Here is a 57,671-nt window from a genome sequence, read left to right as displayed (position 1 = left end):
GTCCAGACGGATCACCTCGCCGTTGAGGTAGGGGTTGGCGACGATCTGGGTCACCAGCAGCCCGTATTCGTCGGGCTGGCCCAGTCGGTGCGGGTGCGGAATGTCCTCGGCCAGCGCCGTTCGCGCCTCCTCGGGCAGACCGGCGAGCATCGGGGTGTCGAACGTGCCCGGGGCGATGGTGCAGACCCGGACCTGACGGCGGGCGAGGTCGCGGGCGACGGGCAGCGTCAGCCCGACCACGCCGCCCTTCGACGCGCTGTAGGCGGCCTGGCCGACCTGCCCGTCGTACGCGGCGATGGACGCGGTGTTGACGATCACCCCACGATCACCGTCGACCGGTTCGTTGGCCGCCATCGCCTCGGCCGCCAGCCGCAGCACGTTGAACGTGCCGACCAGGTTGACCTCGACGACCTTGCGGAACAGGTCGAGGTCGTGCGGCCCCTGCTTGCCGAGGACGCGCGACGCCCAGCCGACGCCGGCGCAGTTGACGGCGACGCGCAGGTCACCCAGCTCGCCGGCCTGGGCGATGGCCTCGGCCACGGCGTCCGGATCGGTGACGTCGGTCGGGACGAAGCGCGCCGCCTCGCCGATGTGTTCCGCAGCGGCGGCGCCGTCCGCGCTCGGCAGGTCGAGCAGCAGGACCCGGGCACCCTGCCCGGCGAGTGCACGTGCGGTCGCGTGTCCGAGCCCGGAGGCGCCACCGGTGACGACGGCGACGGAACGGTCATCGAGCTGCAACGGATGCTCCTGGGAGTCGGCGGACGTTCGGGAGCGCGAGGCTAGCCAGCACGCCGTCGACGGCCTGCACGCCGTGGAGCCGTCACCGGCCGCGGGCGCGCAGGAACCGCTCCCTGGCCTCGGCGTGGTCGACGATCGGCGGCGGATAGTCCCGGTCCTCGCCGAACAGCGTGTCGTCCTGCTCCCACGGCGCGTGGATGTCGGGAGCCGGCAGGTCGGCGAGCTCGGGGACCCAACGCCGCACGAAGGCGCCGTCGGGGTCGTAGCGCTGCCCCTGGGTCACCGGATTGAACATGCGGTTGGGACGGGAGTCGGTGCCGGTCCCGGCCACCCACTGCCATTGGGCGAAGTTGTTGGCGAGATCGCCGTCCACCAGCCAGTCCATGAAGTGCCAGGCACCGAGCCGCCAGTCGAGGTAGAGGTGCTTGGTGAGGAACGAGGCGCACAGCAGCCGCGCCCGGTTGTGCATCCAGCCCTCCTGCCGGAGCTGCCGCATGCCCGCGTCGACGACGGGATAGCCGGTTGCGCCCGCGCGCCACGCGGCGAAGGCGTCGGCCTCCGTCCCCCAGCGATCGCCCTGGCTGCGGAACTCGACCCGTGGCAGCTCGGGGTTGGCGGCGAGCAGCTGCGTGTTGAACTCGCGCCAGCACAGCTGGCGGACGAACGCCTCCTGCGCGGGGTGGTCGCGATCGACCGCGGCCTCGATCTCGGTGGGTGAGAGGCAGCCGAAGTGCAGGTCCGCGGACAACCGCGACGTCGACGCGGCCAGGCGGTCACGGGTGTCGTCGTACGTGGCGACCCCCTGTTCCTCGAACCAGGCCGCGAGTCGGCCCCGCGCTGCGGTCTCACCGCCCGTGATGACCCCGGACGATCGCTCGCCGGCGACCAGGTCGCGCCAGTCGGGCAGGTCACCGGCGTCGAGCTTTCCGGTCACCGGTACACGAGCGGGGGCGTCGACCAGCGCGCGTCGGGGCTCGGCCTCCCAGCGACGCCAGTAGGGGGTGAAGACCCGGAAGTGGTCGCCGCCAGCGGGTCGCAGCGCCTGCGGGTCGACGACCGTGATTCCCGGATGCTCCGTCACGTCGATTCCCGATGACGCGCACACCTGGCGCAGACGCGCGACCCGTCGACGGGCGAAGCCGCTGTGGTCGGCGGACAGGCGCACCCGGTTCGCGCCCACCTCGGCGCAGACAGCGGCGACCTCGGTGGCGGCGTCGCCCCGGCGGACGAACAGCTCACCGTCGCGCTCGCGCAGGCGCGTGCGCAGGTCCGCGAGCGCCTCGAGCAGGTAGCCGACCCGGTTGGGTGCGGCGTAACGGGAGCCGAGGATGCCCGTGTCGAGCACGAACAACGGCACGACGGTGTCCGCCTCACCCACCGCGGCCGTCAGCGCCAGGTGGTCGGTGAGGCGCAGGTCGCGGGTGAACAGCACGACGGTGGTGGACATGTCCGGCCTTCGGACCCGGGTGGACGTGGGTATGGGGACCGGTCGGGTCCCACCCGAGGGCTACCGTGCGGCGGATGAGCGAGTCGCGCACCGCCCCGAACCCGACGGACGACGTCCTCGCACCGTTCAGTGCGCCCGTCCGCACCTGGTTCTCGACGACCTTCGCGGCCCCCACGGGGGCGCAGGCGCAGGGCTGGCCGGCGATCTCCTCCGGGGAACACACGCTCATCCTGGCGCCCACCGGGTCGGGCAAGACGCTGACGGCCTTCCTCTGGGCCATCGACCGGCTCATGACCGCGCCGGTACCTCCCAAGGAGCAACGGCTGCGGGTGGTCTACGTCTCGCCGCTGCGGGCGCTCGCGGTCGACGTCGACCGCAACCTGCGGGCACCCATCGAGGGCATCAGGCTGGCGGCCGAACGCGACGGCGGGCAGGTGCACCGACCCACCGTCGGCGTGCGGACCGGCGACACGCCCACCGCCGAACGCGAGCGGATGCGCCGCAATCCGCCCGACGTCCTGATCACCACCCCCGAGTCGCTGTACCTCATGCTGACCTCGCGGGCGCGCGAGTCGCTGCGCTCCGTCGAGACGATCATCGTGGACGAGATCCACGCGCTCGCGCCGACCAAGCGCGGCAGCCACCTCGCGCTGACGCTGGAGCGACTGGAGCACGAGGTCCGTCTGGGCGGCCTCGACGACGGTGCGCCGCCGCGGCCGGCGCCCCAACGGGTCGCGCTGTCGGCCACGCAGCGACCGCTCGACGAGATCGCGCGCTTCCTCGGGGGCCAGGTCGACGGCGCACCCCGGCCGGTGACGATCGTGGACGCCGGCGTCCGCAAACCCCTCGAACTGCAGGTGGTCGTGCCCGTCCGGGACATGGCCGAACTCGGCTCCGAGCAGCCCGGCGAGGACGCGCTGCCGCTCTCGGGCGGGCCCGCCGCCGCAGGTCCGTCACGGCGGTCCATCTGGCCGGCGGTCCACCCCCGCCTGCTCGACGAGGTCCTGGACCACCGCTCGACGCTGATCTTCGTCAACGCGCGGCGCCTCGCCGAGCGGCTGGCCGCCAAGCTCAACGAGCTGCACGCCCTGCGCGAGCACCAGGCGACGCTGCAGGCGCAGGGGCTCGAAGGCGCCGAGCTCGAGGCGGCGCTGGACGACTACGGCCGCTCACGAGACGCGCCGCCACCCGAACTGGTCAAGGCCCACCACGGCTCGCTCTCGCGGGAACGCCGGCTGGCCATCGAGGACGAGCTCAAGTCGGGACGGCTGCGCGGACTGGTCGCGACGTCCTCGCTGGAGCTGGGCATCGACATGGGCGCGGTCGACCTCGTGGTGCAGGTCGCCTCCCCCGGCGCGGTCAGCCGCGGCCTGCAGCGGATCGGTCGTGCCGGCCACCAGGTCGGCGAACCCTCGCGGGGGGTGCTGTTCCCGAAGTACCGCGGCGACCTGGTCGAGACCGCCGTGGTGGTGCAACGCATGCACGCCGGCGAGATCGAGTCGACCCGCTATCCGCGCAACCCCCTCGACGTGCTCGCCCAGCAGATCGTCGCCATGGTGGCGCTCGAGGAGTGGTCCGTCACCGACATCGCCACGCTGGTGCGCCGGGCGGCACCGTTCGCCGAACTGTCCGAGGACGTGCTGCACGCGGTGCTCGACCTGCTCGCGGGCCGCTATCCCTCCGACGAGTTCAGCGAGTTGCGCCCACGGGTGGTCTGGGACCGCGTCGCCGGCACGATCCGTGGGCGGGCCGGGGCGCAACGACTCGCGGTCACCAACCCGGGCACCATTCCCGACCGTGGCCTGTTCGGGGTCTTCCTGCCGGACGGTGCCCGGGTCGGTGAACTCGACGAGGAGATGGTCCACGAGTCGCGCCCGGGCGAGACCTTCGTGCTCGGTGCCTCGACGTGGCGTATCGAGGACATCACCCACGAGCGGGTCGTCGTCACGCCGGCACCCGGCGAGCCGGGCAAGCTGCCGTTCTGGCACGGCGACGGCCCCGGCCGGCCCGTCGAGCTCGGCCGTGCCATGGGCGTCTTCCACCGCGAGGTGCTCGCGGCGGCGCGGAACGACCGCGCCGCCGAGGTCGGCCGACTGCAGGCACAGGCCGACCTCGACCCCTGGGCCGCCGACAACCTCGTGGCCTACCTCGAGGAACAGGCGGAGGTCACCGGCGCGCTGCCCGACGACCGCACCATCGTCGTCGAACGCTTCCGCGACGAGCTCGGTGACTGGCGCGTGTGCCTGCTGTCACCGTTCGGCGCGCAGGTCCACGCGCCGTGGGCGATGGCGATCGAGGGACGGCTGCGCGCGCTCGGCCTCGACCCCGAGATGTTGTGGGCCGACGACGGCATCGTCGTGCGCCTGCAGGAGGCCGTCGCTCCCGGGGCGGGAGGCGACCTGTTCGAGGAGATCCCGCTGGAGGAACTGCTGCTCGACCCCGACGAGGTCGAGCAGCTCGTCGTCGAGCAGTTGTCGGGCACGGCCCTGTTCACCACCGTGTTTCGCGAGGCGGCCGGGCGCGCGCTGTTGCTGCCGAAGCGACGGCCGGGACAGCGCACCGCGCTGTGGCAGCAGCGCCAACGTGCCGCGGACCTGCTCCAGGTCGCATCGCGCTACCCGAGCTTCCCGATCCTGCTCGAGGCCACCCGCGAGTGCCTGCAGGACGTGTTCGACCTGCCGGGTCTGCGGACACTGCTGACCGACCTGCGTGCCCGCCGCGTGCGGCTGGTCACGGTCGAGACCGGGTCCGCGTCGCCGTTCGCGCAGTCGCTGCTGTTCGGCTGGGTCGGCCAGTACATGTACGAGTACGACGCGCCGCTCGCCGAGCGACGGGCGGCGGCGTTGGCGCTGGACGCGGACCTGCTGCGCGAACTGCTCGGTGGCGACGAACTCCGTGACCTCCTCGACGCCGAGGTGCTGGCCGCGCTGGAGCGCGAGCTGCAGCACCTGGCGCCGGCTGCGGGTGACGAGGGTGGCGACGACGCCGGCGCCGCGCCGCTCGACCGGCGGGCACGGGACGCCGACGAGCTGCACGACCTGCTGCGCCACCTCGGTGACCTCACCGGTCCGGAGATGGCCGAGCGCGCCACGGGCGACCCCACCGTCTGGGTACGCGCTCTCGTCGCCGAGCGTCGCGCCATCGAGGTCCGCATGGGCGGTGAGGTCCGGTACGCCGCGGCCGAGGACGCGAGCCGGTTGCGCGACGCCATCGGCGTGGCGCTCCCACCCGGGCTGCCGCAGGCGTTCACCGAGCCCGTCGACGATCCACTGGGCGACCTCGTCGGCCGTTATGCCCGCACCCACGGACCGTTCACGACGGCCGAGTGCGCGGCACGCCTGTCCGTTCCCGTCGAGCGGGTCGAGGCGACGCTGCGGTGGTTGCAACGCCAGGACCGGGTACTCCACGGGGAGTTCCGACCCGGTGGCGTTCAACGCGAGTGGATCGACCGCGAGCTGCTGCGCCGGCTCAAACGTCGATCGCTCGCGGCGCTGCGGGCCGAGGTCGAACCGGTCGACGCGGCGGCACTCGGGAGGTTCCTGCCGGTGTGGCAACAGGTGCGCGGCGCCGCCGGACGGCCACGACGCGGACTCGAAGCCGTCGTCGAGACCGTCGCCCAGCTCCAGGGGGTCCCCGTTCCCGCCTCGGTGTTGGAGGCTGACGTGCTCCCCGCCAGGGTCGAGGGCTATCGGCCCGGCGATCTCGACCAGCTCGTCGCCGCCGGCGAGGTGGTGTGGCTCGGGGTCGAGCCGCTCGGAGCCAGCGACGGACGGGTCGTGTTGTGCTTCCGCGACCAGGTGCACCTGCTGGCCCCCACTCCGGTCGGCGAACCACCCGAACATGAGGTCCACCATGCGCTGCGTGCGCACCTCGCGCAGCGGGGTGCGTCGTTCTGGCCGGAGCTGTTCGCGGCCTCCGGCGTGCCGGACCAGGACCTGGTGCTCGCGGCGCTGTGGGACCTGGTCTGGGCCGGCGAGGTCACCAACGACACGTATGCCCCCGTTCGCGCGCTCGGGCCGGCGAGGCGTTCCTCGGGCGGACGGGCGGGCGGTCGCCCCCGACCGGGACGGCTCACGCGCCTGGGCCCGCCGTCGGCGCAGGGTCGCTGGTCGCTCACCCGAGAACTGCTCGAACCGGCGCCGACCGCGACCGAGCGTGCCCACGCCCTGGCCGAACAACTGCTGGAGCGGCACGGCGTCCTCACCCGCGAGGCGCTGCGCATCGAGGCGGTGACCGGCGGCTTCAGTGCCGTCTATCCCGTGCTCAAGGCGATGGAGGAAGCCGGTCAGGTTCGTCGCGGCTACGTCGTCGCTGGGCTCGGAGCGGCACAATTCGCGGCTTCTGGGGCGATCGACCGCCTTCGAAGCCATCGCGAGGCACCCGAGGACGAGCCGTGGTTCGATCCCGATCATCCCGGTGAGGGCCGCGTGGTGGTGCTCGCGGCGACCGACCCCGCGCAGCCCTACGGGGCGGCGCTGGCCTGGCCACCCAGCGCCGGGCGACCGGCCCGTTCCGCCGGCGCCTTCGTCGTGCTCGTGGACGGGCTGCCGGCGGTGTTCGTCGAACGCGGAGGACGCAGTCTCGCGACCTTCGACCACCCGGTCGCGCCGGAGCGTTGGCTGGCCGCTCTGCGCCTGCTGGTGCGACCAGGCCGTCTCCGCAAGCTCGAGGTACTGCGGGTGGACGGCGACCCTGTCCACGAGCAGCCGCGCTGGGTGGCCGCACTCGAGCAGGCGGGGTTCACCACCGGCTATCGCGGGATGACGCTGCGTCCGTGACCGGCCGCGCGTCGCGTGGACGGGCCCCTCGGCGCGTGGTGGGTACTCGCGTTTCCGCCCTCGAGGGTTCTATGGTGCTCCGCCGCTCCCGATCCAGACAGAAGGAGACCGTCATGGCGGAATCACTCATCGTGCAGAGCAAGGTCAAGGAGGCCGTCAAGGGTCTCGAGCTCCGGATGGACTCGAGCCTCCCGGACGCGCTGAACGAGAAGATCAGCGCGCTGCTCCAGGACGCTGCCAAGCGTGCCAAGGAGAACGGCCGCGGGACCCTGCGGCCCTACGACCTGTAGGCACTTCACCGGCACGGGCGGCCCTGCTGCCCGCGCCGCGCGGCCGACGTCTTCGCGTCGCAACGACGAGCCTCCCACCCTTCGGTGGGAGGCTCGTCGCATCGAGGGCCGCACCCGCCCGTACGCTCACGGAATGCCCGAGGGAGACACGATCCATCGCGCCGCAGCGGCGCTCCGCCCCGTCCTCGTCGGCCGGGCGCTCACCCGGGTCGAACTCCCCCGCCTGCGTCCACCACTGCCCCGCCCGGGCGCCACCGTCACGCGCGTCGAGGCGCGAGGCAAGCACCTGCTCGTCCACACCGACGAAGGCCTGGTGGTGCACACTCATCTGCGAATGACGGGGTCGTGGCACGTCTACCGGCCGGGCGAGCGGTGGCAGAAGTCGCCGCGGTCGGCCCGGGTGGTCCTGGGCGTTGCGGGCGCCACCGCGGTCTGCTTCGCCGCCCCCGTGGTCGAGGTCCTCGACCAGCAGGGCCTGGCCCGACATCCCACGCTGCGCCGCTTGGGGCCCGACCTGTGCGAACCGCGGGCCGACCTCGACGACGTCCTCGCGCGACTCGACCGCCAGGATCCCGGGCGTCCCATCGGCGAGGTCCTGCTGGACCAGTCGGTGGCCTGCGGGATCGGCAACGTCTACCGGTGTGACGTGGCGTTCCTGCACGGTCTCGACCCCCATCTGCCGCTGGCGGCCGTTCCAGTCGAGGTGCGACGCGCCGTCTACGACACGGCGGCGCGCCTGCTGCGCCGCAACCTGGAATCGTCCTCGCGCACGACGGTCACCGGTGCACCCGTCGGGACCCTGTGGGTGTACGGGCGCGGCGGGGCACCGTGTCGGCGGTGCGGGAGCGCGATCCGTGCTGGCCACCTGGGCGAGCAACAGCGGCTGGTGTACTGGTGCCCGCGCTGCCAGCCGGCGGACGGCAGCGGCCACGTCGACGCCCGCGGTACCGAGGTGGCCGCAACGCCGGAGCGGAGGGATCGCCCCGGGCCGCATGGGTAGCATTCGCGGCATGAGCACCGACACCGCCCCCGCCGCCACCGGCCATGCCCGCATCCCCGCCCAGCGGCTGGCCGCCTGGCGGGCATTTCTGGAGGCGCACGCCCGCGTCACCGATGTCCTCGGCCGCGAACTGCGTGAACAGGTCCAGCTGCCGCTGGCCTGGTACGACGTCCTGGTCCACCTGCAGGAGGCCGACGGGCACCGCCTGCGGATGCAGGAACTCGCCGAGGCCGTGCTGTTGTCCAAGAGCGGATTGACCCGCCTGGTCGACCGCATGGAGTCCGAGGGGCTGGTCCAGCGGGCCGCGTGCCCGGACGATCGCCGCGGGACCTTCGCCGAACTGACGCCGCAGGGTCTGCAGATGCTGCGCTCGACGGCACCGACGCACCTGCGCGGCGTCGACGAGCACTTCACGTCGCTGCTCGAGGACGACGAGGTCGAGGTGCTCATCCGGGCGCTGGACCGCATCGCCTCGCGCGCACGGGGCACCGACACGACCGCCTGACCGCTCCCGTGTGACGGACCGTCCTGCCGGCCGCGACGAACGCCCCGGTCACCGCGGGTGCGGTGCCGGGGCGTTTCGTCGCCTGCGGGTCAGGCCTGTTGCGCCAGCTGCAGGTCGATCTCGATCTTGAGGGTCTTGCCGACGAGGACGCCGCCGGTCTCGAGCGCCGCGTTCCAGGTGATGCCGAAGTCCTCGCGGTCGATGGTCGTGCTGGCCGTGAAGCCGGCCTTGTCGTTGCCCCACGGGTCCTTGATCAGCCCGAGGTACTCGACCTCGAGCTCCACGGGACGCGTCACGCCGCGGATGGTGAGCTCACCCGGGACGACGTAGTGGTCACCCGCTTCCTTCACGCGGTCGGAACGGAACGTCAGGGTCGGGTGGTTGTCGACGTCGAGGAAGTCCTCGCCGCGAAGGTGTCCGTCGCGCTGCTCGTCGTTGGTGTCGATGGAGGCGGCCTCGATCGTCACGTCGACCGTCGAGTTCTCGAGTTGGTCGGCGATGACCACGGTGCCGCTGAAGCGGCTGAAGCGGCCGCGGACCTTGCTGACGACCAGGTGCTTGGCGATCGCCTCGACGCTCGAGTGCGACGCGTCGATGACCCAGGTGCCGGTGGTGGGGAGGGTGGAGGTGGCGGTGCTCATGAGGTTGCGTCCTTCGGGATCGTGCGGCGCGGGAGCCGCGAGGGGGGTGCACTCCGGTTCGGAGCCGTGGATAGTTGCGTATGCAAGCACAACGATACTTGAAGCTGCAACCTTCCTCGTTGGCCCGACCCGTGCGTTCAGCGCCCGTCAGGACCCCCACGACCGACTGCCGGCCCACGAGGCGAGGGGAACGCGAGGGCGCCGCCCCCGACGTTCGGCGAACACGGCAGGGCGTCGTGGCCGCTAGCGTTGGAGGCACTTCCCGCGCCCGTCCAACCAGGAGACCCCTGCCCGATGAGCGACACCAAGGACACGCTCTCCATCACCGACAACCGCACCGGGCGGACCTACGAGATCCCGGTGGAGGACCGCGCGATCCGGGCCATGGACCTGCGCCAGATCAAGGTCGGTGACGACGACTTCGGCCTGCTGTCGTACGACCCCGCGTTCAAGAACACCGCGAACGTCCGCAGCGACGTGACCTACATCGACGGCGACGCCGGCATCCTGCGCTACCGCGGCTACCCGATCGAGCAGCTCGCTGAGGGCTCGTCGTTCCTCGAGGTCGCCTACCTGCTCATGCACGGCGAACTTCCGACCCGGCAGCAGTACGACGACTGGGTCTACGAGATCACCCACCACACCTTCATCCACGAGAACATCAAGCAGTTCATGGACGGGTTCCACCACGACGCCCATCCCATGGGGATGCTGGTGTCCACGGTCGGTGCGCTCTCGACGTTCTACCCCGAGGCGAAGGACATCGGCGACGCCGACAACCGTCACAAGCAGATCGTGCGGTTGATCGCGAAGTTCCCGACCCTGGCCGCGTTCGCCTACCGGCACTCGATCGGGATGCGTTACGCCTACCCCGACAACGACCTCACGTTCGCCGGCAACTTCCTCAACATGATGTGGAAGACGACCGAGCTCAAGTACGAGCCGGACCCGGTGCTCGAGCGGGCCATGGACGTGCTGCTGATCCTGCACGCCGACCACGAGCAGAACTGCTCGACCACGACGATGCGGACCATCGGGTCGTCGGACGCCGACCCGTACTCGGCCGCCGCAGGCGCGACCGCCGCCCTCTACGGCCCCAAGCACGGCGGTGCCAACGAGGCCGTGCTCACGATGCTCGAGGAGATCGGTTCGGTCGACCAGATCCCGGACTACGTCGCCGCCGCCAAGGAGGGCAAGTTCCGCCTCATGGGCTTCGGCCACCGCGTCTACAAGAACTACGACCCGCGCGCGAAGGTGATCCGCCAGCTCGCCCACGACGTGTTCGAGGTCACGGGCCGCAACGAGCTGCTCGACATCGCCGTCGAGCTCGAGAAGATCGCCCTCGAAGACGACTACTTCGTCGAGCGCAAGCTCTACCCCAACGTCGACTTCTACTCGGGCATCATCTACCAGGCGATGGGGTTCCCGACCTCGATGTTCCCGGTGTTGTTCGCCATGGGGCGTATCCCCGGTTGGCTGGCCCACTGGCAGGAGAACCTGCTCGACGACGAACAGGCCATCGTGCGTCCTCGCCAGCTCTACGTCGGCGAAGGCGAACGCGACTACGTCCCCGTCACCGACCGCTGACCCCACCGCGATGATTCCGTCCGGCCGGCGCAGACGCGCCGGCCGGACGTTTTCGCGGCTCCCGCCGGATTCGTGCATCCTGACGCGCACAGAGTCAGGGCGGGATGCACGCATGCACTCGGCCGGGCTCATCCACGGTCCGAAACGCGCCGGATCACCGCAGGCGGTTCACCACCGCGATGCTGCCGGCATGACCTGGAGCGCGCTGCACACGATCGCTGGCCGACAACACGGCGTGGTCTCGCGTGTCTGTGCGCGGGACGCCGGTCTGTCGCCATCGACCTTGGCGTCACGCGCCTGCCGCGAGAGCTGGTCCGAGCTGGCGCCCGGCTGCTGGCTGCTGCCGGGCGTTGCGGAGACCCTGCAGGCACGTCTGCAGGCAGCGCTGTTGGCGTACCCGCGCAGCGTGGTCACGGGCTGGTCCGCGGCCGCACTCCATGGACTCCGGCGCGCCGCGCCGACCAAGCTCGAGCTGCTGCGACCAGTTGGCGTCGCCGCCGTCGAGGGAGACCGCGTCACCACGCGCCGCTACCGCCAGCTGCCCAGTGGTGACGTCACCGTGGTCGACGGCCTCGAGGTCGTGACCCAGGTCCGACTGCTGCGCGAGTTGGCGGGCTTGGCCGACGAAACGACGCTCACCAACGTCGCGATCGACGTGCGTCTGCGGCGTCGGATGGCGTTGTCGGAGGCTGCGGCGCTGCTGCAACGCGACCGCCGATTCCGCGGACGGGCACAGCTGCGCCGGGTCGTCTCGCTGCTCGCCGACGATGGCTCGGACTCGGGCTTCGAGCACCGTGTCGTCGCGCGCCTGAAGGAGGCGGGTCTGGAACCGGATGGGCAGCAAGGCGAGGTCGCCACGCGTGACGGCGTCCGCCGTCTCGACATCGTCTGGTCGGCGCTGGGCGTCGCCGTCGAATGCCTCGGTTTCAGCTTTCACTCGACGGTGACGCAACTCCGGCGCGACGTCGCTCGACAGAATGCCATCGCGGCGACCGACCAGTGGGTGGTGTTGCCGTTGACGTGGGAGATGTTCCACCGCGAGTGGGACGACTTCGTCGTGCTGCTGTCCGCCGTGCTCGCCTCACGCGCGCGGAAGCGTGCATCCTGACTCGGGCATTTGCGCGTCAGGATGCACCCTTCCACGTTGGTGCGGGGGTCAGCGTTGGGCGTGGTCCTCGGGGGTGATGAGGGTGCGGCCGAGGACGCGCTCGCTGATGCCGGTCTGGTCGAGGTGTCGGCACAGCCCGCCCATGAAGAACGGGAAGCCGGCCCCCATGATCATCCCCGTGTCGATGTCACGCGCGTCGGCGACGGTGCCGTCGTTGAGCATCCGTCCGCATTCGTCGGCGGCGGCCTCCAGCGCCATCCGGCGGATCTCGTCGTCGGTGAGCGGGGTCGCCCCGGCGTCGACCTGGACCAGGTCGCGGATCCCGGCGTACACCTCGCCGCCGGCGGACCAGTCGTAGATCCCCGGCAGGTCGCTGTCGGCGATCGCCCGGAAGTTGTCGTCGATCACGAACCGGTCCGGGAACGCGTCCGCGAGCGTCTGCGCCGTGTGGAAGGCGACTTTCAGCCCGACCAGGCCGAACAGCTCGAACGGCCCCATCGGGAGCCCGAGACCCTTGACGGCCTCGTCGATCTGCCGGAAGTCGTTGCCGTGCCGCAGTGCAGTCACCGCCGTGCCGTTGAACCGTGACAGCAGCCGGTTGACGATAAACGCCGGCCGGTCGGCGCACTGGACGGCCGTCTTCTTCAGCTTCTTGGCCACGTCGAACGCCGTCGCCATGGCCTTGTCGGCCACGCCTTCGGGCTTGATCACCTCGACGAGGGGCAGGACGGCGACGGGGTTGAAGAAGTGGAAGCCGACCACCCGCTCGGGGTGCGACAGCTTCCCGGCCATCTCCCCGACCGACAGCGACGAGGTGTTGGTGGCCAGGATCGCGCCGTCGTCGAGCACCGCCTCGAGGTCGCCGAAGATGGCCTGCTTGAGGTCCATGCGCTCGAGCACGGCCTCGATGACCCAGTCGGCGCCGCGGACGTCCTCGTACGAGGTGGTGTAGGTCACCAGCCCCTTGAGGAAGCTGGCCTTGCCGGCCTTCATCCGGCCCTTCGCCACCTGCTTGTCGAGTTCGCCTTCGATGTGGTCGCGACAACGGCCGAGGACGCCCTCGTCGATGTCCTTCATCACGAGCGGCAGTTCCAGCCGTTGCAGGTGGAGCGCGCCGAGTTGCGCGCCCATCAGCCCCGCACCGACGACGGCGATCTTCTGCAGGCGGCGCGGCCGTGCGTCCGGGCGCCAGGGCTGCTTCTTGGCCCGGTTCTGGACCAGGTCGAACGCGTACACCGACGCCTGTGCCTGGTGGGCCGGCAACAACGTCGCGAGCGCTTCGGCCTCGCGCGCACGCCCTTCGGCCAGGTCCCCGCCACGCGCGGCGAACTCGATCAGTTCGAGGGCGAGATAGGGGGCCCGGGTCGCGCCGTGGACCTTGGCGTCGGCGAACGCGCGGGCGTTGGCGAGTGCTTCGTCCAGGCCCACCGTCGCATCGACCTCGCGCACGATGGTCTCCTCGCCGGTGACGAGGCGTTCGAGCAGGGCGATGGAGTCGTCGAGGAACACGGCGGAGTCGATGAGGCGGTCGGCGAACCCGCGCTCGAACGCTTCCTTCGGCTTCATCATCTTGTTGTTGTCGAGCGCGTTGACCACGATCGCGTCGACCGCGTTCTGCGCGCCCACGATCCTCGGCGCCAACTGGGTACCGCCCCAGCCCGGCACGATCGACAGGAAGACCTCGGGGAACGCGATCGCCGCGGCACCGGTCGACACGGTCCGGTAATCACAGTGCAGCGCGATCTCGAGCCCGCCGCCCATGCACGCGCCGTTGATCGCCGCGAGCGTGGGGAACGGCAACGCCATCAGGCGGGCGAACACCTCGTGACCGCCCTCGCCACCGGCGCGCGCGCCCTCGGCGTCCATGCCCGCGAACTGGGTCAGGTCGGCCCCGACGGCGAAGATGAACGGCTTGCCGGTCAGCAGCAGCCCTTTGACGTCGGTCTGCGTCGCCAGTTCGTCCAGCGCCGCCGACAACGATTGCAGCGCCTGGGCGCCGAACGTGTTGGGCTTGGTGTAGTCGCGCCCGTTGTCCATCGTGAGGATCGCGAGCCGGCCGGCGCGAGGGGCGTCGGTGTAGGTCAGCTTGAAGCGGGTGTGGACGTCGTCGCTCATGGGTCGCTCCTGCGAAGTCGTTCCTGGCCGTGGGGCGCTGTGCGTCACACCCGCTCCCACAGCACGGCGGCACCCATACCGAGGCCGACGCACATCGTGGTCAGGCCGAGGCGTGCGTCGGGGTTGCGTTGGAAGTAGGTCGCGACCTCCATCGCCAGCCGCGCACCGGAGAACGCCAGGGGGTGGCCCATCGCGATCGCGCCGCCGTAGGGGTTGACGTGGGGCGCGTCGAGCGGAAGGCCGAAGTGGTCGAGGAAGGCGACGCACTGGACGGCGAACGCCTCGTTCATGTCGATGACGTCGAGGTCGTCGATGGCGAGGCCGGTGCGCTGCAGGAGCCTCTCGGTGGCGGGGATCGGCCCCGACCCCATCGTCTCGGGCTCGACGCCGACGAAGGCGTAGTCGCGCAGGCGCATGGTGGGCGCCAGGCCGTACTCCTCCACCGCGCGCTTCGAGGCGAGCAGCACGCCACCGGCACCGTCGTTGAGACCAGCCGCGTTGCCGGCCGTGACGTAACCGCCTGCGCGGAATGGCGAACGCAGCTGCTGCAGGTCCTCCATGGTCGTGCCGGGCCGGGGATGCTCGTCCTCGCGTACGACCCGCCAGCCGTCCTGCGCCGACCACACCGTCGCGGGCACGACGTGCGCGTCGAAGACGCCGTCCGCGCGGGCCTTGCCCACGCGCTCCTGTGACCCCAGGGCGTAGGCGTCGCAACGTTCGCGGGTGACCTCGGGATAGACGTCGTGCAGGTTCTCGGCCGTGTTGCCCATCACGAGCGCCGAGGGGTCGACCAGCCGGTCGGACAGGAAGCGCGGGTTGGGGTCGACCTCGTCGCCCATGGGATGGTGACCCATGTGTTCGACACCACCGGCCAGAACGAGGTCCTGCGCCCCGACCCGCACGGCGTTCGCGGCGTTGACGATGGCCGTCAGCGCGCCGGCGCACATCCGGTCGAGCGCATAGCCGGGGACCTGCTTCCCGAGCCCCGCGAGGATCGCAAGCGAGCGCCCCAGTGTCAGCCCCTGGTCGCCGACCTGTGCGGTCGCGGCCCAGACGACGTCGTCGATGCGCTCACCGGGAACCGAGGGGTTGCGGTCGAGCAGCGCGCGGATGGCACGCACCGACAGGTCGTCGGCGCGGGTGCCGGCGTAGTAGCCGGTGTCCTTGGCGCGGCCGATGGGGAGGCGGACACCGTCGACGTAGTAGGCGTCGTCGAGCTCGGGCACGGCAGGCTCCGTTCGGATTCGAGGATGCGGGCACGCGGACGGCCGGCCGCAGGCCTCGCCACCACCAAGCGCACGGAACGATGTTCGCGCATCCGTTCCGCCGCCCGCAACGTGACACCGGCGTCAACCCGCCCCGGCCGGGATGGGCTCCCGGCGCCGGCGGTCGGAGAACCGCGGCCGGTCAGGCGCGGTCGCGCAGACCGGAGAATGCCCACCCGAGCTCACGGCGGGTGAGGTTCCACGCCAGGGCCGTACCGGCGAGCAACACGCCGGTCAGGACCTGCAACGGCAGCGGAACCTGCCGTCCGGGCGCACCGACGGGGGCGGCGACCAGCGTCGCGCCCGTACGAGACTCCACGGGTGAGGCCGCGGCCACACCGGGCGCGACCTCAGGGACGTCGTAGACCAGGTGGTCGACCACGTCGTCTTCGTCCCCGACGCGGCGCGGCGCGAGCTCGACACCCGGCAGGACCGAGGAGCTGCTGGTCCCGAACGCGATGTCGTGGTCGCGCAGGGCCCGGAAGGCCTCGAACTGCGCCTGGTGTCGTGGCGTCCACGTCACGGCACCACCGGCCGCCTCGACCTCGTCGTCGGGCGTGGGCTCGGGGCGCGGCGCCGAGCCGTCGTCCGAGCGGTCGGCCGACGGCGGGTCCGACGGCGGGTCCGACGGCGAGGGTGAGGGTGAGGGCGACGGCGAGGGCGACGGCGCTGGTCCGGGCGGCGGCGGGGCGCTCCGGCCGAGGTCGACCTCGGTCTCGCCGACCTTCACCCTGCCACCCGCCTCGAGCTGCGGGACGCCGTCGTCGGTCCCCACACCGAGCTTCGGGCCGAGTTCGACCTCGTCGCCGAGCCGGACGTCGAGTTCGACCTCCAGGTTGTCGTCGACGCTTCCACCGCCGACGTCCGGCAGCGGCAGGCTCTGCGCCGCGACCGGGGCCGCGTACACGCCCGTCACGGCGACCAGCGTCGCCAGCATCGTCATGAGCCGCCTGCGTGCCATCTCGCTCCCCGCTCTCCCGCCCGGTCGGCATCGGCGTGCCGGGCTCGCAGACGTCAACGAGCCGAGGCGACACGGGTTACGCGGCTTGCGTCGGTCCGACGATGCCCGTGCCCGGCGCGGCGCGGCGGGTCAGTCGAGCGCGGCCTCGGCCTGCTCGAGACGCGTCTGCGCGTCCTCCCAGGCGGTGAGCAGGCCGGCCGCGCGGTCCTTGGCCTGGCCGTACTCGGCGACCAGCGCCTTGACCCGGTCGGGATCGCCGTAGACCCCGGGATCGGCGAGTTCGCGCGTGAGTTCGGCGACGCGCTGCTCGACGCGGGTGAGCTCGTCCTCGAGGCGGCCCACCTCGCGGCGGAGGTCCTTGGTGGCGCGGTGGCGGGCGTTGCGCGACTCCGCGGCGCGGCGCTTGTCGTCCGCGCCGCCACCGCCACGTCCGCCGGGCGCCGCGCCGGAGCGTCCCGAGGGAGCGGACCGACCGGGGCCCGGCTCGGCGTCGCGACGCCACTGCAGTTCCTCGTAGGTCCCGTCGAACCAGCGCGCGCGCCCGCCGCCGACCTCGACGATGGCGTCGGCGACGCCACGGATGACGTGCCGGTCGTGGGTGATGAGCAGCACCGTGCCGGGATAGGCGTCGAGCGCGTCCTCGAGGACGTCCCTGCTGGCGAGGTCGAGGTGGTTGGTCGGCTCGTCGAGCAGGAGCAGGTTCACGGGCGAGGCCATGGCCTTGGCCAGCCCGAGCCGGGTGCGCTCACCGCCGGACAGCTCCCCCACCTTGCGATCGGCGAGGTCGCCCGGGAAGCCGAACGCCCCGAGCATCGAGCGGTGGTTGACGTCACGATGACGCTCCTGCAGGGCGGTGCGGAACTCCTCGACGACGGTGCGGTCGAGGTCGAGCACCTCGGCCTGGTGCTGGTCGACCACGGCGACGTCGACGTTGTGCCCGAGCTCGACCGTCCCCGTGTCCGGCGTCAGCGAACCGGCGAGCAGCCGCAGCAGCGTGGTCTTGCCGGCACCGTTGGGGCCGATCATGGCCACCTTGCGGCCACGCTCGACGGCCAGGTCGACGCCGTCGAGGACCTGGTTGTCGCCGTAGCGAACGCTGACGCCGCTGAGCTCGGCGACCACGCGACCCGAGCGCTGTGGCTGCGGGAAGGCGAACCGGGCCACGAGCTGACGGTGGTCGGGGATCTCGATCCGGTCGACCTTGTCGACGGCCTTGATCCGCGACTGCACCTGGCGGGCCTTGCTCGCCTTGTAGCGGAAGCGCTCGATGAAGCGTTCCGCCTGGGCGAGCTGCCGGTCCTGTTGGCTCTTGGCGGCCCGCAGCTGGGCCAGCCGGTCCTCGCGCTGGGCGACGAACGAGGCGAACCCGCCCTGTTCCGCCGCCGTGGTGCCGCCGCGCACCGTGTACTCGGCGGCGGTGCCGGCCGCCAGCTCGACGATGCGGTCCGCCACGCCGTCGATGAAGTCGCGGTCGTGGCTGACGAACAGCAATCCGCCGGGCAGGTCGTGCAGGGTCTGCTCCAGCCAGGCGATGGTGTCGAGGTCGAGGTGGTTGGTCGGCTCGTCGAGCACCAGCAGGTCCGGCTTGGCCAGCAGCAGGCGGGCCAGCGCGACGCGCACGCGCCAGCCTCCGGAGAGTTCGCCGGTCGAGCGGGCGGCATCGTCGGGAGCGAACCCGAGCCCCGCGAGCACCCGGTGCGCCTCGGCCTCGACCTCGTAGCCGCCGAGTTGCTGGAAGCGGTCCTGGACGTTGGCGTAGTGGTTGAGCAGGCGCTCCTGCTCGGCCTCGTCGACGGTCTCGATGCGCCGCTCGAGGTCCCGCATCTCGTGCTCGTAGCGCAGGATGTGCGACGCCCCCTCGAGCACGTGGTCGAGAACGGTGCCCGACTCCCCGACGGCGTCGACGACGTCCTGGGGCAGCCACCCGATCCGCAGGTCCTTCGGCCGGCTCACGATGCCCCGGTCGGGTTCGCGGTTGCCGACGACGACGTTGAGCAGCGTGGTCTTGCCGGCACCGTTGCCACCGACGAGGGCGACGCGACGGCCGGGCGGGAACCGCAACGAGACGTCGGAGAACAGGGTGCGGGCGCCGATGTCGACGCCGACACCGGACAGGCTGATCACGAGGAGGGCCTTGCGAAACGGCGGGGGCGAGCCGGCGAGCCTACCCTGCGCCGCCATGCACCTCGTGTCCGTCGACTCCGTCACGGCGTCCGTGGAGGGTCGAACCCTCTTCGCCGACGCCTCCTTCGGCCTGACCTCCGACGACCGCGTCGGCATCGTGGGACCCAACGGGTCGGGCAAGACGACCCTGCTGCGGATCGTCGCGGGCGACCGCGCTCCCGACGCCGGCAGCGTGGTCGCGCGATCGGGCCTGCGCATCGGGTGGCTCGCCCAGGAACCCGTGTTCGCCGACGAGCGCGCGATCGACGTCGTGCTCGCGGGCGACCCGACCGCGGCGCCGCACGACGCCGAGCGCCTGCTGTCGGTGGTCGGGATCGACCCGGAGCAGTCCACGGCCCGGATGTCTGGCGGGCAGCGGCGCCGTGTCGCGCTCGCCCAGACCCTGCTGGCGCCGTCGGACCTGCTGATCCTCGACGAACCGACCAACCACCTCGACGTCGACACCATCGACTGGATGGAGGACGAACTGCGTCGGCGCAGCAGTGGGCTGCTGCTGGTCACCCACGACCGCTACGTCCTCGAACGGCTCGCCAACCGGATGCTGGACCTCGCCGACGAGCGCGTCTACTGGCACGAGGGGTCGTACTCGTCGCTGCTCGAGGCCAGGGCGGACCGCGCCGCGACCCGCGAGCGGACGACCGCCCGTGCACGCAACCTGCTGCGCAAGGAGGTGGCGTGGCTGCGTCGCGGCCCGAAGGCGCGCAGTTCCAAGCCGAGGTTCCGCATCGAACAGGTCGAGGTCATCGGCGAGGCCGCGGCGGGTGACGCCGATGCCAAGCCGCTCGAACTCGGAACCGGGCGCACCCGCCTCGGCAACGACGTGCTGGACCTGCGCGGGGTGCGCGTGACCCGCGGAGAGCACACCGTCCTCGACCGGGTCGACCTCGGCATCGGGCCCGGGGAGCGCGTCGGGATCGTCGGGCCCAACGGCGCCGGCAAGACGACCCTGCTGCAGGTGCTGAGCGGTCGGCTCGCACCCGACGAGGGCGAGGTCCGGACCGGCACGACGGTCGAGCTCGCGCTGTACGAACAGGACGTGCGCGCCGGTGACGGCCCGGGCCAGGCCGACCGCACCGTGCTGGACACCATCCTCGACATCGCGGCGTTCGTGCCGTTGGCGAACGGTGAGTCGCTGCCCGCCCACCGACTCGCCGAGCGTTTCGGGTTCGACGGTCAACTGCAGCGGACGCCGCTGTCGCTGCTCTCCGGAGGCGAGCGCCGTCGCGTCGCGCTGCTCCACCTGCTCGTGGCGGCACCCAACGTGCTGGTGCTCGACGAGCCCACCAACGACCTCGACCTGGACACCCTCACCGTCCTCGAGGACCACCTCGACGGCTTCTCCGGCACCCTGATCGTGGCCTCCCACGACCGCTACGTCCTGGACCGTCTCACCGACCGGATCGTCGCCGTGGAGCACGGCCGGCTCACCGAGCACCTCGACTGGGAGTCCTACCGCGCGCAGCACCTCGCGCGTACCCGTGCCGTCGCCGCAAGGGCCGAGGCGAAGCCGACGGCGACGACGGCATCCGCCCAGGACAACCGGGCGCGACAGGCGGCCCGCAAGGAAGCACGGCGGCTGGAGCAGCAGGTCGAGCGGCTCAGTGCCCAGCGCGACCGCCTGCACGACGAGATGGTGACGGCCGCAACGGATGTCGAACGGCTGACGGACCTGCAGACCCGGCTCCGCACCGTCGAGACCGAGCTCAGCCAGGCCGAGGACCGTTGGCTCGAACTCGCCGTCGACTGAATCGGCGGTGGCCGTCGCAGTCCTCCGAAGAGCGTCAGGCGCTAGTGTCCACGGCGTTCAGCCGAGCAGGTCGAGGCCGCGTTCTCCGGTCCGACCAAGGGGTGGGGCGTGGCCGATACCGGGATGATCGCCGATCGGACGGGGCTGCAGGAGCTGTGGTCGCAGGCCGCCGGCCGCGGGTACGTGTTGTTGAGCGAGATCCACGACCTGCACGACCCCCTCGAGGACCCCGAGAACTGGCCCGACGAGGTGGCCACGATCGCACGTGACGCCGGCCTCGAGGTGGTCGACGACCTCACCGGTGACGTCGCGCCCCCGCCGCCGACGCTGTTGACGTCGACGACCGACGGGGTCCGGCAGTACCTCAACGCGATCGGACGCGTGGCGCTGCTGACCGCCGAGGAGGAGGTCGACCTCGCGAAGCGCTATCACGCCGGGGTCGCGGCCAAGCAGGCACTCGGCGCCGACGACCTGCCGCCCGACACCCTGGCGTTGCTGCGGCGGCTGACCGAGGACGGCGCGCGAGCCCAGGAACGCCTCGTCACCGCGAACCTGCGGCTGGTGGTGTCGGTCGCACGCCGCTACCTCGGTCGGGGCCTGTCGCTGCTCGAACTGGTGCAGGAGGGCAACCTCGGCCTGATGCGCGGCGTGGAGAAGTTCGACCACACCAAGGGCTACAAGTTCTCCACCTACGCGACCTGGTGGATCCGCCAGGCGCTGACCCGTGGCACCGCGAACAAGGCCCGCGCGGTGCGCTTGCCCGTGCACGTGCACGAGCTGGTGGCCAAGGTGCGCCGTACGGAGTTCGAGCTGCTGCAGGTGCTCGGACGCGAACCCACCGACGCCGAGGTGGCCGACGACCTCGGCCTGAGCCTGGAACGTCTGCGGGAGCTGCGGCTGGCGGGCCGCGAGATCACCTCCCTCGATCGCAGCATCGGCGAGGACGGCGACGCGACGCTCGGCGACCTCGTCGCGGACGACGACGCGGAGGATCCCGAGCGCGTCGCCACTGCCGGCATGGCGCGCCAGGAGGTGGTGCTGGCGCTCGAGGGGCTCCACGAACGCGAACGCGGGGTGCTCGAACTGCGCTACGGACTGCTCGGCGAGGAACCGCGGACCCTCGAGGAGATCGGGGAGCTCTACGGCGTCACGCGGGAACGCATCCGCCAGATCGAGAAGAAGACCCTGGCGAAGCTGCGCCACCCGTCCCACGCCCACCGTCTGCGCGGCTTCGAGGACGATCTGTGATCCGGGCGTCGTCCGGCGCTATTCGAACACCCGACCGCCGGAACGCCAGTACATGCCGGCCTCGCGATCCAGCAGCCCTTCGTCGACGAGGTGGCGACGCAGGCTCGCGTAGTCCGGGTTGAAGCGGCCCAGGACCTCGTTGACCTCCGGCTCCCGGTAACGACGCCCGGGTTCGAACTCCAGCGCCAGGCGTTCGAGGACGACCAGTCGCTTCCCGCGTGTCGCCGGGATCTCGGTGAGTCGTTCGCCGGTGAAGAACCGGCTCAGCACCTCGGCCTCCTCCGCGGTCATGCCGAACGCGATGCGCGGGTGGGCCGGCGCAGCCTGCGGCAGGTCCTGCGCCACCCCACGCCAGGCCCGCCCGTCGACGACGTACGTCTCGCCCTCGCGCACGACCAGTCCGGCCTGCACCAGCGGACCCAGCGTCCGCAACACCTCCCGCCGGGCGACGCCGGTGCGGGCGGTGATGTCGTCGAGGTCGGCCGGCGTGACGGCGATCGTCCCGAGTACCGCCAGCCGTGCAGGCTCGAGGAGCGTGCGCAACAGATCGTGGGGGTTCATGGCCCCATGTGTAGCGCCAGTAGGCTCGGCGCGTGCGCCCCCTCCCCCGCCCCGTCGTCCTCCTCGGCCTGCTGCTCGGCGCCGTCGCCGTGTCCACCTCGGCGATCCTGGCCCGGGTCGCCATGGGCGAGGACCCCGGCGTCGCCACCGCGGTGCCCGGCGCCGCCCCCGCCCTGGCGGTCGCGTTCTGGCGCACCGCACTGGGCGCCATCGCCCTGGGCCCGCTCGCGCTGCGGTCGCGGCGCAAGGCTGGCGTGCGGCTGACCCCGACCCGCCACCGCCAGCTGCTCGGATCCGGGCTGTCGCTGGCCCTGCACTTCGCGCTGTTCCAGGGCGCACTCGCGCTGACCACGGTCGCGAGCGCGGTCACGCTGGTGACCATGTCGCCGGTGTTCGTGGCGCTGGGTGGCTGGTGGTTGCTGGGCGAGCGGACCCAGCGTCGAACCGTCATCGGCATGGCGCTCACCATCGTCGGTGCGGTCGTCATCGGCGTCGGTGACGCGGCCGCCATCGACCTGGGCCCACAGGCACTGCTCGGCGACGCCATGGCGTTCGGCGGTGCGATCGCGATCACGGGGTACCTGCTGGCGGGCCGGGTGGCGCGCCGCGACGTGCCCGCCACGTTGTACTCCTGCGTCGTCTATGCGTGGGCCGCCGCCGCCCTGCTGATCGTGTGCCTGGTCCTGCGCGTGCCACTGACCGGCTATGCGCCGACGACGTGGCTGGCCATCGTCGGCATCGTCGTCGGCCCGCAGCTGCTCGGTCACACGATCTTCAACGCCCTGCTGTCCAGCGTGCCGGCGACGGTCGTCTCCATCGTCGTGCTCTCCGAGCCGGTCGGCGCCGGACTGCTCGCATGGCTGCTCCTCGACGAGTTGCCGGCGGGGCCGTTCGCGGTCGGGGCGCCCCTGGTGCTGTTCGGGGTGGCCGTCGCGACGGCCAGACGGCGCAGGTCCCGCGTCGCGGCGGAGGTGACCGCCACGGAGCGTTGACCGCCGTCGAGCCGTGACGCGCGGCGGATCAGAACAGCAGCGGCAGGGTGGGTCGCTCCTCGACGACCCCCACGACGGCGCCGCGGGCCGACCCGGCACGGGCAAGCCCGTCGATGCGCGCCGCGAGCTGTGCGGGGTCCTCGTCGGGCGAGAGCACCGCGTCGCGCAGGGTCACCAGCATCGTGCCACGCATGCGCCTGGCCGCCGTCAGCCAGGCTTCGTCGACCGTCTCGCGTCGGGCCCGCAGGAGCGTCGCGTCCTGCTCGTCGACCAGACGCAGGTGCTCGGCATCGACGGCGAACCCGACCCGGGCACCGCGTGGCAACGACACCCCGAGGAAGCCGTCGATGACCGGGAGGCCGCGTTCGGCCAGAGCGGTGAGCAGTTGCGCGCCCCGGCCCACGTCCTCCACGCCGGCCACGAGCAGCGGGAGTTCCCGTACGAGCAGGAACCGCAGGTGCACCGCGTCGGCGGGGTCGGTGGCGTCGGTAGCGGCGCTCATCCGTGTGACATCCGGCGGTGGACCAACCCGGAGACCCGCCGTGACAGCGCCACCGGAGCGGTCCCTCCAGCCGCCACCGCCAGCAGGTTCCTGGTCCCGGGGATGCTGTTCGCACGCCCCTGCGCGAAGTCGCGGAGCGCACGCACCACCACGTCGTCGGCCGTCATCCCGATGCGCTCCATGGCTCCGGGAGCGTGCACATCCGAGACGTCGGCGAACTCGGTGCGCGTGAGCCCCGGCGCGAGCAGCGTCACCGTCACGCCCCGACCCCGGACCTCCTCGTGCAGCGCGTGGCTGAAACTCCGTACGAACGCTTTGGTGGCGCCGTAGGTCGCGGCGAACGGGTCGGGCTGGGCGCCGGCGACGGATCCGACGTTGATGACACCGCCGGTCCCCCGCACGAGCAGCTGTGGCAGCACCGCGTGGGCACAACGCACCAGCGCCACCACGTTGAGCTCGACCATCCGATGCTGACGATCGACCTCGACCTCCGTGAACGCACCGTAGGCACCGAAGCCCGCGTTGTTGACCAGCAGATCGATCGGCTCCTCGTGCGAGGCCAGACGGGCCTCGACCCGCGCGAGGTCGGCGGCGACCGTCAGGTCCGCCGCCAGCACGTCGGCGCGGGTCGACGACGACGCCGCCAGGGCACGCAGCCGATCCTCGCGGCGAGCCACGAGCACGAGTTCCACCCCGCGGGCAGCGAGGTGGCGGACGAACGCCTCGCCGATCCCCGAAGACGCGCCCGTGACGAGTGCGCGCTGGATGCGACGGGGCACGCGCGCTCCTTCTGCAGCCGGCCGAGGTGGATGGGTCCGAGGCTACTGGTTCGCTACCGTCGACCGGACCCGCCGACCATCCGCCAGGACCCACCGTGCCCCTCGATCCGACCTCACCTCGCGTCCTGGCGGTCGACGGCAATTCGCTGGGCCATCGCGGCTTCCACAGCGCGCAGCAGGATGCGCAGCGTGAGGGGTGGACGACCCCGTTCGTCACCGGCGCCGTGGTCGGGATGCTCGCCTCGGCCTGGATCGAGGGCCCCTACGACGCGGTCGTGGTCGGCTTCGACCATCCCACCAACCAGCGCAAGCTCGACTTCCCCGAATACAAGGCCAACCGCGCGGCCACCCACCCCGACCTGCCCGGTCACCTGCAGACGCTGCGTGGGCACCTGCGGGACTGCGGTTTCACGGTCGTCGAGGTCGAGGGTGCCGAGGCCGACGACCTGCTTGCGGCCACCGTCGACGCCTGCGTCGCCCGCGGATGGCCCTGCGACGTGCTGAGCTCGGACCGGGACCTGACCGCCCTGGTCGGGCCGACCACCCGCCTGCTGCGGCCCCGCGCGACCTTCGCCGATCTCAAGGTGTACGACGAGGCTGCGGTGCGGGCCGAGTACGGCGTGTCTCCGGCCCAGTACACCGACCTCGCCGCCCTCCGCGGCGATCCGTCGGACGGACTGACCGGGGCGAGTGGGATCGGGCCGAAGATGGCGGCCCGGCTCCTGCGCGACTACGGCTCCGTGCCCGCCATGTACGCCGCGTTGCAGCATCTCGCACCGAAGGTCGAGGCAGCCCTGCGCTCGAGCCGCGACCGCGTCGAACGCAACCTCGAACTCATGGCGCCGATCCCCCACCTGACGGTCGACGTCGCCGCCGCCGTCGCGGCGGGGGTCGACCACGACCGGGTGCAGACGACCCTGAACGCGCTCGGGCTGTACGCACCGGCGCGACGCTTCGTGCGTGCCGTCACCGCACCCCCGGTGCCTCCGATGCCGCCCATGCCCACCGAGCCGGACGAGCTCGTCGGTGTCGGCGCGGCGGTCGCCCCCACCCCCGTCACCACCTCCCCGCTCGCCGGCGAGCAGGTCCCCCTCTTCTGATTCGATCCCGATCGTCTCGCCGTTTACACGGTTGGCACTCCACGGCCGCGCGGGGTCGCGGTGGGGCTCCGTACCGTCGCGCCTTCCACTCCACCAGGAAGGACCACCGTGGGTATCCGACTCGGAGACGAGGCCCCCAACTTCACCGCCGCCACCACCGAGGGCGAGCTGAACTTCCACGACTGGAAGGGTGACGACTGGGCCGTGCTCTTCAGCCACCCGAAGGACTACACGCCGGTCTGCACCACCGAACTCGGCGCCGTGGCGCACCTCAAGGACGAGTTCGACCGTCGCGGCGTCAAGGTCATCGGCCTGTCCGTCAGCTCGCTCGAGGACCACCGCGGCTGGGACGAAGACATCGCCGACACCCAGGGCGCGGCGCTGAACTTCCCGCTCATCGCCGACCCCGAGCGCAAGGTCGCCGACCTCTACGACATGGTGCATCCCAACGCCAGCGACACCGCGACGGTGCGCTCGGTGTTCGTGATCGGCCCCGACAACAAGGTCAAGCTGACCCTGACCTACCCGGCGGCGACCGGCCGCAACTTCGACGAGCTGATCCGGGTCATCGACTCGCTGCAGCTCACCGCGAAGGAAGGGCTGGCCACGCCCGCCAACTGGACCAAGGGCGACCGGGTCATCGTGACCCCGGCCGTGTCCGACGAGGACGCCCGGGCCCGGTTCGAGAACTTCGAGGCCAAGCGCCCCTACCTGCGCTACGTCGACGACCCGACCGCCTGATCGCGAGACCTCGACGGGCCCGGCGCGACCTGCTCGCGTCGGGCCCGTCCGCGTCGACGGGCGGTACGGTCCGCGGCGTGCGTCGCTTCTCGGTTCCCGGACCTGTCGACCTGCTGGCCTCCCTGCGGCCGCTGGTCCATTCCGCGCAGGACCCGACGATCCGACTGCGCCGGGACGGTGTCGTGCGTTGCTCGCGGACGCCGGACGGCCCGGGAACCGTCGAGGTCATGCGCGAGCCCGACGGCCGCTTCGTCGCCCGGGCGTGGGGTCCCGGAGCCGCGTGGCTGCTCGATCGGGCGCCCGCCCTCGTCGGCGGCTCGGACGATCGGGACGGTTTCGTCCCCGAACGGCACCCGGTCGTCGCCCGCGCCGCCCGCCGAAGGCCTGGCCTGCGGCTCGGGCGTACCGGCGTCGCGTGGGACGCCCTGGTCCCGACGATCCTGGCCCAGCGCATCACCTCGGGCGAGGCCGCACGGGCGTGGACGCGCCTGGTGCGCGCGCACGGTGAGCCGGCGCCGGGCCCCTACGAGCTGCGGTTGCAGCCCGCTCCCGAGCGACTGGCGGCGCTGCCGTACTGGGCGTACCACCGTTTCGGGGTCGAACGCGCCCGCGCGGAGGCGATCGTCGCAGCCAGCCGGTCCGCCGCCCACCTCCAGCAGGCGATCGACGAACCGTCGCCGCGGGCGAGCGCACGCATCTGCGCCGTCCGCGGACTCGGGCCCTGGACGGCTGCGCTGGTGCTGCGCATCGCGGCCGGCGATGCCGACCAGGTCGAGGTGGGCGACTTCCACGTCAAGAACCAGGTCAGCTGGGCGCTGGCCGGCGAGCCCCGCGGCACCGACGAGCGGATGCTGGCCCTGCTGGCTCCGTTCGCCGGCCACCGCGGGCGGGTCGTGCGCCTGTTGCTCGCGACCGGCGTTCGAGCACCGACCTTCGGCGCCCGGCAGCGCATCGTCGCCGTCGAGCGCCTCTGATCCCGCGCTCAAGGTCCGCCGCGCCCTGCCGACGGACATCACGAATCACTCGTACGTGAAACGGACACGCGCATGGCCGACATGCCTCCCCGTGCCGACGGCCCTGATCAGGCATCGGCGGCGGAGCCGCGGGAGACGGCCGCCACGACGACGGCGCTGATCGTCAACTACGTGCGCCACCACGGTGGCGAAGCCGCGGTCCACGACCTGCTGGCCGCCGCCGACCTGCGTCACACGGCCGCCGAGCTGACCGACCCGGCGCGGTGGTACTCCTACGAGACGCGCATCCGGTTGTTCGAGGCGGCGACCGAGGTGCTCGACGACCCCGAGGCGGCCTTCAAGATCGGCGCGACCGCGCTGGAGAACAACCTCGCGCCCGCCATCGTGCTGCTCGTGCGCGCACTGGGGTCGCCGCGCCAGGTCTACCGACAGCTGCCCTCGGCGGTCACGAAGTTCTCCACCACCTCGACCATGGAGGTCGTCGAGGCAGGTTCCTCTCAGGCCCGCATCAGCTTCCGACTGCACGCCGGCTACCGGCACTCGCGACTCGACTGCGCGTACGCGCAGGGGCTGATCTCGACGGTGCCGACCGTGTTCTCGCTGGAGCCGGCGAGGATCGAGCATCCCGCCTGCCAGTCGGACGGCCACGACGCGTGTATCTACGACCTGTCCTGGCAGGCACGACGGCGGCCCTGGCAGCGGTCCCGACGCGACGGCGCAGACACCGAGCTCAAGGCCCTGCGCGCCCAACTGGCGTCGCTGCAGTCGACCGCGTCGGACCTCGTCGGCAGCCACGATCTCGACCAGGCCCTCACGCGCATCATCGAACGAGCCGCGTCGGCCGTCATCGCGCCGGCGTACCTGCTGGCCGTCGAGACGCCCGGTGCGGACACCCCACTGGTGCACCGGGCGGGACTCGACCCGGTGACCGCCGAGGACATGGCGATCCGTCTGCTCGGCGGGGAGGACCTCGGGCCCCACGTGGTGGTGGTCGACGTCGCGACCGCCCGCCGTCAGTACGGGCGTCTCGCCGCGGTGTACGCCGCGGACCAGCGCGGGCTGCGGGACGAGCGCTCGTTGCTGTCCGCGTACGCCGCCCACGCCGCTGCCGCGCTCGAACTGGTCCTGGCCCTGGACACCTCCCGGCGTGACGAGGCCCGGGCCCGCGACCTGCTCACCCTTGCGCACCAGCTGTCGGTGACGACGAGCGAGCAGGAGATCGCCGACGTCGTCGTCCGCATGACCCCGACCATCAGCGGCGCACCGCGCGCCAGCCTGCTGGCCTGGGACGCCGGTCGCGGCTCGCTGCGCGGCCTCGCTGCGCACGGCGGGACCGAGCAGACCCGCGCCACGTTGCTCGAGACCGAACTCCGCCCCGACGAGACGTCGGAGCTGGCACGCATGCTCACCCGCCGGCGACCCACCGTCCTGCGCAGCGCCGACGTCAGCCCCGTGCTCCGCTCGGTGCTGGAGGCGTTGGACACCGAGACCGTCGTTGTCGTGCCGCTGCTGGCCGGCGACACGTTGCTCGGCGTCCTGACGGCGACGGAGAACAACCCCGCGCCACCGGGATGGCCGGACGCGGAGGCCGTCGAGCGGCTCTCCGGCATCGCCGACCAGGCCGCCACGGCGCTGCAGAACGCCCACCTGGTCACGCGGATCCGCCACCAGGCCCAGCACGACGGCCTGACCGGCCTGCCCAACCGCGCACTGTTCATGCACACCCTCGAGCGCGAGATCGCCACGAGCGAGTCGGACGGCGGCGTCGCCGTCCTGTTCTGCGACCTCGACGGCTTCAAGCAGGTCAACGACCAGTACGGGCATGCCGCCGGTGACGAGCTGCTGCGGCAGGTGGCCGCCCGGCTGCGCGCGCACCTGCGCCCCGGCGACCTCGTGGCCAGGCTGAGCGGCGACGAGTTCGCCCTGCTGCTCCGCGGCGGAGACCTCGACCTCGGCGCCGGCGACGTGGCCAACCGGATCACCGACGGGTTCTCGGCCCCGTTCCGCGTCGACGGGCGGGAGCTGCGGATCAGCACCAGCATCGGCGTCGCCGTCCAGCGCGCGTCCGACGACGGTGGGCACCTGCTCAGGCGCGCCGACGCGGCCATGTACGTGGCCAAACAGCGTGGTCGTAACCAGATCGTGCTCGACGGCGAGACGCCGCGCGGTGGCACGACCAGCCGCCGGTCGGCGGCCCAGCTACGGGCAGGTCTCGACGCGGGCGAGTTCGCGCTGTACTACCAGCCGATCGTGCGCCTCACCTCCGACCTGGGGGAGCCCCGGGTCACCGTGGTCGGCCAGGAGGCACTCGCACGGTGGTGCCACCCGGAGCTCGGCGTCCTGGCGCCCGCGGCCTTCCTCGCCCTCGCCGAGGAATCGGGACACGTGGCCGACCTCGACCTGTGGGCGGTGCGCAGCGCCGTCGCGGCGGCCGTCGACTGGGCCGGGTCCGGGCACCCGTTCCACGTCGCGGTCAACCTCTCCGCGCAGACCCTGATCGATCCACGGCTCCGCGCCTGCGTCCGGGAGGCGCTCAGCGCGAACGACCTCGAAGCCGGCAGCCTGACGCTGGAGGTCACCGAGAGCCGTGCGCTCGTCGACCTCCCAGGGGTGGTCGAGCAGCTGACCCAGCTTCGGCAGCTCGGCGTGCGGATCGCGCTGGACGACTTCGGCACCGGATTCTCGACGCTCACGTGGCTGCAGCGACTTCCGATCGACCAGGTCAAGCTCGACCGCAGCTTCGTGGCGACGCTCGACGGGTCCGACCGCGCCGCCCACCTCGTCGAGGGCGTCGTGGCGCTGGCGCGTTCCCTCGACATCGAGGTCGTCGCCGAGGGCGTCGAGCGCGAGACGCACCTGCGCCGGCTGCACGCGGTGGGGTGCGAGCTGGCCCAGGGCTACCTGTTCGGGCGCCCGACCCCCACCGCGATGACCGAACCGTCCACCCTGCACTGAGCGCCGGGCTTCAGCCGGAGCTGTGCCCGGGGAACACCCGCGCCTTGGGGTCGATGTAGACCGCGGCGTTGTTCACGGCGGTCGCCGCCTCACCGAAGCCGACCGCGATCAGGCGCACCTTGCCCTCGTACTCGGTGATGTCGCCGGCCGCGAAGACGCCTTCGATACTGGTCTGCATCCTCGTGTCGACCAGCACATGGCGCCCGTCGATGTCGATGTCCCACGACTTGAGCGGACCGAGGTCGGAGGTGAAGCCGAGCGCCGCGACGACCGACTGGACCTTGAGCGTCTCGCGTTCGTCGGTCTTGTTGTCGAAGACGGTCACCTCCTCGACGCCGTCGCCCCCGCGGATCTGGGCCACCTCGGTGAAGGTCATCACGCGCACCGACGAGGCGTGCAGCTTGTTGACCGAGTCCTCGTGCGCGCGGAAGCGGTCGCGCCGGTGGATCAGCGTGATGGAGCGTGCGATGCCCTCGAGGTTGAGCGCCCAGTCGACGGCGCTGTCACCACCACCGACGATCAGGACGTCCTTGTCGCGCATCGTCTCGAGCTCACGCACGAAGTAGACCAGTCCGCGCCCCTCGAACTCGGCGGCGTCGGGCAGCGGGCGGGGCGTGAACGTGCCGATGCCACCGGTGATGAGCACCGCCTTGGTCGTCACCTCGTCCCCCTTGTGGGTGCCGATGGTGAAGCTGCCGTCGTCATGCTTGGTCAGCGTCTCGGCGCGGTGTCCCAGGGCGTAGGTGGGGTCGTACTGGGCGGCCTGCTCGACGCACCGCTCGATCAGTTCCTGGCCCTTGATGGTCGGGAAACCGGCGACGTCGAAGATGGCCTTCTCCGGGTACAGGGCCGCGACCTGTCCCCCGGGCTCGGGCAGCGAGTCGACCACGGCCGTCCGCATCCCCCGGAAGCCGGCGTAGTAGGCGGCGTACAGACCGGCCGGTCCGGCGCCGATGATCGTCAGGTCGACCTCGTGGTGCGTTGGCACGCTTGCTCTCGATTCGTCGTGTGGCCCACCGCGCTCCGCTCACGGTAAACGGTGGCTTCACTCGACCAGACATCGACAGGCGCGGCGTGCGGACGGATCGCGCGCGGCTCGCTCGCTGGCGCTCAGCAGACGATCACGGCGGGCGGTCGGCCGAGCGGCCCCTGAGCCGTCGCCGTCGCGGCGTCCTCCCCCTCGTCGTCGGCGTCGTCATCGGCGCCGGCCGGGTCTTCATCGGGGCGCTCGAAGGGGGTGACCTGGCACGCCTGCAGGTCGGCGACCAGCAGCAGTGCCAGCTCGTCCATGAGCGCCCGGACCACCCAACGGTCCGCCCCCTTGGCCTCGTTCCCGACGACCGCGAAGTGGTAGCGCCCACCGTCGTCCCCGACGACCGCGCCGTTGAGGGCCGTGACGTCGTTGAGCGTGCCCGTCTTGCCGAGGAGACGACCCGCGACCGGCGTGCCGCGCAGACGCTGTCGGAGGGTCCCGCTCTCGCCCGCGACCGCCTGGAGCGACTGCCAGGTCTCCGCGTGCTCGCCCGACCACATGGCCCGGTCGACCTCGACCAGCAGACGCGCCGTCACGCGGTCGTCGCGGGAGAGGCCGGAGCCGTCGGCGAACCGGGTTCCGGTCGTGTCGATGCCGAGTTCCTCGAGGATGTCGTGAACGGCGCGCTCGGCCCGGCTCCAGCTGGCGCCCCCGGTCCGGCGACGTCCGACGACGTGGAACAGTTGGTCGGTGAGATGGTTGTCGCTGCGCTGCACCGCGAACCGCAGGATGTCGGCCAGCGGCGGGCTGTCCACGTGGGCGACGCCCTCCTCGACGGCGTCGATGCGAAGGGCCGGACGCGGCTCACCATCGATCTCGACCCCGCGTTCCTCCAGCAGACGTGCCAGGTCCTTGGCCGCCTGCACCCGCGGGTCGCGCACCACCTCGACCCGTGCCAGGGGCGGGTCGAGTCCGGCGAGTCGCTGCTCGATCTCCTCGCGCGAACCGACCAGCGGGATCGAGATCGGCTCGTCAGGGGCCTCCTCGAGATCTGCCTCGTCGGTGTCACCGGCCGCGTCGGGGTCCGACGCATCCCCGTCCACGGCCTGCTGCTCGCGTTCCTGTTCCAGCTGTGGCCAGCGGATCGAGGTCGCCAGTCCGGCGTCGACGGTGAGACCGCTGATGTAGCGGGCGTCGAAGTCGGAGAAGTAGCGCGGCAGCCAGCCCTGCGCCTCGGTCGGTCCGGCGAAGCCCGGCGCGCCACCGCGCACGTCGCCGGTCACCTGGCGCAGGCCCGCTTCGACGAGCTGATCGGCCAGCGACTCGAGCGGGGTCCGTGGCCGCGCGGGGTAGATCCAGCGCCCGTACTCGGGCGTGGCCAGCGTCGGGTCGCCGACCCCGACCAGCACCAGGTCACCGTCGAGGACGCCGTCGGTGGCGAAGGCGTCCGTCGCGTCGACGCGGGTCGTGAAACGGGCGTCGGGGCCGAGTTCGGTCAGCGCCGCCGCGGCGGTGACCACCTTGAGCGTGCTGGCGGGCATCATGGTCGCGTCGGGCGCCAGGCTCGCCACCTCGCGGCCGTATTCGTCGGTGACCAGGACGGCCAGCTCGGCGCCGTCGAGCGAGCCAGCGGCTGCGGCGAGCAGCTCGTCCAACCGCTCGACCAGCACGTCGCGGTCCTCGGGCACCGGCGGTGGGGGCGGTGGTGACGGCTCCGGCTCGGGTTCGGGCTCGGCCGGCGTCGGGGACGGGGACGGTGACGGTGACGCTGGCTGCTCGGGTGCCGCCGTCGGGACCGGCTCCGAGGGTCCGGGCTCCGGCGACGCGCCCGAGCAGGCGCCGAGCAGCAGCGCCAGGGCAGCGGTCGACGCGCCCCAGCGCTGCAACACGGCCGTCATCTCCCAGCTCGGCGCATCGACCTCGCCGGCGGCGCGGGGCTTGCGAGCAGGCACGGCGGACGTCGAGCGTCAGCTCGGCGCATCGACCTCGCCGGCGGCGCGGAGCTTGCGAGCACGCACGGCGGACGTCGAGCGTCAGCTCGGCGCATCGACCTCGCCGGCGGCGCGGAGCTTGCGAGCACGCACGGCGGACGTCGAGCGTCAGCTCGGCGCATCGACACTGTCGAGCAGGCCCCGAAGCTGGAAGCCGCGCGAGGGGTGGCGCAGCTTGGTCAGCGTCTTCTTCTCGATCTGCCTTATACGTTCGCGCGTCAGGCCGAACTGCGCACCGATGTCCTCGAGGGTGTGTTCCTCGCCGTCCATCAGTCCGTACCGCAGCATCAGCACCGTGCGCTCGCGATCGGTCAACGCCGACAGTGCCCGCTCCACCTCACGCTTGGCCAGGACGGCCGTCGCGGACGACTCGGGGTCGATGGCGTCCTCGTCGGCGACCAGCTCACCCATGGTGGCGTCGCCGTCCTCCCCGATCGGCTTGTCCAGCGACGCGACGTCCTGGGCAGCGAGCTTGACCTCGCGCAACCGCTCGACCGGCAGGCCGAGCTCGGCGGCGATCTCGTGCTCGGTCGGCTCGCGGCCCAGCTGCTGGAGCAGAGCGAACTCGGCGTAGCGGACCTTGCCCATGAGCTCGTGGACGTGGACGGGCAGGCGGACCGTGCGGCCGGTGTTGGCCAGACCGCGCTGGAGCGCCTGGCGGATCCACCAGGTCGCGTAGGTCGAGAACTTGTAGCCCTTGGTGTGGTCGAACTTCTCGACACCGCGGATCAGGCCGAGGTTGCCCTCCTGGATGAGCGAGAGCAGGTCGACGCCACGTCCGCGGAACTTGCGGGCGACCGACACGACCAGGCGCAGGTTGGCGCGGATCATGTGGTCCTTGGCGCGCTCACCGCCGCGCGTGACCATGCGCAGCTGCGCCTTGCGACGGGGCGTCAGCTTCTGTCCCGACCCGATCAGGGCCGCGGCCGCGAGCCCTGCCTGATAGCGCTTCGCGAGATCGACCTCCTGCTCGGGCGTGAGCAGGTCGGTGCGTCCGATCTCGTTGAGGTACTGCCGGACCGAGTCCGACGACGCCGACAGCGGGGTCGCCTCGGGCCGGTCGGCGTCCTCGACGAGGTCGTCGAGGACCTGCATGTTGAGGTCACGCGCCTGCTGCGCGGTGTCCTCGACCCAGTTGTCCGGCATGGTCAACGGGTCGAACAGGTCGTTCAGCTCCGACAGGAGCACGTAGCCGCGAGAGGCGCCGCGCTCGAACAACTCGGAGATGGGAGTGACGTCGCTCAAGAGGTGTTCCGTCTCGTGCGGGCGAACCGGGACGCCATGCGGCGCGACTGCTGGCGGGCAGGCACGACCCGGCATGGTACGGGCAGGCTCCCGACCCGCCACCGGTGCGGGCGGCATGGGCCGCGGACGGTACCCGCCTTTCGGCCAGTCGGCTCGCGAGTGTCGGCAAGCGGGTCCTGCGGGCCGGTGGTCGACCCGTCTGGCGCACGGCGCGTCGCCGGCCGCTTCAGTGCGGGTGCCGGTCGGCCGATCGAAGCGCCCCCGCCACCAGTGATCCGGCGGCGCCGAGGGCCACAACGGCCTCGACGGGGATGCCGGCGGGACGGTCGACGACGGTGAAGCCCCGTCCGGCGAACGCCGCCATCGCGCCGCAGGCCAGCAGGGTGGCCAGCACCGGTCGGCGCGCGTCGACCTGGCACCCGCGGAGGCGTGCCACGGCCGCGACGGTCGCGCGTTCGACCGGGAGCACCAGCCGGACGACGAGGAGGGTCACGACGGTGTAGGTGAGCAGCCAGCCGGGTCGAGTCGCCCACCAGGTCGGCGAGTTCGCCGGCGCGGACAGCAGGCGGGCGCCGCCGGGGAGCACGACCGCCGCGCCCAGGACGGCCACCATCACGCTGAGGTGCCACAGGTAGACCGACATCGACATGGCCCCGAGGCGACCGGTCGCCCGCCAGACGGTCGGCCGGGCGAGCCAGGAGGTGAGTCGGGCGTGGGCCAGCATGAGGACACCGAGGTGGGCGCAGGCCAACAGCACGATCGCCAGGCTGGGCGGGGTGTTGTTGCTGCGCACCTCGCCCGGCACGCCGACCATGGACACCGGATAGAGGTCGAGCACCGATGTGACCAGCAGCAGGCCACCGAAACCGACGACCGCGAGCGCCACCCACGTGCGCCGACCCGCAGCACGCAGGCGGCCGTCCTGCCAGAAGAAGCCGAACTGGTGCACCGCGCCCCACACGAGCGGGAACTGCAGCCAGCCGACAACCTCGACGCCCAATCCGCGAGAGACGACCTCCACGACGACGGCAGCCGCGACGATGGCCGCCAGCACCCGCACGCCAGCCCGGTCATGCCACGCGAGCAGGGCCGGGGTGGCGGCGACGAGCAGGACGTACACCGCGAGGAACCAGACGGGGACGGCGACGACCTGGGTCGCCTGGCGCAGGACGGCCGGTTCGACGAGGCCGGCCCGCCCCAACACCCAGGCGGTGGGCACCCAGAAGGCGACGAAGGGCAGGGTCGGCCCGAGCAGGCGGAGGAACCGTCCGGTCAGCCAGCCCCCGTACCCGCCGCCCCGCGCGGTGTGGTTGCGCCAACTCGTGGCGTTGGCGTAGGCCCCGGCAAGCATGAACAGGCCGATGACCTGCGCGGCCCAGGTCACCCACCGGGTCCAGGGTGCGGCCGCCAGCAGGTGGTCGACCTGGACACCGCCGGCGCTGTCCATCCACACGCCGGCCAGCAACCAGTGACCGAAGGCGACCACGAGCAGACTGACGGCGCGGACCAGGTCGACGACCCGGTCGCGGTCCCCGGTCGTGGTGGTGGCCGGTGCGGCCAGGACGGCGGTTGCCACGATGCGCTCCTCCTCGGCGCGCACGGGGTGTGTGCGCCGAGAAGGAGCGTCCGTGAGCGGGACGGACGCCACCGTGGGGGATCGCCCCCCACCTGCCATGGGGGAGGTCAGGGAGCGGGGGCGGGATCGACCCGCATGCCCGCCGCTCGGCGTCCGCCGACCACGAGGGCGGCGGCGGACAGGTACATCAGCAGTCCGTAGACGGCCGACGGCACGGCCATCTGCTCGGATCCGATGACCGTCACGGCGATCAGGATGCCGAGCGTGGAGTTCTTGATCCCGAGCTCGACCGCCATCGTGAGCCGATCAGCAGTGGTCAGCGCGGCCGTGCGGGCCACGGCCCATCCCACGCCGAGGCCGGCCAGGTTGAGCAACAGGGCGGCGGGGCCGGCCTGCGCCAGCAGGTCGAAGAACTCGTCGCGCAGCGAGATCGCGATCCCGACGATGAGTACGACCAGGACCAGCGCCCCGAAGGCCGACACGCTGCGTTCCAGTCGAGCCGCGCGCTGCGGTGCGCGGCGGCGGACGGCCATGCCGAGCACCACCGGCACGAGCACGATGCCCAGCAGCAGTCCGATCGTGCGGCCGAGCGGCACGCTGACGCTGACGTCGGCATTGGCCGGCTGCCAGGACAGCGCCAGGTTGGTCCACAGCGGCAGGCTCACGATCGTCACCACGCTGGCGACGACGGTGAGGACGATCGAGAGGGCGACGTTGCCGCGTGCCAGGAAGGTCACGAGGTTGGAGCTCGTGCCGCCCGGGCAGGCGGCCACGACGACCAGGCCGACCGCCATCGCCGGCGGCAGCTGCAACAGGGCGGCGATCGCGAAACCCAGGGCCGGCATCACGAGCAGTTGCGCCAGGGAGCCGACGACGGCGCCGCGGGGGGGTGCGGGCCTCGCGACGGAAGTCACCCGCAGTGAGGGTGAGCCCGATCCCCACCATGATCACGAACAGGGCGACCGGAAGTCCGATCTCGACCAGCGGGTTCTGCTCCATCGATCGTTGCTCCTCGCCGTTCTCTAGCGTCCGTCGGGCTCGCCGGCGGCGGGGCCCTCCCGCAGGTAGCGCATCCAGGCGTCGTGGGCACGCTCGTCCTCGGAACGGGCCTCGTCACGCGGCGGGACGTGCTCGCTTCGTTCGCGCATGCCCCGCCCCGCGGCACCGGAACCGTGGTCGTGACCATGGCCGGTGGACAACGGGGCCGCGTGGGCATCGCGGCGGACCGCCACCGTCGCCGCCAGGGCCGTCGTGATCGGCACCGCCGCGATCAGGCCGAGCGAGCCCACTACGGTCTTGACGATCTCGACGGCCAGGATCTCGGAGTTGACCAACTCCAGCACCGGGACCGGTCCGACGGAGAACAGCACCAGCAGCGTCAGCGAGGCGCCGGCGTACGCCAGGAAGAGGGTGTTGACCACCGAGGCGATGTGGTCACGGCCGACCTTCATCGCGCGGGCGAACAGCGTGCCCCATGGCAGGGTGCGATCGGTGTCGTGGAGGGCGAACACGGTCGACGCCTGGCTGACCGTGACGTCGTCGAGCACGCCGAGCGCCGCGATGATCAGACCGGCGAGCACGAGTCCGCGCAGGTCGATCCCCTCGACCGCGAACCGCACCAGGCCGGCCTCCTCGGAGGCGAACCCGGTGATGCGCCCGTGTTCGATGAACAGCACGCCCAGGACGACGGTGAGCACCAGGGCCGCGGAGGTGCCGACGATCGCGGCCGTCGTCATCGGATTGACGCCGTGGGCGAGGTAGAGCGTGACGATCATGACCGCGATCGAGCCGACGAGGGCGACCAGGAAGGGGCTCGATCCGGCCAGGATCGCCGGCACCACGAAGCGCACGACGATGAGCAGGCTCAGGCCGAGTCCGAGCAACGAGCGCAGGCCGTGCCAGCGCCCGATCGCCAGCACGGCCAGCACGAACAGCCCGACCAGCAGCCCGAGCGCCGGCAACCGCTGGAAGTCGGCGACGAAGTAGTCCTGGGTCCCGTCGCCGACGTTGGCCGCCTGCAACTCGACCCGGTCACCGACCCGGAACTCGGGGTAGCCGTCCGCGGCGGCCCGGATCGTCACGCGCGTCCCGGCGTCGGGGCCCTCGAGGAGTTCCGCCTCGAGGACGACCTCGTCACCGGAGATGCCGAGCACCGGATCGGCGTCGGCGGCGATCGTCTGCACCTCGTGCAGCACGGCCGTGTAGCGGTCGTCGAGCGGAAGGCCGTCCTCGGTGTCGCGGGCCCCCGGCCACAGCAGCACCAGCCCGGCGAGGGTGGCGACCAGCAACAACCCGACGATGCCGAGCAGCCAGCGATGGGTGCGGTCCTCGAGCATGACTCGCCCAGCGACGGCGGCGGATGGACGCCCGGATGCTAGGCCCCCGACCCCGTCGGGGCGAGATCGCCGCGTGACGCCGACAGCCCGCCGGCGATGCCGGCGGGCCGTCGATGACGCGGACCTGTCAGGCGGCGCGGTCGAGCACGTCGAGCAGGCCGGACAGGTTGTGGGCGCGCGAGGGGTGCCGCAACTTGGCCAGAGCGCGGTTCTGCATCTGGCGGATGCGCTCGCGGGTCAGGCCGAAGTGGGCGCCGATCTCCTCGAGCGTCTGCGGCTCTTCGCCGTGCAGGCCGAACCGCAGCACCAGGATGATCCGCTCACGGTCGTCGAGGGCACCGAGCGCCGCTTCGATCTGCGACAGGGCGTCGCCTTCGAGGGCGGTCTCGGCCGGGTCGACACCCGCGGCATCGGGGATGAGGTCCCCCATGGTCGCGTCGCCGTCCTCGCCGATGGGCCGGTCGAGGCTGACCAGTTCCTGCATCGCCTCGCGCACCTCGCGGACACGCTGGGCGGTCAGGCCGACCTCCTCGGCGATCTCGGCCTCGGTGGGGTCGCCGCCCTTCTGCTGGCGCAGGCGCAGTTCGGCCGACCGCAACTTCCCGTACAGCTCCCACACGTGGGCGGGGACGCGGATGGTGCGGCCCTTGGAGGCCACGCCGCGCTGCAGCGCCTGCCGGATCCACCACACCGCGTAGGTCGAGAACTTGTAGCCCTTGGTGTGATCGAACTTCTCGACCGCACGGAGCAGGCCGAGGTTGCCCTCCTGGATCAGCTCGATGAAGTCGAGGTCGCGGCCCGAGAACTTGCGGGCCTGCGGGACGACCAGGCGCAGGTTCGCCTGGACCATCCGCTCCTTGGCGCGCTCCCCGTCCCGGCTGATCTGCTGCATCCGCAGCTTCTTCGCGCGGCTGAGCTTCGGCTTGGCGGCAAGGATCTCGTCGGCGGCCAGGCCGGCCTGGTAGCGCTTCGCCAGGTCCGCCTCGTCCTCCTTGGTCAGCAGGGCGTGACGGCCGGCGTCGTTGAGGTACTGACGCACCAGGTCGGTGGTCATGGCGCCGGTGTACTCGGCGACCTCTTCGGGGGCGTCGTCGGCGACGTCGTCGACGACCTGGGTGCCCTGGCCGCGGATCTCGGCCACGACGTCGTCGAGCCAGTGGTCACCGTGCAGTTCGGGCACGTGCAGTTCCTGCAGTTCGGACAGCAGCACGTAGCCACGCTCGGACGAGCGTTCGAGCAGTTCTTCGACCGCGACTTCGGCGGTGGGCAGTTCGGTCGGGTTCACCGGGGCCTCCTTGAAGGATCGGAGGGCGTGTTCGCGCCCGCGGGAGCGGAGGCGAAGCGAGGGCGGGGCCGGTGGTGGAGCGCGTCGTCGACGCCGGCCACGCCGTCAGGAGGACGTTGCGTCCACCCTCGCACGTCTGGTTCGGAGCCGCGGGCATCGCGGTGCCGACGCTGGGACGGGGGGATGGGAGAGGGGCGGGGCGATGGTGACCCTCCGGACGCGTTGACGGCGCTGGCGGCAGATCACCCTCGGAGGATTCAACGCCAATATCGGCAGAACGCGTCCTCCGCCACCTCGTACGTGCGCTGAACGCACGAACCGTGTCCCTCGACGGAGCGGCGGCTTCACGTCTGGCTTCTGCGCGCGGCTGCTGCGCCGGCGCGCTTCCGCCCGCCGACGGCGACGACGCGGCCGTCGCGGGTGGCGACCCCCTCGGCGTGCAGGCGTCGCGCGTGTTCCTCCTCGTGGCCCGGCACGAGCCGGCCGCTCGCGGTCACGACCCGCCACCACGGCAGGGGCTCGGAGCTGGTGCGCAGCAGCGTCCCGACCGCACGGGCCGCGCCCGGCCGGCCCGCCTCGGCGGCGACCTCGCCGTAGCTGACGACCTCACCGACCGTCAGCCGCTGCAACACCGCGACGACCGCGCCGCGGAAGTCGGTGGCGTCCTTCGAGCTCATCGACGGCACGATACCCGGCACGACCACCGACTAGCGTGGCGACGGCCCGCCCCGCGAGGAGCCCGCGTGATCACCGCATTCGTCCTGCTCGACGTCCAGACCGACCAGGTACCCGAGGTCGCCGAGGCGCTGTGCGATGTCGACGGGGTCGTCGAGGTCTACTCCGTCACCGGTCGCTACGACCTGATCGTGAAGGTCAAGGTCGCCCGCAACGAGGACCTCGCGGACGTGGTCACCGGCAGCATCGGCAAGATCGCCGGCGTCGCGAACTCGGAGACGGTCATCGCCTTCCGCAGCTATTCACCGCGTGTGCTCGACGCGGGGTTCGCTCTCGGCGAGGACCCCGTCTAACGCCCCTTCGCCCTCGTCGTCCTCGTCGCCTTGGCCGGGCGAGGACGAGGACGAGGGCAGCTCCCCGCCCGGCGCCTGTCGCTTGCTCGGGTAGGCGATGCGCGGGTGGTAGATGCCCACCAGCGACTCGATGATGGTGTCACGGGCGGTCATCAGCTCGCGGAAGGTCAGGTCGCAGTCCTGGAACTGGCCGTCGTCGACCCGTTCCTGCAGCAACTTGTCGACGGTCGACTCGATCTCGTCCCGCGGCAGCGTCCCGCGCGACATCGCCATCGCCCGCGTGGCCGCCTCGCAGCAGTCGGCCAGCAGCAGCACCGCCGCTTCCTTGCTGCGCGGCTTGTGGCCCTTGTAGCGGAAGTGGTCCTCGTCGACCGCGTCGTGGTCGCCGTCGGCGGCCTTGACCGCCTGCTCGTAGAAGTAGGTCACCAGCATGGTGCCGTGGTGGCTGCCGATGCACGCCACGACCTCGGGGGGCAGGCGGTACTCGGTCGCCATCTCGACCCCGTCGACGACGTGGTTCTGGATGATGACGGCCGACACCTCGGGTTCGAGGTCGTCGTGCGGGTTGGCGATGCCCTGCTGGTTCTCGATGAAGAAGTGGGGCTGACGCACCTTGCCGATGTCGTGATAGAGCGCCGCGACGCTGCCGAGCAGCGGCTGGGCTCCGATCGCCCGGCACGCACGTTCGCACAGCGACGCGACCATGACGGAGTGGTTGTACGAGCCGAGTGCCTTCGCCTCGAGCTCGCGCAGCAGGGGGTGGTTGCGGTCGGCGAGGTCGAGCAGCGCCGTGACGGTCGGCAACCGGAACAGGTTCTCGAGGAACGGCATCGCGCCCTGGACCGCGATCGCGGTGACGAAGCCGTTGAGCGCGCCGGCGAGCACGGCGGTCACGAGCTGGTCCCGCGGCCCGAAGACGAGCACCAGCACGGCCGCCAGGACGGGATAGCTGACGCCGGCCCGCAGCGTCGCCGACCGCAGGTCGGAACGCGACGTGATGCGGGTCGTGAGCGGCACGCTGAACAGCGCTGCTGCGGCGGCGAACAGTGCCACCGGGGCAGCCGACGGCGCGACCAGGAGCACGAGCACCGAGGCGGGCAACATCGTCGCGATGCCGACCACCGGGTGGATCAGCAGCGCGGTCAGCATCGCCAGGGCACCGGACGGCACCACGTAGGACCAACCGTTCGAGGTGGCGCCGGTCAGCGCCGCCGCACCGACGACCAGGGCGGCGTAGGCGGTCACCAGCAGCCCCAGCAGCAGCAGCTTCTTGCCGCTGACCCACACGCGCGGCTGCATCCGCTGCAGGTAGACCGCGGCGACGATCGCCACCATGGTCATGGCGGCGAAGGCGCGCAGCAGGGCACGCGACGGGGACGAGCCGGACAGCCCCAGCTCCTCGATCGCCTCCATCTGCATGGTGTCGACGACGGCGCCCTCGCGCACGACCGCCTCGCCGGCCCGCCACGACCGCGACACCTCGTCGGTCTCCTCCGCGGCACGGTTGCGTCGGGCCTCGGTGGCGTCGGGGTCGACCGTGACGGTGGGCCGCATGACGAGGCGGATGACCGGCTCGACGATGGTGCTGTCGGCGTCCTCGGGCAGGGACTGCACCGCGAGCTCGACCGGCAACTGGTCGCTCAACAGCTGTTCGACCTCGTCCTCGGGCACCGGCTGGCGCGCGAACCCCTGCGCGATCGCCACGGTCGCCTGCTCGATCGCCGACAGCTGGCCGGACGGCACCGTCAGCAGGGCATCGAGCACCTCGTCGTCCAGGCCGAGGTCGCGTTCCTGGAGCTCGGCCATCTGCTGCTGGCGGGTCAACGTCCGCGGCGGGACGCTCTCGTCCTCGCTGACCACCGGCTCGCGCACGTCGCGGACCGCCGCGAAGATCTGGCGCGTCTGCCCCACGATCGTGGCCTGCGCGGTCGGATCGAACACCTGCACCGGATCGACCGACTGGGCGGCGGTGTTGCGGGCCTGTTCGGTCGCGGGTCCGTCGACCACGCGGATCTGGCGGTCGGCGAACACCGTGCGCGGCGCCGGTTCACCCTCGCGGATCGGCTGTTCGTCGGCGACGGCGCCCACGGCCACGATCAGCGGCACGACCACCACGGCGAGCAGCACCGCCGCGACGCGGTGCCACAGCAGCGAGCGAACGGCGCCGTTGGTGCTCACGGTTGCTCGGTCTCTCCCGTCGTGGGCGGACCCGGTGTCGCCCGGCGGGGCACCGGCCGGTCCGATGGTCACCAGTGTCGCGCATCGGGACCCGTCGTGCTCGCAGGCCACTTCGTGGGCGGCCGTGGCCGACCAGTAGCCTGCGCGACGTGGTCCCAGAACAGGTGGCGGACGTGCCGCACTCCCCCGATCAGCTGCGCGCCGGCGCCGGTGCCGGCCCCCGTCCGGCGTCGCCGGCAGACGCCACCCCCTGGGTGACGCTGCCCCGCAGGGACTGGGCGGCACTGCGCTCAGCCACACCCCTGACGCTGTCCGAGGCCGACCTGGTCCAGCTTCGCGGCATCAACGAACGCGTGTCGCTCGACGAGGTCGCCGACGTCTACCTGCCCCTCTCGCGCCTGCTCAACCTCTACGTGGCCGCGACCCAGGACCTGCACCGGGCCACCGACACCTTCCTCGGCTCGCTGGCGGCCAAGGTGCCGTTCGTCATCGGCATCGCCGGTTCGGTCGCGGTCGGCAAGTCCACCACCTCCCGCATCCTGCAGGCGCTGCTGTCGCGCTGGCCCGACCATCCCGAGGTGGCGCTGGTCACCACCGACGGGTTCCTGTGGCCCAACGCCGAGCTCGAACGTCGCGGCCTGATGGACCGCAAGGGGTTCCCGGAGTCCTACGACGTCGCCAGCCTGGTCCGCTTCGTGGCGCGCGTGAAGTCGGGCGAGCCGGAGGTCGCCGCTCCGGTCTACAGCCACCTGACCTACGACATCGTCGACGACGAGAAGGTGCTGGTCCGTCAACCCGACGTCCTCATCGTCGAGGGCCTCAATGTGCTGCAGACCGGTACCTCCGCGGACGAGCGGCGCGTGTTCGTCTCCGACTTCTTCGACTTCTCCATCTACGTGGACGCCGAGGAGGAGGACATCGCCCGCTGGTACATCGAGCGGTTCCGCACGCTGCGCAGCACGGCGTTCCGCGACCCGCGCTCGTACTTCCGGCGCTACGCCGACCTCACCGACGAGGAGGCGGACGCGACCGCCCGCGACATCTGGGACCGCATCAACGGGGTCAACCTGCGCGAGAACGTGCTGCCGACCCGCAGCCGCGCCGACCTGGTGCTGCAGAAGGCGCTCGACCACGGGGTCCACACGGTGCACCTACGCAAGCTGTGACGTCCCGACCGTGACTGGCGGGGCGCCGACGGGGCGCCATGCGGCGAGGATGGCGCGCAGCGCCGTGACCGTCGCGAGCGGCTGGTCGAGCAGCAGGTGGTGGTGGGCCTCGGGCACCTTGACGAACGGCACCCCGGCCGCCGCGGCGGGCGAGCCGGCGACGAGGGCACGCATGTCGGCGATGACGTCGTCGTCCACGATCGCCGACCGGGCTCCGGAGACGATCGCGAGCCGGCACGCCGCACGGGCGAGGTCGGCGGCGTAGTCGCTGGGACGGCTCGGACCGGTCCGCTCGACGAAGACGCGCGGGTCGAACTTCCAGCGCCAACTCCCGTCGTCCCAACGACGCAGGCTGTGGCGCGCCACCTCCCGAACCAGCCACGGGTGATTGGTCGGCTGGGGCGGCACGAGGTGGAAGTGCTCCATGCCGCTGGCGAGATCGGGATAGGCCTTCGGTTGGCGGAACATGTTCGGGCCGCGCCGTCGCCCCTCCTCCGACTCGGGGTCCGGGCGCTGCACGGGTGCGTCGAGCACGATCGCACCCTCGAGCTCGGCGCCGTGCCGGGCGGCCGCGACGATGGTGACGAAACCACCCATCGAGTGGCCGACGACGACCGGCGGTCCGCCGCCGTGGCGTTCGCGCGCGGCGACGGCCACCACCTCACGAGCCCACTGCTCGGCGCGGTAGCGGTCACGGTGGTCGCTGTCACCGTGGCCCGACAGGTCGATCGCGACCACCCGGTGATCCTCGCCGAGCAACGGGCCGAGGTGGCTCCACCACCGCGCATGCGCGGCTCCGCCGTGGACGAGGACCAGCACCGGGTCGCCGGGTGTCCCCCAGGTCAGGAAGGCGATGCGGGCGCCGTCGACCTCGAGGTGGTGCTGCTCCGGCGGAGCCGCCAAGGCGGCGTCGAACCAGGCGGGCGGCGCGTCGGGGTCGGCCACCGGTGACGGCTCCTCGGCAGGGGAAGCACGAGCCTATGCGGACCGGCGCGGACCCTCCGGTGCGGTAGCGTCATCAGGTCCGCCGCTCCCCCGCCGAACCCAGGTCGTGCCCGTGCATGCTCCCGCTCGCGCGAATGCCGCGTTCGCGCCGGCCGACACCGCCCTGCTGCTCACGCTGGGTGGCATGTGGGGCCTGTCGTTTCTGTTCATCGAACTCGCGCTGCGGGGGTTGGGGCCGATCTGGATCGTCGCCGGCCGCACCCTCGTCGGCGCGGTCGTGCTCGCCACCGTCCTGTTCGTGCGACGCCAGCAACTGCCACGCTCGGTGCGGCTGTGGGGGCACCTCACGGTGCTCGGTGTCATCTCCAACGCCGTGCCGTGGGCGGCGGTGGCGATGGCACAGCGTGAGATTCCGTCCGGGCTGGCGGCGCTGTTGATGGCGCTGGTGCCCTCCAGCACGTTCGTGGTCGCGGCGGCCCTGCGCATGGAGAAGGTGACCGCCGCCCGGGTGGTGGGGCTGGCCCTCGCGCTGGTGGGGGTCGGGATCATCGTCGGACCCGACCTCGGCGACCGCGGTCGGGTCCTGGCGATCGCGGCCGTGGTGGGCGCCACGTTGCTCTACGCCGGCGGCGCGGTGTACGCCAAGCGGTACGTGTCGGGCGCGGCGGCGCCGCTGGTGGTGGCGACCGGGCAGGTGGCGAGTGCCTTCGTCGCCGCGCTGGCGATGGCACTGCTCTTCGACGGACTGCCGACCCGTGCCGCCCTCCGGCTCGACGTGCTCGGCGCGATCCTGGCCCTCGGCGTGCTCGGCACGGGGCTGGCCTACCTGGTGTTCTACATGCTCATCGCGCGGGTTGGTGCCACCAACACGACGCTGGTGACCTACCTGATCCCGCTCGTGGCGGTCGCCGCCGGGGTCGGGTTCCTCGGGGAGCGCTTCGGCCCCACCGAGATCCTGGGCGGGACGGCCATCGGGATCGGCATCTGGCTGGCACAGCGCGAGCGCACCGAACCGGTGGACAAGCTCGCCGAGCTCAAGACCTAGCATCGCCCGTCCGGCGACCCTCGGAAGTGACCGTGCCGAACGACGCTCTCGCCTCGCTGTCCCGGATCTGGTGGGTGGCGATGGCCACGATCCCGCTGCTCGCTGCGCTCGTCGTGGCGACCGCGGACCCCGAGTCGACCGTGCCGGCGGCCCTGCCGGTCCTGCTGGTCGTGCTGACGGGTGCCGCGGCGATCGGAGGCGCCGTCGCCGCCGACCGCGGCCTGCGCCGCCAGCGCCCCTCCCCGACGGAGGCGTTCGCCACCCTGCGGAGCCAGGCGTTCCTGCAACTGGCCATCGCCGAGTTCCCGCTGCTGTTGTCCGTCGCACTCGCCTACGTCCTCGGCCCGGGCTGGGTGGTGGTGGTCGGCGCGGTGGCCGCACTGGCGGCGCTGACCGTCGGTGGCATGCCAACCGTCCGCGCATCCCGCTTCGAAGCGCTCTGGGATCTTCCCCGCGGCGCGCTGACCACCGACGACCTCCCCGAGCACGGCGACGCCGACGACCACGACGAGGAGCCGCCTCGATGACGACCGACTACGACGCCATCCTGCTGGTCTCCTTCGGCGGTCCCGAGCAGGAGGACGACGTCATCCCGTTCATGGAGCGGGTCACCGCCGGCCGCGGCATCCCGCGTGAGCGCCTCGAGGAGGTCAGCCAGCACTACTTCCAGTTCGGGGGCCGCTCGCCGATCAACGACCAGAACCGGCAGTTCAAGGCGGCGCTGGAGCAGTTGTTGGCGATCGAGGGGCCGGACCTGCCTGTCTACTGGGGCAACCGGAACTGGCATCCGCTGCTCGCCGACACCCTGCGCGAGATGCGCGACGACGGCGTGCAGCGTGCGCTGTGCTTCGTCACCAGCGCGTACTCGTCGTACTCGGGCTGCCGTCAGTACCGCGAGGACCTCGCCGCCGCCCGCACCGAGGTCGGTGAGGGGGCACCGACGCTGGACAAGATCCGCGTCTACTACAACCACCCCGGGTTCGTGGCCCCGCAGATCACGATCATCGAGCGGGCACTGCGGCAGCTGCCCGACGACGTGCGCGACGACGCCGTGCTGGTCTTCACCACCCACTCCATCCCCTGGACGATGTCGCGCCACAGTGACTACGAGGTCCAGCACTACGAGACCTGCCGGCTCGTCGCCGCGAGCTTCCCGGGCCGCCCGTGGCAGCTGGTGTTCAACTCCCGTTCGGGGCCCGAGCACGTGCCGTGGCTCGAGCCCGACGTCAACGACCACCTCGAGGAGCTCGCCGGCCGCGGGGTACGGGCCGTGGTGGTGGTGCCGATCGGCTTCGTCTCCGACCACATGGAGGTCATCTACGACCTCGACGTCGAGGCCGCCGAGACCGCGGAACGGCTCGGGCTCGCGTTCGTCCGTGCCGACACGGTCGGGACGAACGAGGCGTTCGTGCGTGGGGTCCGCGACCTGATCCGCGAGCGCGTCGACGGCAGCGAGCCCGCTGCGCTCGGCACCCGTGGCCCCAACTGGGACGTCTGCCCGGTCGACTGCTGCTTCACGCCGGGTCAGGAGGCCAGGCCGACCGTCGCACAGGCGGCCCCGCGTTCCCGCCCGGCCGGGACGCCGTCGGAACACCGGGGTACCGCCGCGGACTAGGGCTGGATCGAGCGCTCGATGCGCTGCCGCAGTTCGACGGCCAACGCACGCGCTGCCCGGCGGAGCTCGACATCGGGCTCGACGGTGCCGCCCACCCGGGCCTCGAGTGCCTGCGCGACCCGACCGGCCTCGTCCTGCCCGAACGAGCCGAGGGTGCCGGCCAGACGATGCGCCTGGTCGCGAACTTGCGACCAAGCCACGGCGTCGGCCGGGTCCGCCTCGACGCGCGCCGCCGCTTCTTCGAGCGACGTCGCCGCCGCCAACTGGGCCGGTGCCAGCTGGCGCCACAGGGCCGCGACGGCGTCGGCCAACGAGTCGTCGCTCACACGCGTTCCCAGCCCAACACCCCGGCGAGGTCGTCGGCGAGCTTCATCGGGTCGAACGGCTTGCTGATGACGCCGTCGACGCCGAGCGAGCGCAACCGGACGATCTCGCTCTGCTGCGCCTTGGCGGTCAGGAACACCACCGGGAGCTCGTCGCCGCCAGGCAGCGCCCGCAGGCGCTCGAGGGTCCGCGGGCCGTCCGTGAGCGGCATCATGACGTCCAGCAGGACCACGTCGGGCCGGCGCCGGCCGACCGCGGCGATGGCCTCGTCGGCACCACCCGCCTCGGTGACCGTCCAGCCGGCGACGCGCTCGAGCCCGAGACGGGCGACGAGGCGGATCGCGGCCTCGTCGTCGACGATCGGGACGTGTGGGGTCACGGGCCTACCTCGATGGCGGCGGGGAGCGGAAGGGTGAGGTGGAAACGGCTGCCGCGGCCGAGGTCGCTCTCGACCTGCAGGCGGCCGCCGTGCTGCTCGACCAGGCCGCGGGCGATCGGCAGGCCCAGGCCCGTGCCGGTCTGTTCCCGCCGGTCGGAGGCGTCCGCCTGACCGAAGCGCTCGAAGATACGCGACTGGGCTTCCACGGCGATGCCCCGGCCCTGGTCCGTCACGGTCAGCACGAGGCCCTCGGGCGTCCGGCTCGACGTGATCCGCACGGGCATGCCGGGCGACGAGAACTTGATCGCGTTGCCGATCAGGTTGGTCAGGGCCTGCACGATGCGGTCGGCGTCGGCCCACAACGCGACCGGTTCCACCTCGACCTCGACCGTCACCCCGGCTGCGGCCGCGAGCCCGCCGACCGCGTCGACCGCGACGTCGACGAGGTGCCGGGCGTCGGTGTCGACCCCGCACAGCTCGACGCGGCCCGCGACGAGCCGCTCGAGATCGAGGATGTCGTCGACGAGACGGATCAGCCGCTCGGTGTTGTCGTGGGTGACCGCCAGCAGGGCACCCACCTCGGCGGGAACCTCGCCGATCACGCCGCCGAGGACCAGCGACAGGGTGCCCTTGATGGACGTGAGGGGGGTGCGCAGTTCGTGGCTGACGGTGGCGACGAACTCGTCCTTCATGCGTTCGACCGCGCGGCGTGCCTCGACGTCACGGATCATCAGCACCGCCCCGCTGACCTCGCCGTCGGCGAACAGCGGCGTCGACACGTACTCGGCGGCGAACGGGGTACCGTCGGCGCGGAAGTAGACCTCCTCGATGGTGTCCCGGGGACGGCCCTCGCGCAGCGTGATTCGGCTGGGGCAGTCGTCCCAGGCGTAGGGGCTGCCGTCCTCGTACCGGTCGTGGAAGCGTTCGTGCAGGTGCACGCCCAGCAGGTCGCCCTCGGGGACGGCGAACAGGGTGTTCGCAGCCGCATTGGCGTACTCGACCCGTCCGTCGACGTCGAGGCCGAGGATGGCGTCCCCCGCCGCGTCGAGGATGGACTCGTAGAGGTGGCGCAGGTTGCGCAGGGCCGTCTCGTGCCGCCGGCGCTCGGCGATGTCGCGACCGACCACCACGTGGCTGTCGCCCACCGCGCTCGTGAGGGCTTCCAGCCGTTGACTGGTGGCGCGCTCCTGCACGGCCAGCGCAGCCAGCCTGCTCCGGTCGAGCTCGGCCTCGACCCAGCCGGCCAGGTCGCCGAGCCGAGCCAGTCGGGTCTCGTCCAGGGCGCGGGGTTGCGTGTCCGCGACGCACAACGAGCCGAGGACGTGACCACTCGGACCGCGGACCGGAACACCGAAGTAGGCCCGCAGGAACGGGTCACCGGTGACCATCGGGTTGTCGTGGAAGCGGCGGTCGCGCGCGAGCTCGGCGACCAGGACCGGCGCGGCATCCCCGACCACGTGGGCGCAGAACGACACCGGTCGGTCGGCGGTGGCGCCGTGCGGCATGCCGATCGCCGACTTCGCCCATTGGCGGCGTTCGTCCACGAGGTTGATCAACACGATCGGCATCCCCACGAGGGCAGCTGCCGCACGGGTGATGCGATCGAACCGTTCCTCGGGCGCCGTGTCGAGCAGCGCGAGTTGCTCGAGCGCCGCCACTCGGGCGGGCTCGTCGTCGGGGATGGTCGGTGGATACACCGGGGTTGCGGGCCTCGGACGGCGACGGAAGGGGCGGCGCACGTCTCGGCACCCTGCCCCCGAGCGGCGGTTCTCCAGCAGGATCGGCCCGTCCGCGTCGCCCGATAGCGTCACGGCCATGGAACTCGTGCTCATCAGACATGGACAGCCGGAGTGGTCGCGCGACCGCACGGCCCGCGTCGACCCCGGCCTGACCGACCGCGGCCGTCAGCAGGCCCTGCGCGTCGCCAGACGCGTCGCCCGTGAAGGCTTCGACCGGTTGCTGGTGTCGACCGCCACCCGGGCGCGCGAGACGGCGGCGCCACTGCGCGAGCTCGCCGGCCACGTGCCGGCCGAGGAACGCGAATGGCTGCACGAGATCCGCATGCCCAGCCACTGGGAGGGAACCCCCCAGGAAGAGGTCGACCGCACCTTCCGCGAGGCGCGGGTCCGTAGTCGCGAGGACTGGTGGCAGGGGCTGCCGGGGGGCGAGAGCTTCGGCGACTTCCATGCCCGGGTGACCGCTGGGCTGGAGCAGGAGCTGGCGGCCCTCGGACTGCGGCGGGACGAACACGGCTTCTGGCAACTGCCCGACGAGGCGCCGCGCATCGTCATGGTCGCGCACGCCGGCACCAACAGCGTGGTGCTCGGACACCTGCTGGGCCTGTCCCCGCAGCCGTGGGAGTGGGAACGCTTCGCGTCGGACCACGCGTCGCTCACCCGGCTGGCCACGCGGCCCATCGGCAGTGGCCACATCTTCAGCCTCCAGCGCTTCAGCGACGTCGAGCACCTGCCCGCCGAACTGGTCACGGGCTGACCTGGGCCCCTAGCGTGACGCACGCTGTCTGCGAGCGCCCCAGCGTGCCGCGTCGCCCCGGCCTGCACGGCGGCTGGCCCGCGACATGCCACACTCCGCGCGCTCGAGAGGCGTACGAGGCACAGGAGCAACGGTGAGCGCCGAGGTCGACCAGGACTGGGGTCCGCGTGTGCGGGGACGCGGCCGCCGGCGTCGCCGTGTGCCCGTCGTGCGCATCCTGGCGGCGCTGGTCCTCGTGGTGCTGCTCGTGGCCGTGCTCTTCGCGGCCTGGGTGACCTCGAGGATCCCGAAGATCGACGTCGGCCACCTCGCCGGTTCGGGCTCGCCGTTGCACGTCCTGGTCGTCGGCTCCGACAGTCGTGAGGCGCTCAGCGCCGAGGAACGCAACGAACTCTCCACGGGCAGCGCCGAGGGCGAGCGCACCGACACCATCTTCCTGCTGACCGTGCATCGCGGCGACGCCGCGCTGCTCGCCTTCCCACGCGACCTGCTGGTCCGCCGCTGCGACGGCTCGGAGGGGCGGATCAACGCCGCCGTTCAGGTCGACGGCCCCGGTTGCCTGGTCCGCACCGTGTCGGACCTGTCCGGCATCCCGATCCACCACTACGTCGAGGTCACCTTCGGCGGCTTCCGCGACGTCGTCGACGCGGTCGACGGGGTCGAGATGTGCCTCGAGGAACCCATCAACGACCGCGACGCCGGCATCGACCTGGCGGCCGGCTGCCAGACCCTCGACGGACGTGACGCGCTCGGTTTCGTCCGCGTCCGCAAGATCGACGACGACTACGGCCGCATCGGCCGTCAACAGGCGTTCCTCCGCGCGCTCGCGGGCGAGATCGCCGACCCGGCCACGCTGTTCGACCCGCGCCGCATCCTCGGCATCTCCAACGAGATGGGCGACGCGGTTGCCACCGACCGGCGCATGGGCGTCATCCCGCTGGCACGCGTCGCGTGGGGCGGACGGGCGCTGGCGGACGGTCGGGCCATCACCCACGTCGTCCCGGCCGACCCCGGCCGCACCTCGGGGGGTGCCGCCGTCCTCTACGTGCGACAGACCGAGGCCGAGCCCCTGTTCCGGGCCTTCCGCGACGGCAGCGTCCTGGACACCGAACCGAGCGAATTGACCCCCGGTGAGGTCTCGGTACGCGTCCTCAACGGCGCGGGGATCGCCGGTCTGGCCGGCCAGGTCGGCGAGCTGCTGACCAGCCGCGGCTACGAGGTCGCCGAGATCGGCAACGCGGACCCGACGGAACGCACCGTGGTCCGCTACCCGCCCGGCGCCGCGGTCGGCGCCGGGATGGTCGCCGCCGAGGTCCCTGGCGGCGCCGCGACGGAGGAGTCGCCCGACGTCTCGCGCATCACCCTCATCCTCGGGCGCGACGCGGCGGGATCCCTGTGAGCCGCCCGTACCGCGTCCTGACGGTCTGTCTCGGCAACATCTGCCGTTCCCCCACCGCCGAGGCGGCGCTGCGCGAGGCGGCCCGCGACCGCGGCCTCGCGGTCGAGATCCGCTCGGCCGGGACCGGTGACTGGCACGTCGGCGCGCCACCGAACCCACCCATGGTCGCTGCGGCCGCCGAGGTCGGCCTGACGGTCGAGGGCGCCGGCGCCCAGGTCACCCCCGACGACCTCGTCTGGGCCGACCTCGTGGTCGCCATGGATGCGCACAACCTCGCCGACCTGCGCCGCATGGCCGACGCCGCCGGCATCGACACCCCGATCCACCGCTACCGCGAGTTCGACCCCGAAGCCGCCGAGGACGACCGGGACGTCCCCGACCCCTACAACGGCCCGAGCCACACCTTCGACGAGGTCGTCGCCATCTGCCGCCGCACCGCCCCGCACGTCCTGCAGGCGCTCGAACGCCCCTGAGACCCGTTGCCGCTGCAGCAGACCGCGTGGGGGTGGGGCAGCCGCCGTCGCGGAGCCTGACCGGTCAGCGTCGCCGCGTGCCGCGTGAAGGCGGAGCGGTGCGGGGATCCTCGGGCCAGGCGTGCTTCGGGTAGCGGCCGCGGAGCTCGGCTCGCACCTCGGGGTAGGCCCGCTCCCAGAAGCCCGCGAGGTCGTCGGTGATCTGCACGGGTCGTCCGGCGGGCGAGAGCAGGTGCAGCAGCACGGGCAGGCGGCCGTCGAGGACGGCCGGTGTGGTGGTGGCGCCGAAGAGTTCCTGGAGACGAACGGCGAGAACAGGGCGCTCACCGGTGTAGTCGAGCCGCACCCGGGAACCCGATGGCACCATGAGCGACTCGGGAGCGAGCCGCTCGAGGTCGCGTTCGTGGCCGGCGGGCAGACGCGCGCGCAGGATCGCGGCCGGCGCCACCCTCTGCAGATCACTGCGGCGGCGGACCTTCAGCAGGAACGGGGCGACGGCGGTGTCGAGGTCGTCGAGCAGGGCGGCGTCGGAGACGTCCGGCCAGGGCGCGCCGACGTGGTGGTGGAGCAGTTGGGCACGCGCCTGCAGTTGGCGTGCGGCCGGGTTCCACGCCAGCAACCCGAGACCGTGCCCGCGCAGCCCGTCGAGCACGGCCGAGAGGACGTCGGCGGCGGGCGGCGTGCGCAGTGGCGACCGGGTGAGGACGAGGGCACCCAGTTGCTGCCGGCGCTCCGCCACCACGTCGCCGTCTCGCCAGACGACCTCCTCGACGACGTCGAGCTCGTCGCCGAGCATCCTCCGCAGCACCGCGAGGTCGAGCGGGGCGGCGAGGTGGATGCGCGCCTCGCGGTGGCCGCGGTCGACGGCCGCGACGGCGAGCAGCGGCTCACCGGCCAGGAGGTCGGCGTCGGGGAGCTGGGCTCCGCGACCGTTCGCGAGCAGGAACTGCCCGCGAACATCCCGTGCGGCCGCGACCCGGTCGGGCCAGCCCAGCGCCACCAGGGCACCGACCGCGACGTCCGGGGACGGCAGGTCGTCGACCGTTCCGGTCACCCCGGGCAGTTCGCGGCAGGAACGGCGCAGTCGCGCGACCTCCCGTCGGAGCCGATCGCGCGCGCCGGGACGCAGTCGTGCTTCGCGCGGCAGTGCCCCGCCACGGAGCGCCGCGAGACGGACCCCGAGGTCGGCCACGGCGGCGGGGTGCACGACCCGCACCGGGTCCCGGTCGGCGAGGACCGCGGCGACCTCGACGGCGAGGTCGCCGAGACCGGCGGCGTGTCCACGCACCAGCAGCTGGCCGAGCCGCGGGTGCACGGGGAGCCGCGCCAGCCGGCGCCCGTGGTCGGTGATGCGCCCGTCCGCGCCCAGCGCGCCCAGCTCCGCGAGCGTCGCGCGGGCGCGGGCCCATCCCGCGGGGTCGGGCTGATCCAGCAGCGCCAACTCGTGCACGGCCGTCCCCCACGCCGCGACCTCCAGCGCGACGCCGGTGAGGTCATCGGTGTGGATCGCCGGTCGGGGAAAGGCGTCGCGTGCCGGATGTTCTGCCGCCGGCCACAGCCGGACGCAGTGACCCGGCGCGGTGCGGCCGGCCCGGCCGGCCCGCTGCTCGGCGGAGGCGCGGGAGGCCGGCACCGTCACCAGCCCGGTCATGCCGGTGCGGGCGTCGAAGCGGGGCTCGCGCGCGAGCCCCGCGTCGACCACCACCCCGACGCCGTCGATAGTGAGACTCGACTCGGCGACGTCGGTGGCCAGCACGACCTTGCGACGTCCGTGCGGGGAAGGCGCGACGGCACGGTCCTGCTCGGTGGGCGGCAGGGTGCCGTGGAGCGGCAACACCTCGACGTCGCCGGGCACGCGCCCCGCGAGGGTGCGTGCCGTCCGTCGGATCCCGGCGACGCCCGGGAGGAACACCAGCACGTCGCCCTGGTCACGGACCAGCACCTCGAGCACCACGTCAGCGACCGCCTCGGCGAGGCCACCCGGCGCCGGACGGTCGCGGTGGTCGACCGTGACCGGATGGGTCCGGCCCGCGGCCCGCACCACGGGCGCGTCCTCGCCCTGATCGGCGAGCAGGCGCGCCACCCGGCCGCCGTCGAGGGTGGCGGACGCCACGAGGAGCCGGAGGTCCTCGCGGAGCGTGGCCCGGCTCTCGATCGCGAAGGCCAGCGCCAGGTCCGACTCCAGGTTGCGTTCGTGGAACTCGTCGAAGAACAGGACGCCGACCCCCTCCAGCGAGGGATCGCGGTGCAGACGGCGCAGCAACACCCCTTCGGTGACGACCTCGATCCGGGTCCGGCGCGACGTGAGCCGCTCGTCGCGGGTGGTCAGTCCGACCCGTTCGCCCACCGACTCGCCGATGCCGGCCGCGAGCCGGCGGGCGGCGGCCCGGGCCGCGACGCGCCGGGGCTCGAGGAGCACGAGCCGGCCGTCGAAATCGTGGGCGAGCATCGCCAGGGGCACCCGGGTCGTCTTGCCGGCGCCCGGTGGCGCCTCGAGCACGACGCGTCCGGCGGCGCCGATGGCGGTGAGCAGTTCGTCGACGACGGCGTCGACCGGGAGTGGTGGCGATGGCGGCGTGGAGGACATACCCCGACGCTAACGACCCCGTGCCGGACACCGAAAGGCAACGAGGGTGCTTGAGTTCGTGCGCCGACGTGCCGATGGTCATACGGGCGCACGTCCGATCGCGCCCGGCGAACGGGGGCGGCCCAGGGGCGGGGGCCGGCACGAGGAGCATGCCGAGCCGAGGAGATCACATGGGCGCGACGACGGACGGGATCCGACGACGCCTCGTCGCGCATGCACCCGAACTCCTCGGTGCGACGTTCGTCGTCGCGGTCGCGCGCGCCTCGGGCGCGGCCCCCACCAGCCTGGTGCTGATGCTCGTGCTGCTCGCGGCGACCGTTCTCGTCAGCGTCACGGCCTACACGGTCTGGGGGCGCGACACGTCGACCCGCGGCGTGCACGCACGCGTCGCGGTCCAGATGGGCGCCTTCGCCCTGCTGCTGTACGCCGCCGGCGCCGGACCGGCACTGGTCGCCCTGTTGCTCCTTCCCGTGGCCGACACCGTCCGATACTCGGGCTCGACGGCCGGGCCGATCGCGCTCATCTGGGCCGGTGTGGCGGTCGGCGCGGGGCAGCTCGCCCTGCTCACCGGTATCGCGCCGAGCGTGCTGCCGGGCGACCTCGGTCACGGCCTGGCCGCCGTCGGGCTGCTGACGGTCTGGCTCGTCGGCGTGCGCATCACACGGCTCGCCGCTGCCGGCGAGGACGCGCACGAACGGCTGGTCGAGGAGGAGTCGCGCGTCCGTGCGCTGCTGGCGACCGCCAGCGACGTCACGATCGTCATCAGCGACGCCGAGGTCGTCTACCAGTCCCCCTCCGCGGAGCGACTCCTCGGCTACACGCCCGGGGCGCTGCTCGGCCGCCGCTACCTGGACCTGATCCATCCGGACGACCGTGCGACGACGATCGACTTCGTCCGCGAGCTGCTGGCCCACCCCGGTGACTCGGCGCTGGTCGCCTGCCGGCTCCAGGCGGCAGACGGCCGCTGGGTCGAGGTCGAGTCCAACTGCCGCAACCTGCTCGACGACCCGCAGATCCGGGGCTTCGTCGTCAACAGCCGCGACGTCTCGGACCGACGGGCGCTCGAGCGCCAACTCGCACACCGCGACTTCCACGATCCGCTGACCGGGGTCGCCAACCGCGCCCTGCTGCTCGACCGCCTCGACCACACCGCGGCACGCGCCGACCGTCTCGGCGACGCCTACGCGGTCCTCGTGGTCGACCTCGACGGTTTCAAGGCCATCAACGACACGCTCGGGCACGAGGTCGGCGACGCGACGCTGAAGACCGTCGCGACACGGCTCCTCGACACCATCCGCGGCGCGGACACCCTGGCACGGATCGGCGGCGACGAGTTCGCCGTCCTGCTCGAGCACGGCGACGACGAACTCGACGCGGCCAAGGTCGCGCAACGGGCGCTCGGCGAGATCCGCCGTCCGATCGACGCCGCGGGTCGCCAGGTGTCGTTGACCGCCAGCATCGGCATCGCCCACTCCGAGGACGGCGCCCCACCGGCGGAGGTGCTGCGCAACGCCGACATCGCGATGCACCTGGCCAAGGAGAGCGGTCGCGACCGGTTCGAGGTGTTCGAGACCTCGATGCATGTCCGCGTCGTCGAGCGGCTCGAGCTCGAGGCCGACCTCGCGCTCGCGCTGCAACGTGGCGAGCTCGAACTGCACTACCAGCCGATCGTCGCCCTCGCCGACCAGCGCATCACCAGCTACGAGGCCCTGCTGCGGTGGAACCACCCGACGCGGGGCCTGGTCCCGCCGAACCGGTTCATCCCGCTGGCCGAACAGAGCGGGGTCATCGTGCCCATCGGCCGGTTCGTGCTGCGCGAGGCGTGCCGTCAGCTGGCCGAATGGCGACGCGACCTGCCGAGCGCCAGGACGCTGTCGGTCAGCGTCAACGTCTCGATGCACCAGATCACCGACTGCGACCTGGTGACCGACGTGCGGGAGGCGCTGGAGCAGGCCGGGCTGCCGGCCGCGGCGCTGACCCTGGAGCTGACCGAGTCGGCGCTCGTGCGGGACACCGAGTCGACGATCGCCACCCTGACCGAGCTCAAGAGCCTCGGGGTCCGCATCGCGATCGACGACTTCGGTACCGGTTACTCGTCGCTGGCGTACCTGCACCGCTTCCCGGTCGACGTGCTCAAGATCGACCGCTCGTTCGTCACCTCGGTCGCCTCGGGGCGGCAGAGCCCGGCACTCGCGAGCGCGATCGTGGACCTGGGCCGCTCCCTCAACCTGCTGACGGTCGCCGAGGGCATCGAACACGACGCCGAACTCGACCAGTTCCGCCGGCTGGACTGCACGCACGGCCAGGGATTTCTGTTCTCGCGCCCCGTCGGCGCGGTCGCCGCGGGCGCCCTGCTCTCGCTCGACGCGACGGCCGATTGCCTCGCGGTCCAACCACACCGGCACGAGGTCGCCC

46 protein-coding genes (1 of these 46 running past the window's edge) are annotated in these 57,671 nt (G+C 72.2%); 22 read left to right on the top strand and 24 right to left on the bottom strand.

The annotated features are described in order from the left end of the window. Together ACERMF_RS15875 and ACERMF_RS15870 are read right to left on the bottom strand one after the other, a co-directional pair. On the bottom strand, positions 1 to 738 hold the 5' portion of the coding sequence (locus ACERMF_RS15875; RefSeq protein ID WP_373670122.1) for a 3-hydroxyacyl-CoA dehydrogenase. It extends 27 nt beyond the left edge of the window; 738 of the gene's 765 nt are visible here — the first part of the coding sequence; the start codon lies at positions 736 to 738; its stop codon lies off the left edge, out of view. Positions 739 to 820: 82 nt separating this feature from the next. Further along, positions 821 to 2,185 carry a deoxyribodipyrimidine photo-lyase gene (locus ACERMF_RS15870; protein ID WP_373670121.1) on the bottom strand — a complete coding sequence of 455 codons (1,365 nt, stop codon included), beginning with the start codon at positions 2,183 to 2,185 and terminating at the stop codon, positions 821 to 823. Between the two features lie 74 nt (positions 2,186 to 2,259). On the opposite strand from ACERMF_RS15870, the gene ACERMF_RS15865 reads away from it, so the two are divergent. From ACERMF_RS15865 to ACERMF_RS15850, 4 genes are all read left to right on the top strand, one after another. Then, on the top strand, positions 2,260 to 6,963 hold the full coding sequence (locus tag ACERMF_RS15865; RefSeq protein WP_373670120.1) for a DEAD/DEAH box helicase: 4,704 nt from the start codon (positions 2,260 to 2,262) through the stop codon (positions 6,961 to 6,963). A gap of 113 nt (positions 6,964 to 7,076) precedes the next feature. Then, entirely contained in the window at positions 7,077 to 7,253 is a 177-nt protein-coding gene (locus tag ACERMF_RS15860; RefSeq protein ID WP_373670119.1) for a DUF1931 domain-containing protein, read from the top strand. A gap of 133 nt (positions 7,254 to 7,386) precedes the next feature. Then, positions 7,387 to 8,253, top strand: a complete 867-nt coding sequence (locus ACERMF_RS15855; RefSeq protein WP_373670118.1) for an Fpg/Nei family DNA glycosylase — start codon at positions 7,387 to 7,389, stop codon at positions 8,251 to 8,253. Positions 8,254 to 8,263: 10 nt separating this feature from the next. Beyond that, a complete protein-coding gene (locus ACERMF_RS15850) occupies positions 8,264 to 8,758 on the top strand; it encodes a MarR family winged helix-turn-helix transcriptional regulator (RefSeq protein WP_373670117.1) in 495 nt (164 codons plus the stop codon). Between the two features lie 89 nt (positions 8,759 to 8,847). Here ACERMF_RS15850 and ACERMF_RS15845 read toward each other — a convergent pair whose 3' ends face one another. Beyond that, positions 8,848 to 9,399 carry a YceI family protein gene (locus ACERMF_RS15845; protein WP_373670116.1) on the bottom strand — a complete coding sequence of 184 codons (552 nt, stop codon included), beginning with the start codon at positions 9,397 to 9,399 and terminating at the stop codon, positions 8,848 to 8,850. 294 nt (positions 9,400 to 9,693) lie between these two features. On the opposite strand from ACERMF_RS15845, the gene ACERMF_RS15840 reads away from it, so the two are divergent. Both ACERMF_RS15840 and ACERMF_RS15835 read left to right on the top strand, forming a co-directional pair. Next, entirely contained in the window at positions 9,694 to 10,986 is a 1,293-nt protein-coding gene (locus ACERMF_RS15840) for a citrate synthase (protein ID WP_373670115.1), read from the top strand. Between the two features lie 190 nt (positions 10,987 to 11,176). Beyond that, positions 11,177 to 12,094, top strand: a complete 918-nt coding sequence (locus tag ACERMF_RS15835) for a hypothetical protein (RefSeq protein ID WP_373670114.1) — start codon at positions 11,177 to 11,179, stop codon at positions 12,092 to 12,094. 48 nt (positions 12,095 to 12,142) lie between these two features. Here the strand turns inward: ACERMF_RS15835 and ACERMF_RS15830 are convergent, their stop codons facing one another. From ACERMF_RS15830 to ACERMF_RS15815, 4 genes are all read right to left on the bottom strand, one after another. Then, positions 12,143 to 14,209: a 3-hydroxyacyl-CoA dehydrogenase NAD-binding domain-containing protein gene (locus ACERMF_RS15830; protein ID WP_373670113.1), complete on the bottom strand. Its 2,067-nt coding sequence runs from the start codon at positions 14,207 to 14,209 to the stop codon at positions 12,143 to 12,145. Between the two features lie 44 nt (positions 14,210 to 14,253). Then, the gene (locus ACERMF_RS15825; protein WP_373670112.1) at positions 14,254 to 15,435 is read right to left on the bottom strand and encodes an acetyl-CoA C-acyltransferase; all 1,182 of its coding nucleotides are present in this window, start codon (positions 15,433 to 15,435) and stop codon (positions 14,254 to 14,256) included. 181 nt (positions 15,436 to 15,616) lie between these two features. Next, entirely contained in the window at positions 15,617 to 16,435 is an 819-nt protein-coding gene (locus ACERMF_RS15820; protein ID WP_373670111.1) for a hypothetical protein, read from the bottom strand. A 129-nt stretch (positions 16,436 to 16,564) separates the two neighbouring features. After that, positions 16,565 to 18,616, bottom strand: a complete 2,052-nt coding sequence (locus ACERMF_RS15815) for an ABC-F family ATP-binding cassette domain-containing protein (RefSeq protein ID WP_373670110.1) — start codon at positions 18,614 to 18,616, stop codon at positions 16,565 to 16,567. Between the two features lie 34 nt (positions 18,617 to 18,650). Here ACERMF_RS15815 and ACERMF_RS15810 point away from each other — a divergent pair, with 34 nt between their 5' ends. Both ACERMF_RS15810 and ACERMF_RS15805 read left to right on the top strand, forming a co-directional pair. Next, positions 18,651 to 20,366 (top strand): ABC-F family ATP-binding cassette domain-containing protein, encoded by a 1,716-nt coding sequence (locus tag ACERMF_RS15810; RefSeq protein WP_373670109.1) that lies wholly within the window; start codon positions 18,651 to 18,653, stop codon positions 20,364 to 20,366. Positions 20,367 to 20,474: 108 nt separating this feature from the next. Next, entirely contained in the window at positions 20,475 to 21,614 is a 1,140-nt protein-coding gene (locus tag ACERMF_RS15805) for an RNA polymerase sigma factor RpoD/SigA (RefSeq protein ID WP_373670108.1), read from the top strand. A gap of 18 nt (positions 21,615 to 21,632) precedes the next feature. On the opposite strand, the gene ACERMF_RS15800 is transcribed toward ACERMF_RS15805, so the two are convergent. After that, complete coding sequence (locus ACERMF_RS15800) at positions 21,633 to 22,175, bottom strand: DUF2087 domain-containing protein (RefSeq protein ID WP_373670107.1); 543 nt, start codon at positions 22,173 to 22,175, stop codon at positions 21,633 to 21,635. 32 nt (positions 22,176 to 22,207) lie between these two features. Between ACERMF_RS15800 and ACERMF_RS15795 the strand changes: the two genes are divergently transcribed. Next, entirely contained in the window at positions 22,208 to 23,167 is a 960-nt protein-coding gene (locus ACERMF_RS15795; RefSeq protein ID WP_373670106.1) for a DMT family transporter, read from the top strand. 28 nt (positions 23,168 to 23,195) lie between these two features. Here the strand turns inward: ACERMF_RS15795 and ACERMF_RS15790 are convergent, their stop codons facing one another. Together ACERMF_RS15790 and ACERMF_RS15785 are read right to left on the bottom strand one after the other, a co-directional pair. Continuing rightward, positions 23,196 to 23,669 (bottom strand): hypothetical protein, encoded by a 474-nt coding sequence (locus tag ACERMF_RS15790; protein WP_373670105.1) that lies wholly within the window; start codon positions 23,667 to 23,669, stop codon positions 23,196 to 23,198. Next, the gene (locus tag ACERMF_RS15785; protein WP_373670104.1) at positions 23,666 to 24,448 is read right to left on the bottom strand and encodes an SDR family NAD(P)-dependent oxidoreductase; all 783 of its coding nucleotides are present in this window, start codon (positions 24,446 to 24,448) and stop codon (positions 23,666 to 23,668) included. Before ACERMF_RS15785 ends, ACERMF_RS15790 begins: the two co-directional genes overlap by 4 nt. A 95-nt stretch (positions 24,449 to 24,543) precedes the next feature. On the opposite strand from ACERMF_RS15785, the gene ACERMF_RS15780 reads away from it, so the two are divergent. The 4 genes from ACERMF_RS15780 to ACERMF_RS15765 all read left to right on the top strand — a co-directional run bounded on the left by ACERMF_RS15780 (position 24,544) and on the right by ACERMF_RS15765 (position 30,218). Next, a complete protein-coding gene (locus tag ACERMF_RS15780) occupies positions 24,544 to 25,548 on the top strand; it encodes a 5'-3' exonuclease H3TH domain-containing protein (protein ID WP_373670103.1) in 1,005 nt (334 codons plus the stop codon). 108 nt (positions 25,549 to 25,656) lie between these two features. Further along, complete coding sequence (locus ACERMF_RS15775) at positions 25,657 to 26,289, top strand: peroxiredoxin (protein WP_373670102.1); 633 nt, start codon at positions 25,657 to 25,659, stop codon at positions 26,287 to 26,289. A gap of 77 nt (positions 26,290 to 26,366) precedes the next feature. Next, positions 26,367 to 27,263, top strand: a complete 897-nt coding sequence (locus ACERMF_RS15770; protein WP_373670101.1) for a DNA-3-methyladenine glycosylase — start codon at positions 26,367 to 26,369, stop codon at positions 27,261 to 27,263. Between the two features lie 72 nt (positions 27,264 to 27,335). Continuing rightward, a complete protein-coding gene (locus ACERMF_RS15765) occupies positions 27,336 to 30,218 on the top strand; it encodes a putative bifunctional diguanylate cyclase/phosphodiesterase (protein WP_373670100.1) in 2,883 nt (960 codons plus the stop codon). A 10-nt stretch (positions 30,219 to 30,228) separates the two neighbouring features. On the opposite strand, the gene ACERMF_RS15760 is transcribed toward ACERMF_RS15765, so the two are convergent. The 8 genes from ACERMF_RS15760 to ACERMF_RS15725 form a co-directional block, all read right to left on the bottom strand. Next, complete coding sequence (locus ACERMF_RS15760) at positions 30,229 to 31,206, bottom strand: NAD(P)/FAD-dependent oxidoreductase (RefSeq protein WP_373670099.1); 978 nt, start codon at positions 31,204 to 31,206, stop codon at positions 30,229 to 30,231. Positions 31,207 to 31,328: 122 nt separating this feature from the next. Beyond that, a complete protein-coding gene (gene dacB, locus ACERMF_RS15755) occupies positions 31,329 to 33,143 on the bottom strand; it encodes a D-alanyl-D-alanine carboxypeptidase/D-alanyl-D-alanine-endopeptidase (protein ID WP_373670098.1) in 1,815 nt (604 codons plus the stop codon). Positions 33,144 to 33,290: 147 nt separating this feature from the next. Next, on the bottom strand, positions 33,291 to 34,427 hold the full coding sequence (locus tag ACERMF_RS15750; RefSeq protein ID WP_373670097.1) for a sigma-70 family RNA polymerase sigma factor: 1,137 nt from the start codon (positions 34,425 to 34,427) through the stop codon (positions 33,291 to 33,293). 226 nt (positions 34,428 to 34,653) lie between these two features. Further along, positions 34,654 to 36,003 (bottom strand): acyltransferase, encoded by a 1,350-nt coding sequence (locus tag ACERMF_RS15745; RefSeq protein WP_373670096.1) that lies wholly within the window; start codon positions 36,001 to 36,003, stop codon positions 34,654 to 34,656. A 107-nt stretch (positions 36,004 to 36,110) separates the two neighbouring features. Beyond that, positions 36,111 to 36,848 (bottom strand): bile acid:sodium symporter family protein, encoded by a 738-nt coding sequence (locus ACERMF_RS15740; protein WP_373670095.1) that lies wholly within the window; start codon positions 36,846 to 36,848, stop codon positions 36,111 to 36,113. A gap of 177 nt (positions 36,849 to 37,025) precedes the next feature. Beyond that, positions 37,026 to 38,339 (bottom strand): YibE/F family protein, encoded by a 1,314-nt coding sequence (locus tag ACERMF_RS15735; protein ID WP_373670094.1) that lies wholly within the window; start codon positions 38,337 to 38,339, stop codon positions 37,026 to 37,028. Between the two features lie 127 nt (positions 38,340 to 38,466). Further along, the gene (locus ACERMF_RS15730) at positions 38,467 to 39,624 is read right to left on the bottom strand and encodes an RNA polymerase sigma factor RpoD/SigA (RefSeq protein ID WP_373670093.1); all 1,158 of its coding nucleotides are present in this window, start codon (positions 39,622 to 39,624) and stop codon (positions 38,467 to 38,469) included. A gap of 344 nt (positions 39,625 to 39,968) precedes the next feature. Then, entirely contained in the window at positions 39,969 to 40,301 is a 333-nt protein-coding gene (locus ACERMF_RS15725) for an MGMT family protein (RefSeq protein ID WP_373670092.1), read from the bottom strand. A gap of 66 nt (positions 40,302 to 40,367) precedes the next feature. On the opposite strand from ACERMF_RS15725, the gene ACERMF_RS15720 reads away from it, so the two are divergent. After that, positions 40,368 to 40,652: an Lrp/AsnC family transcriptional regulator gene (locus tag ACERMF_RS15720; protein WP_373670091.1), complete on the top strand. Its 285-nt coding sequence runs from the start codon at positions 40,368 to 40,370 to the stop codon at positions 40,650 to 40,652. Here the strand turns inward: ACERMF_RS15720 and ACERMF_RS15715 are convergent. Continuing rightward, entirely contained in the window at positions 40,602 to 42,830 is a 2,229-nt protein-coding gene (locus ACERMF_RS15715) for an HD family phosphohydrolase (protein WP_373670090.1), read from the bottom strand. The two genes, ACERMF_RS15720 and ACERMF_RS15715, sit on opposite strands and share 51 nt — an antisense overlap. A gap of 194 nt (positions 42,831 to 43,024) precedes the next feature. Here ACERMF_RS15715 and coaA point away from each other — a divergent pair, with 194 nt between their 5' ends. Continuing rightward, positions 43,025 to 43,996: a type I pantothenate kinase gene (coaA, locus tag ACERMF_RS15710; protein ID WP_373670208.1), complete on the top strand. Its 972-nt coding sequence runs from the start codon at positions 43,025 to 43,027 to the stop codon at positions 43,994 to 43,996. On the opposite strand, the gene ACERMF_RS15705 is transcribed toward coaA, so the two are convergent. Next, positions 43,982 to 44,941: an alpha/beta fold hydrolase gene (locus ACERMF_RS15705; protein ID WP_373670089.1), complete on the bottom strand. Its 960-nt coding sequence runs from the start codon at positions 44,939 to 44,941 to the stop codon at positions 43,982 to 43,984. The two genes, coaA and ACERMF_RS15705, sit on opposite strands and share 15 nt — an antisense overlap. A 112-nt stretch (positions 44,942 to 45,053) precedes the next feature. Between ACERMF_RS15705 and ACERMF_RS15700 the strand changes: the two genes are divergently transcribed. The 3 genes from ACERMF_RS15700 to ACERMF_RS15690 are packed head-to-tail and all read left to right on the top strand — an operon-like array spanning position 45,054 to position 47,601. Beyond that, entirely contained in the window at positions 45,054 to 45,986 is a 933-nt protein-coding gene (locus ACERMF_RS15700; RefSeq protein WP_373670088.1) for a DMT family transporter, read from the top strand. A gap of 32 nt (positions 45,987 to 46,018) precedes the next feature. Continuing rightward, positions 46,019 to 46,513: a hypothetical protein gene (locus ACERMF_RS15695; protein ID WP_373670087.1), complete on the top strand. Its 495-nt coding sequence runs from the start codon at positions 46,019 to 46,021 to the stop codon at positions 46,511 to 46,513. Further along, on the top strand, positions 46,510 to 47,601 hold the full coding sequence (locus ACERMF_RS15690; RefSeq protein ID WP_373670086.1) for a ferrochelatase: 1,092 nt from the start codon (positions 46,510 to 46,512) through the stop codon (positions 47,599 to 47,601). Before ACERMF_RS15695 ends, ACERMF_RS15690 begins: the two co-directional genes overlap by 4 nt. Here ACERMF_RS15690 and ACERMF_RS15685 read toward each other — a convergent pair. The 3 genes from ACERMF_RS15685 to ACERMF_RS15675 are packed head-to-tail and all read right to left on the bottom strand — an operon-like array spanning position 47,598 to position 50,001. Beyond that, on the bottom strand, positions 47,598 to 47,927 hold the full coding sequence (locus ACERMF_RS15685) for an Hpt domain-containing protein (protein ID WP_373670085.1): 330 nt from the start codon (positions 47,925 to 47,927) through the stop codon (positions 47,598 to 47,600). The genes ACERMF_RS15690 and ACERMF_RS15685 overlap by 4 nt on opposite strands. Then, positions 47,924 to 48,304, bottom strand: coding sequence for a response regulator (locus tag ACERMF_RS15680; RefSeq protein ID WP_373670084.1), 381 nt, complete (start codon positions 48,302 to 48,304; stop codon positions 47,924 to 47,926). The genes ACERMF_RS15685 and ACERMF_RS15680 overlap by 4 nt, the downstream gene beginning before the upstream one ends. Further along, positions 48,301 to 50,001 carry an ATP-binding protein gene (locus ACERMF_RS15675; RefSeq protein WP_373670083.1) on the bottom strand — a complete coding sequence of 567 codons (1,701 nt, stop codon included), beginning with the start codon at positions 49,999 to 50,001 and terminating at the stop codon, positions 48,301 to 48,303. The genes ACERMF_RS15680 and ACERMF_RS15675 overlap by 4 nt, the downstream gene beginning before the upstream one ends. Before the next feature lie 118 nt (positions 50,002 to 50,119). Here ACERMF_RS15675 and ACERMF_RS15670 point away from each other — a divergent pair, with 118 nt between their 5' ends. The 3 genes from ACERMF_RS15670 to ACERMF_RS15660 all read left to right on the top strand — a co-directional run bounded on the left by ACERMF_RS15670 (position 50,120) and on the right by ACERMF_RS15660 (position 52,669). Beyond that, entirely contained in the window at positions 50,120 to 50,797 is a 678-nt protein-coding gene (locus ACERMF_RS15670; RefSeq protein ID WP_373670082.1) for a histidine phosphatase family protein, read from the top strand. 133 nt (positions 50,798 to 50,930) lie between these two features. Continuing rightward, complete coding sequence (locus ACERMF_RS15665; protein ID WP_373670081.1) at positions 50,931 to 52,196, top strand: LCP family protein; 1,266 nt, start codon at positions 50,931 to 50,933, stop codon at positions 52,194 to 52,196. Beyond that, positions 52,193 to 52,669, top strand: coding sequence for a low molecular weight protein-tyrosine-phosphatase (locus ACERMF_RS15660; RefSeq protein WP_373670080.1), 477 nt, complete (start codon positions 52,193 to 52,195; stop codon positions 52,667 to 52,669). Before ACERMF_RS15665 ends, ACERMF_RS15660 begins: the two co-directional genes overlap by 4 nt. A gap of 64 nt (positions 52,670 to 52,733) precedes the next feature. Here the strand turns inward: ACERMF_RS15660 and hrpB are convergent, their stop codons facing one another. Then, positions 52,734 to 55,256 (bottom strand): ATP-dependent helicase HrpB, encoded by a 2,523-nt coding sequence (gene hrpB, locus ACERMF_RS15655; RefSeq protein WP_373670079.1) that lies wholly within the window; start codon positions 55,254 to 55,256, stop codon positions 52,734 to 52,736. 170 nt (positions 55,257 to 55,426) lie between these two features. Between hrpB and ACERMF_RS15650 the strand changes: the two genes are divergently transcribed. Further along, positions 55,427 to 57,671, top strand: a 2,245-nt coding sequence (locus ACERMF_RS15650; RefSeq protein ID WP_373670078.1) for a putative bifunctional diguanylate cyclase/phosphodiesterase, incomplete at its 3' end; no start/stop codon positions are given.

Origin of the sequence: Egicoccus sp. AB-alg6-2 (assembly GCF_041821025.1) — a bacterium.
In the GTDB taxonomy this organism is placed as follows: Bacteria; Actinomycetota; Nitriliruptoria; order Nitriliruptorales; family Nitriliruptoraceae; genus Egicoccus.
This window is presented reverse-complemented; position numbering and strand designations above follow the sequence as displayed.

Bases quoted from the DNA above. Each gene is read 5' to 3' on its own strand.
- hrpB (WP_373670079.1), bottom strand. From the start codon at position 55,256: ATGTCCTCCACGCCGCCATCGCCACCACTCCCGGTCGACGCCGTCGTC.
- ACERMF_RS15860 (WP_373670119.1), top strand. From the start codon at position 7,077: ATGGCGGAATCACTCATCGTGCAGAGCAAGGTCAAGGAGGCCGTCAAG.
- ACERMF_RS15735 (WP_373670094.1), bottom strand. From the start codon at position 38,339: ATGCTCGAGGACCGCACCCATCGCTGGCTGCTCGGCATCGTCGGGTTG.
- ACERMF_RS15855 (WP_373670118.1), top strand. From the start codon at position 7,387: ATGCCCGAGGGAGACACGATCCATCGCGCCGCAGCGGCGCTCCGCCCC.
- ACERMF_RS15815 (WP_373670110.1), bottom strand. From the start codon at position 18,616: ATGGCGGCGCAGGGTAGGCTCGCCGGCTCGCCCCCGCCGTTTCGCAAG.
- ACERMF_RS15765 (WP_373670100.1), top strand. From the start codon at position 27,336: ATGGCCGACATGCCTCCCCGTGCCGACGGCCCTGATCAGGCATCGGCG.
- ACERMF_RS15670 (WP_373670082.1), top strand. From the start codon at position 50,120: ATGGAACTCGTGCTCATCAGACATGGACAGCCGGAGTGGTCGCGCGAC.
- ACERMF_RS15835 (WP_373670114.1), top strand. From the start codon at position 11,177: ATGACCTGGAGCGCGCTGCACACGATCGCTGGCCGACAACACGGCGTG.
- ACERMF_RS15865 (WP_373670120.1), top strand. From the start codon at position 2,260: ATGAGCGAGTCGCGCACCGCCCCGAACCCGACGGACGACGTCCTCGCA.
- ACERMF_RS15870 (WP_373670121.1), bottom strand. From the start codon at position 2,185: ATGTCCACCACCGTCGTGCTGTTCACCCGCGACCTGCGCCTCACCGAC.
- ACERMF_RS15850 (WP_373670117.1), top strand. From the start codon at position 8,264: ATGAGCACCGACACCGCCCCCGCCGCCACCGGCCATGCCCGCATCCCC.
- ACERMF_RS15840 (WP_373670115.1), top strand. From the start codon at position 9,694: ATGAGCGACACCAAGGACACGCTCTCCATCACCGACAACCGCACCGGG.
- ACERMF_RS15820 (WP_373670111.1), bottom strand. From the start codon at position 16,435: ATGGCACGCAGGCGGCTCATGACGATGCTGGCGACGCTGGTCGCCGTG.
- ACERMF_RS15800 (WP_373670107.1), bottom strand. From the start codon at position 22,175: ATGAACCCCCACGATCTGTTGCGCACGCTCCTCGAGCCTGCACGGCTG.
- ACERMF_RS15740 (WP_373670095.1), bottom strand. From the start codon at position 36,848: ATGCCGGCCCTGGGTTTCGCGATCGCCGCCCTGTTGCAGCTGCCGCCG.
- ACERMF_RS15725 (WP_373670092.1), bottom strand. From the start codon at position 40,301: ATGAGCTCGAAGGACGCCACCGACTTCCGCGGCGCGGTCGTCGCGGTG.
- ACERMF_RS15830 (WP_373670113.1), bottom strand. From the start codon at position 14,209: ATGAGCGACGACGTCCACACCCGCTTCAAGCTGACCTACACCGACGCC.
- ACERMF_RS15690 (WP_373670086.1), top strand. From the start codon at position 46,510: ATGACGACCGACTACGACGCCATCCTGCTGGTCTCCTTCGGCGGTCCC.
- ACERMF_RS15790 (WP_373670105.1), bottom strand. From the start codon at position 23,669: ATGAGCGCCGCTACCGACGCCACCGACCCCGCCGACGCGGTGCACCTG.
- ACERMF_RS15845 (WP_373670116.1), bottom strand. From the start codon at position 9,399: ATGAGCACCGCCACCTCCACCCTCCCCACCACCGGCACCTGGGTCATC.